Source organism: Affinundibacterium baiyunense (assembly GCF_018139645.1).
Lineage (GTDB): Bacteria > Pseudomonadota > Gammaproteobacteria > Burkholderiales > Burkholderiaceae_D > Undibacterium > Undibacterium baiyunense.
In genome coordinates this window covers 229,628-287,298 of sequence record NZ_JAGSPM010000004.1, presented here as the reverse complement: position 1 = coordinate 287,298, position 57,671 = coordinate 229,628, and the positions used below count along the sequence as shown (strand labels likewise).

Sequence of the window (57,671 nt, the reverse complement as noted above, 5' to 3'; positions counted from 1 at the left end):
ATGTGGTTGCCGGTGATCCGTCGCCAGATGGCAAAGGCGTGTTGGCGATCCAGCGCGGTATTGAAGTTGGTCACGTGTTCCAATTAGGGACTAGCTATTCCGAAGCGATGAAAGCGACTTTCCTCGATGAAAATGGCAAGCCACAAACGCTGCAAATGGGGTGCTACGGTATTGGTATCACGCGTATCTTGGGTGCTGCAATTGAACAAAATTTTGATGACAAAGGCATCATTTGGCCAACAGCGATTGCGCCGTTCGAAGTTGTCATTTGCCCTATGGGAATGGAAAAGAGTCCTGCAGTTAAAGAGCAAGCAGAAAAACTCTACGCTGATTTATTAGCTGCTGGCGTTGATGTATTGTTGGATGACCGTGATTTGCGTCCGGGTTCGATGTTTGCGGATTGGGAATTGATCGGCGTACCGCACCGTGTTGTGATTGGAGATCGTGGTTTAAAAGAAGGCAATTTAGAATACAAAGGTCGTCGCGATGCAGAGGCAAGCAATGTCGCAGCGACTGAGATGTTCAATTTCCTCACGGCTAAACTGCAGATGAAGTAAGTTGCGCATGAATTTGTTGAAAGTAGTGAGAACGCGAGTTTGTTTATTCAAGAAACAAACTCGCGTTTGTTTTTTTGTTCTGCTGTTTGGCTTGACCCAAGTCGCCGTTGCGGGAAATCAGAAAGAAGAAGCAATTGCGGATTCTGTCAGATTGGCATTAGCAAAACTGGTGGCAGACCCAAATCCGCCCAAACCGACATTCGAGCGAATTGAAGACCGTATTAAATACTTGCACTGGTTGGGTGAGATGTCGGATCGCTTAAAACGTCGTATGCCAGATAAGCAGACGCGTATCGAATTTCTAGAAACAGTGTGGTACGAATCAAAGCGGGCCGGTTTGGATACCGGCTTGGTGTTGGGTCTGATGCAAGTCGAGTCTGGATTTAAAAAATATGCGGTTTCGATTGTCGGTGCTCGCGGATATATGCAAGTGATGCCATTTTGGTCGCGCGTGATTGGTGATGGTGATCCTAAAAAACTGTTTCAAATGCAAACCAATTTGCGCTATGGTTGTTCGATTCTTCGTATGTACATCGACATGGAAGGTGGCAATTTGTTTTTGGCATTAGGGCGATATAACGGTAGTCGCGGGCGTGCAGAATATCCAAATGCAGTGTTGGCAAATTGGAAGAAGTGGGAGTTTAAGGAATAAGAGTCGTAATGGCATGGTCAAATTGAAGCGTTTGAATGAGTGGAAATTTTAGATACAGGACATGAGCATGAAAAAAATATATTGGGCTATGTGGCTTGCTTTGAGTTTGTTGAGCGCGCAAGCGTGGGCGTTTCAAACAATTTTTATGGTGCGACATGGCGAGAAAGTCGATGAGAGTCGCGATCCTGAATTGAGTGCGCAGGGCAAACAAAGGGCATTAAATCTGGCCAATATCTTGCGTGATGCAGAAGTCAAACGTATCTATGTGACCGAATTTCAACGCACTCAAATGACCGCAGCACCATTGGCGCAAAGCGCACAACTCAGCCTTAACCAATACGCCGCCAAGGAATCACGTGCTTTTGGAAAACAAATAGCTTCGACAGAGGTAAATACCTTGGTAGTAGGGCATTCGAATACCTTGCTTGATATCTTGCAAGGATTGGGAATACAAAATGCAAAGACTGTTGCCGACGATGAGTACGATCGTTTAATTGTCGTCCATTTAAATAAAAATGCTGCACCGACTTATACCGTTTTGCGTTACTAGAAGTTCTTTTTAATGTTTTAAATTAGCTGAGAGCGTAGTGAAGAAGGCTAGGCTCGTTGCTGATGGCTATGATCAGTATGCTATGGAGCGCGATGCTCAAGTAAATGATCAGTGTAAATAGGAATTTTTTGGTTTTGTGTCTGAGTAATTGTTGAGCGATTAAAGCTCCTAGTGCACCGCCGAGTAAGCAGCTTAGATGCAAGTTGAATTCGGCAATTCTACGTTGTTGCGTTCGTGCTGCCCACTTATCCCAGGCAAAAAGCGCAAAACAAATCAAATTCGCGACTGAATAATATAAAACGGTGTTCATCATTTTTTTAGTCGATTTGCATTCTCTATAAAAACGCGCTTGGGCATTATTGCGCTTTTCATTGTTTAAGACGAGTCATCTATTTTAGGCGAAGTGCTGAGGCTAAGTAGTTGAATTTACTTTGATTTGTTCAGGCTTATTAGGCTTTGTGTTGCGCCTAATTTGAGTTCTTAAGGCCATCTGCGGTCTATATTCACATGTGTCGAGTTAGGCAATTTTGTCTTCTTCGCACGCCAAATTCAGTTAATTTAGCGCATAAACTTGTCGCAAAATTTGGGAAAACCGCGCAGATGTTGTATCCTGTAGGATTGAAACAACGGCGTTAAGCCCATTATGCAAGAGCACTCTAGTAAGGTCAGATCAGCTGACCTTAAACCACATAGGTCATTGTTTGAACGATTGACCGCCTTAATTTCTCCTGAACCCGAAAACCGCGAAGAGCTGTTAGAAGTTCTGCACGACGCGCAAGAACGTAATTTGATTGATGCCGATGCCTTGGCAATGATCGAAGGGGTTTTCCAAGTTTCCGATTTATCCGCCCGTGATGTCATGGTGCCGCGTTCGCAAATGGATGTGGTTGATATCTCCAAACCCATTGCCGAATGGATGCCAGAAGTGCTAGAAACCGCACATTCGCGTTTCCCTGCAGTGGATGGCGATCGCGATAAAGTTGTCGGCATTCTGTTAGCGAAAGATTTATTGCGTTATTACGCTGAAGAGAGTTTCGATGTACACAAGATGTTGCGTCCAGTTGTGTATATTCCCGAATCTAAGCGTTTGAATATTTTGTTGCGTGATTTCCGTGCTAATCGTAATCATATGGCGATGGTGGTCGATGAGTATGGCGCGGTCGCGGGCTTGATTACGATTGAAGATGTGTTGGAGCAAATTGTCGGAGATATCGAAGACGAGTACGATTTCGATGAGGAAGAGGACAATATCATCGTCTTGGAAAATCAAGGCAACGGTAAACGCTGGCGCGTAAAAGGCTTGACTGAAATTGAGCAGTTCAATGAAGTGATCGGTACCGAGTTCACTGATGCCGACGCGGATACGATTGGCGGCTTTATTACCAATCATTTACAACGTGTTCCGCACAAAGGTGACGAGTTTAGTATCGGCCAATTACATTTTGAAGTCTTGCGAGCAGATGCGCGTCAGGTGCAAATTATTTTGGTTGAAAAGCGCAGCGCTAACTATAGTTCGGAAGAATAGATCGGCATGTTCGCTGTTAATACTTGGTTGCAAAAACTTTCAGTGCCACGAGCTAGTCTCGTGGCATTGCTATTAGGAGGCATGAATGTTTTATCATTCGCGCCTTTTTTTGTTTGGCCTTTGCAGTTTGTTACGCTTGCACTGCTGTTCTCTATTGTACTGCTTCATCATGAGTGGAATAAGAAGCAGTTATTTGTCGTCAGTTTTAGCTACGCTTTTGGCATGATGTTTAGCGGTGTTAGTTGGTTATTGATTGCGATGACGCGCTATGGCGGCATGGCTTGGATTTTGGCAATCATTGCGCTCGCCTTTTTGGCTAGTTATATGGCGCTTTTTCCGACGTTGACTTTGTTGTTTGCGCGTAGCTTACGGCGTCGTTGGTCTATCCCGAATTCGGTCTTACTATTATTGGTGATTCCTGCATTGTGGGCGCTCTTTGAATACCTGCGCGGCTATTTGATGACAGGTTTTCCGTGGCTGTCTTTAGGCTATGCGCAAGTTGCTAGTCCGTTAGCGGGCTTCGCGCCAGTGCTGGGTGTTTATGGTCTGAGTGGGATCGTTTGTTTGATTGCAGGCTGTGTCAGTTTGTTTGTGTTGAAAGCCTCAAGACGCAAACGTACTGCTGGTTTGGCTTTGTTGTCAGTCGTGTTTGGCCTTGGTTTCGGTTTGCAAAATATTGCATGGACTAGTCCGCATGGACAGCCTTTGAGTGTTCGTTTAGCGCAAGGTAATATCGATCAAGGCGTTAAATTTGATGCGGATTTCATCGATAGCACTTTGAGCTTATATCGCAGCATGATCACTGAGAAGCCCGCAGATTTAATCGCGGTGCCAGAAACCGCTTTGCCGATTTTGACTTCGCAGTTACCTCCAGATTATTTGCCGCAATTACAAACATATGCGCGTGAATCAGGTAGCAATTTATTTGTCGGAGTCGCGACTGATGATGGAAATAATCGTTACTCCAATAGTGTATTGGGATATTCGGCGCATGATACCCAAGTGTATCGTTACGATAAACATCACTTAGTCCCATTTGGTGAGTTTGTGCCCTATGGATTCCGTTGGTTTGTGAATATGATGCAAATTCCGCTTGGTGAGTTCGCGAGTCCAGGCGTGTTACAAGCCAATCAGCGAGTCAAAGATCAACGCGTGATGCCGAATATTTGTTATGAGGATTTGTTTGGCGATGAAATCGCTTTGCAATTGCGAGCACAAGCACAGACAGCGCAAGGTGCAGCATCGATTTTATTGAATGTGTCGAACTTGGCTTGGTATGGCGATTCGATTGCGATTCCGCAGCATTTACAGATTTCTCAAATGCGTAGTTTGGAAACGGGCAGGCCGATGCTGCGTTCGACCAACACGGGTGCTACTGCGATCATTAATGAGCGCGGCGAGATCATTGCACAATTGCCGACATTGACTTTAGGCAGTTTGGCGGGACAGGTGCAAGGAATGCAAGGACTCACGCCTTACATTCGCTTTGGTGATGCGACTATGGCTTTACTCGCTGGTTTAGCATTGTTGGCAGCCTACCTTATCAGCGCACGCCGCCCTCGTTTGCAGAAATAAGTAAATAAGAGGCGATTAAGAAGCGATTAAGAAGTCATTAAAATGAGCTCTTAAGGTTTTTTGCCTAATCCTTTTGTCGCGCTTGTTTGTATCGTCGCTTCAATATCCGCCAAACATTCTAAGCCGCGTGCAGTGATACGGTGTTTGCCGCTGCCTGCATCGATTTCGATGTGGGCTTTCTTTCCTAAAAAAGTCGCCACTGGGGCACTTAACTCAAAGTCTGGATTTTCTGCGATAGCGCGCAAGCCATTAATACATTGTTTGATAAACAAAATCTGGCGACCATTTTCGGTCAGTTCAAAACTACCATCGCGGCGATGTGCAATTAATTTGATACCGATTAAACGCTTTGAATTGCGTGAGATACAAGCACTAGGACGCGCACCTTTTGGTAACTTGGTGATTTCTTCTAGCGCATTGTATTCGTCGATACTGAGGTTTTGATTCATTGTGATTTTCTTATGATGAGATGTTTCGCAGGCGACAGTTTAACACTCTTAAGCCATGCTCCCAAAGCGAGTCTAGTTCTTTTGGCGTATCCCTAGCCTGATTAGCCTAGTCCTTTGCCTACTTCAGGCGAATTTATCAAAGTGTAAAACTCCCCTAAGCTGGCATTACTGAAAAAAGTTAAGGGAGTAAATAATGACTACGCAGGTAAATAGTTCAGGAAAAGCCAATTCGGTACTCGGTGCCAGTACCTTGGCTTTTACTATTTGTTTTACGATTTGGATGATGTTCGGCGTGATTGGGATTCCGATAAAAAAATCCTTGGGTTTAAACGAGACGCAGTTTGGATTGTTGACCGCGATGCCGGTCTTGACGGGTTCTTTGATTCGCGTTCCGCTGGGAATTTGGACTGATCGTTTTGGTGGTCGTATTGTCTTATTTATGTTGATGATTAGTACCGTTATCCCTATTTATTTGATTAGTTACGCTACCGCCTATTGGCACTTCTTGGTGCTTGGTTTGTTTGTTGGTTTGGCTGGTGGCTCGTTCTCGGTGGGTACGCCGTATGTTGCGCGTTGGTTCAAGAAGGATCGTCAAGGTTTGGCGATGGGGATTTTTGGTGCGGGCAATTCTGGTGCAGCGGTGAATAAATTTATCGCACCCGCGATTATTGCTTCGGCTGGCTGGGTGATGGTGCCGAAAGTGTATGCGGTATTGATGCTGGCAGCAGCTCTAATTTTTTGGGTATTTTCAGCAACCGATCCTAGTCATAATGTGAAGTCGAGTGTGAGTTTTACAGCGCAATTGAAGATGCTGAAAGACCCTAAAGTATGGCGCTATTGCCAGTACTATTCTGTGGTATTTGGTGGCTATGTAGGCTTGAGTTTGTGGATGGTGAAATACTATGTCACTGAGTATGATTTCGATATGAAAGACGCTGCATTGTTGGCTGCGTGCTTCTCTTTACCAGGTGGCGTATTGCGTGCTTTTGGTGGATGGTTGTCGGATAAATATGGTGCATACAAAGTGACTTGGTGGGTGATGTGGGTATGTTGGGTATCGTTTTTCTTGTTATCTTATCCGCAGACTGAATTTACAATCAAAACAGTGACTGGCCCGCAAGTATTTAATATCGCCTTAACGCCAGTGATTTTTACGAGCTTATTATTTGTAGTTGGGATTGCGATGGCGGTTGGCAAAGCATCGGTGTTTAAATTTATCTCTGATGAATACACGCATAATATTGGTGCAGTGTCTGGTGTGGTTGGCCTTGCTGGTGGTCTTGGTGGTTTTGTGTTGCCGATCATGTTTGGCGCAATGGTTGATTTAACGGGCGTACGTAGCTCTTGTTTCATGCTTTTGTATGGCACAGTTTGCGTATCTTTGGTGTGGATGCACTTCCAGTTCCGTAAAGAGATTATGCAATCAGCACAAACAGCTTTAAATACAGCAAATGCTTGATACGCTTGATGGCTTTATTGCAAAGTGATCGCTTGCTGTTGGATGTTTGATCGTCGCTTTGCATCATAGATTTGCAAAATAAAACGCTCCAAGAATGCAACTACATTCTTGGAGCGTTTTGACTTATTCGCTTAGTCAATAAAAACTAAATCGAATTATTGAATTTGAAAATGCTTTTTATCTGACAATGCATTTAATTAAAAGAGTTAATCCAAAGCCCAAATCAGATGCGCGTCGAGATGTAGTCGCGCATAGGCTGAGAGCGCGTCGATTTGTGCCGTGTCGGCTGCGATTGCCGAATCCAGTGCCATTTTTCTCGTATTCAGTGCTTCTGTAATGCTGACCTCACCCAATCGGTAGGCGGTTTGCATTAGATTCGCTTGTTGCATACTTTGTTGACGCAAGCTGTCCAAGGCCTTCCACGTGGTAAAGGTGCGTTGGCTATCTGTAATCGCTTGTCTTGCCATGAGATTTACCTTGGTTTGCACTTGTTGTAATTTCTCATTGGCGATCTGCGCCTTTGTCAGCGCTGCACTTCTTTCACTGCTGCGTGCTGCGCCGGGGAAGGGCATAGAAATACTAAAACCGACCACGCGCTCTTGACCATCACGTTCGCGACTGGAGCGTATTCCCAAAGTCGGATCTGGCATTTTATCTTGATCAATTCTGGCAGCTTGCAGTCCCATATAGTCGGCTTCTGCTTGTGCTAATTCGAGTTCGTGGTTGTCCTTTAATATTTTATCTAGCCAATGCTCGCTTGCCTTCGGGTCTTGTGTGTCTATGCTCAGTGGTTGTGGCAAACTGCTAGCGCTTGGTAGCGGTAGGCTTGGATAGTTTGCTTGCAATGCTTGCGTTGCTAATTCCAATCTTTGTTCTGCTTGTTGCAGCAATGCGCGTACCCGCTGTAATTCGGTCTCGGCGAAGAGTTGTTCGAAGTGGGCGGCGTCTCCCGCCTTGACGCGTTTTACTGCAATCGCGCTCAATTGCTCCGTGATCTCGAGTTGCTGACGTAATTGTTTTAAGGTGAACCCTTCACGTAATACTTCAAACCAATCTTTCAGCAATGCGCGGCTGGTTTCATGCCATTGATCCGCATAACTAGCTTTCGCTAGCTCAACGCCTTTGTCACCAATGACACGATCTTTATCCGCTTTACCAAACCAACGCACAGGTCGTTCGAGTGCAAATTCTTGTTCACGAAACCGCCCACCGTTTAAATCGGTTCGACGACTTAAGCCTACTCGGGCGGTCCATTCATAATGACCTGCTTCAAGGCGTGATTTTTGATTACCCGCTAGATTAATTCCCATATTGCCCGCGCGTAGTTGCGGAATGTTGGAAAAACTTTTTCTAACCAAAGATTCTGGCGGCAAAATCGATAATGGATCATCATTGGCAAAGACCGGTTGCGCAACAAGTCCTGCCGCGACTAAGTAGGCGCTAAGCAGCGTGCGTTTTATCTGTTTAGTGTAATTAGTACGCTTGGTATGCTTAAGATTGAACATTAAAATCTCCCGAAACGATGAACCGGCGTGACCCAATATGCCACATCCGGGTTCTTAATTTTCTGTCCGAGTGCCGCTACTAATTCGAATAATTGCGCTTGTTCGCCAACCACCATAATCAGTTTGCGTTTGCTGCGGCCTTGTACTTTCTCAATTGCGGTTTGTAATGCCGCGCCTTGACCCATGCCTTGAGCATCGACGATAGAAAAGCCGCTAGCCCATTGCGGATTAAGCAGAAGAAAATCGCAGATTTCTTCGGTTAGCGCTAGCGGAATCGCCAGTGTCAACATACTGTCAAATATGCTGTTCATCGCGTGCTGTGAAGTCGTGTTAGTCATGCTGATCACCTGAATTTGAGACAGTGTCGGTATTTGAGTTTTGGTTGGTATTTGTCGCTAATTGCGTCGAAGCGGTTTCCGTTTTGGCGACTCCAAATCGTTGGAATAAAATCGGTAACAAAATCAAAGTCAAACTCGTTGCCGATAACAAGCCACCGATCACCACAATCGCCAGCGGTCGTTGAATTTCTGAACCTGGGCCAGTTGCTAGTAGCAAAGGAATTAAACCAAACGCGGTAATGCTTGCCGTCATCATCACTGGACGGAATCGGCGCAAGGCTCCCTCCGAGACCACTTCATCAATCGCCACGCCGCGCGCAACCAGTTGATTAAAATAAGTGATCATTACCAGACCATTCAGAACTGCAATCCCCATCAAGGCGATAAAGCCAACCGATGCCGGAACGGACAAATATTCGCCAGTGATTGCTAAAGCAATCACACCGCCCAGCATCGCAAACGGAATATTCACAAACACCAATACCGATTGCCGAACCGTACCGAGCGTAGCGAATAGCAAGAAGAAAATCAGTGACAAAGCGATAGGTACAACGATGCCCAGACGTGCTGCGGCGCGTTGCTGATTTTCAAATTGGCCACCCCAAGATAAGCGATATCCTTCTGGCAGCTTGATTTGTGCTGCCACTTTGGCTTTTGCTTCATCAACGAAACCGACCAGATCGCGACCACGCACATTGGCACGTACCACCACCATGCGCGATGAATTTTCACGTTCGATTTTGACTGGACCATCCACCATCTTTAATTCAGCAATTTGGCTTAATGCGATTGAGCTACCATCCGCGATCGGTAAGCGGATTTGTTGAAATAGATCCGCTGACATCTGCAAATAAGCGCTACCGCGTAGCAATAAAGGAATGCGACGACCATCTTCGATCACGATGCCAGATTGACGTCCTTCTACCATGGTACGTAGATCCTGTTGAATTTGGTCAACGCTTAAACCAAGTCGGCCAGCGGCTTCTTGATTGATGTCGACTTGCAGATATTGCACGCCACTATTTTTGATCGTCAAAACATCTTCACTACCTTGAATCCCTTCGACAGTTTTGACTATGCTTTCTGCAAGTTGTGCCAATGTTTGATTATTGCTGCCATAGATTTTGATCGCTAGATCACCACGCACACCCGATAACATTTCCGAGGTGCGCATTTCGATAGGCTGGGTGAAGCTAAAATTGACACCAGGGAATTCAGCTGTGACCGTGCGCAACTGATCGATTAAGGCTTCTTTACTCTTGCTCTTCCATTCGTCATGTGGTTTGAGCACCAAGAAGGTATCGGTTTCATTTAAACCCATAGGGTCAAGTCCAAGTTCGTCCGAGCCAACGCGTGCAATCACATTCAGCACATCGGGGACGGTTTCCAAGATACGTCTTTGAATTGCCATATCTAACTTAGTCGACTCATCCAAATTGACAGAAGGCAGTTTTTCGATTTGCATAATGATGTCGCCTTCATCCAAACTAGGCATGAAGGATTTACCGATGAAAGGAAATAGCGCTGCGGTGACGATCAGCACCAGTACCGATACCAGCATCACTTTCTTGGCATTGTTGAGCGCTCGTGTCAGTAATTTTTTATACGCAGTTTCTAATTTGCGCACTAACCACGGCGTTTCATGATGTGCTTGTCCCATCATAAAAGAAGCCAACACCGGAATCACTGTTAGCGATAAAATTAAGGACGCTGCGATTGCAAAGGTAATCGTCATGGCGACAGGCGCGAATAATTTTCCTTCCAATCCTTGTAGTGATAACAGTGGCAAGAACACGATCATGATGACCACCATCCCTGCGGTTACTGGCACCGCGACTTCGCGTACAGCACGATAAATAATATGTAGTTTAGAAAAATTAGGACGTTCCTTGTCCGCGCTATGGGCTTCGATATTTTCAACCACTACTACCGCCGCATCGACCAACATACCAATCGCAATCGCGAGTCCGCCCAAGGACATTAAGTTGGCACTCAAGCCAAATTGGCGCATCAATAAGAATGTACCAAGCGCCGCCAGCGGTAAGATACAAGCGACCACTAGAGCGGAGCGAACATTACCTAGGAATAAATACAGCAAAATGACGACCAGAATCGTCGCTTCAGCTAAGGCTTTAGTAACCGTATTTACAGCGCGTTCAACCAAGTTGCCTCGATCGTAGAAGGGTTTGATCGTAATCCCTTGTGGCAGAGTTTTCTCAATCAGCTTGAGACGTTGGTTAACTTGTTCAACCACCTTTTGCGCATTTGCTCCACGCATTCCTAAGATCAAGCCTTGAACTGCTTCGCTTTTGCCATCTTTGGTCACACTGCCGTAGCGCGTCAATTGACCTATTTTTACCGTGGCGACGTCACCGATTTTTATCGCGACCCCATCTCGTTGATCTATCGAAATCGCGCGTACATCTTCTATGCTGCGAATGCTACCATCGCTGCGCACCAATAATGATTCTTCACCACTATTCAAACGGCCTGCACCATCATTGCGATTATTGCTTTCGAGTGCATCTTGCAATTGTTGTAGAGATACTTTGCGCGCGGCCAAAGCAACCGGATCAGGAATGACTTCGAAACTTTTAACTAAGCCACCGAGCGTATTTACGTCGGCAACACCGGGGATGTTACGTAGCTGGGGACGGATCGTCCAATCGAGCAAAGTACGCTTTTCCATTAAAGATAAAGGGCCTTCAATGGTGAACATAAAAATTTCACCGAGTGGTGTGGTGATTGGTGCGAGACCGCCACTCACCGAAGCGGGTAAATCTTTTAAAACCCCGTTTAAGCGCTCATTGACTTGTTGGCGCGCCCAATAAACATCGGTTCCATCTTCAAAATCTAGAGTGATATCCGCTAGCGCATACTTTGATTGCGAGCGCAAAATAACTTGATGAGGAATGCCTAGTAATTCTTGCTCAATCGGTGCGACGATGCGGGTCTCAACTTCTTCCGGCGTCATACCGGGGGCCTTCATGATGAGTTTTACTTGCGTGCTGGAGACGTCAGGAAACGCATCAATCGGTAGGTTATGAAATGCTTGAAAACCAGCAGCAATCAATACGATGGTAATGACTAATACCAGTAATCGTTGCGCTAGTGAAAAGGCGATTAGGCGAGCTAACATTATTTCTTCTCACTGTTTGTCGTTGGTTTTTGATTTGTTTCTTTGTTTGTGTCTTTAGCGGATGCCTTGGCAGCAGCTGCATTAGTAGCGACTGGTGGTGGAGCATCTTCGCCTTCTGTGCCCAAGCCCATCCAGGCCCCTTTTAAAACCACCAAGCCTTGAGTGGCGATTTGCGGATTACTCGCAAAATTACCTGTCACCCAAATTTTATCGGGCGAACCTGTCACTACGTTGACTTCAATCGCTTCAAAGCCATGATTGTTTTTTACAAACACGTACTGGTGTTTGCCATTACGCACTAAAGCATTTGCAGGTACGCCATAACTATTTTTGACGACTTGATGACCGATATGACTAGCTTCGACAAATTGGTTTAAACGTAAGCATGACGCTTGCTTAGCTTGGATAATTTCTTGTGCGCGAACTGTGATGCTTTGATTGCCTGCTTCAATTTGTGGCGAGATCGCCATGACTTTGGCATTGCCACAGTCTTTTATTTGCAAGAGATCACCAGTGCGTATTTGCGCGGCTTGTGCTTTTGATGCTTGAAGTTCTATCCAGAATGGTGCATCGCCACTGAGCTTGGCGATCGGCATTCCCGCTTCGACTCTTTGCCCAAGCTGGGCTTGCAAATCTAATACTGTCCCTTTTGATTTGGCATAAATAGCCGTGTTAGCGACTAAGCTTCTGGTTTTGAGTAATTGCTTCAAGGCGTTATCGCTTAATCCAGCCGCCTTTAAGCTTTGCCGACGTTCACTCGCCGCAACTTCGGATTGTATGGCTAGTGCTCGGCTTTCTTGTACGCGGCTTTGCGACACAATTCCCTCTTTAAACAAGTTTTCGTCACGATTTACTTTGTCTTGTGCGAGTTGTGCTTGAGTCGCGAACTGCAAGTATTCTCTTTGCATTTCCATCAACTGCTGACTAAAGATAGTCGCGATCGGGGTGCCTGCTTTCACTTCTTGTAAGGGGTTGACGTGTATGCTTTGAATCACGCCACTAACGACGGCGCTGAGCAATTGCGTTGCTGAAGTGGCAGCGACTACGGTGCCAGATAAGCGCAAGCCTTTATCTGATAGATTGGCATTGGCTGACAATGCACCATCGCTAGCAACGGTGGCTGCTTCAATTTTGATGCCAGAACGCGCAATTTGCTGCTGGCTGATATGAATTTGGGAATTTGTTTGTGCATTGCTATGCGACACAACACTAACTAGCCCAATGGCGCTGAGCAGGAGAAGCTTGCTAAATTGTTTTTCTTGATGGATGAAAGTCAGCATAATAGTCTCAATTGGTCTCAAAGAGTGTCAATAAGGGGAAAGTGAAGCTATTGTAGTTAGTGGTTCTTAAGAACTCCTTAACAAGTTAAGCTTATATTTGCGAACAATCAATCGGCACAGTAAAAACAAAACTGAGGAGGGATATGCGTATTTTGTTGGTAGAGGATGATCCGCAATTAGGACGCGCTACGCAGCTAGGCTTGGATCAGTTAGGTTATGCGGTTGATTGGGTACAGTCGGCAGAAGATGCAGAAATATCTATTAAACTCCATCAGTATCAATGTTTGTTACTGGATCTAGGTTTGCCGCGTCAAGATGGCATGACTTTATTGAAAAAATTGCGAGCAGCCGGGTTTGATCAATCGATTTTGATTTTGACCGCAAGAGATCAAATTCCCGATCGCATCATGGGTTTAGACAGCGGCGCTGATGATTTCATCGTCAAACCGTATGACATAGATGAACTTGCTGCCCGCATCCGTACGGTTCGTCGGCGCTTAGTTGGTCGCAGTCGAGAGATCCTAACCCATCGCGGTGTCGAAATTGATACCGCCGCGAGACAGGTCAAATTGCATGGTGAGTCGGTTAATTTGACGACGCGAGAATTTAATATCTTACAAATTCTGTTTGAGCATTTAGGACAAATCATCACGAAAGATCAGCTGGAACAAGCGCTTTATAGCTGGGGTGATGAAATCGAAAGTAATACGATACAAGTACATATTCATCATCTGCGCAAGAAACTCGGCAAAGAATTGATACGCACTTTGCATGCGGTTGGTTACGTGATCGATAAAGAATAATGTTGAGAGATACCGATTAGGGTAATCGGCACAGTAAGAGAAGCAGATATGAATTTAAGTAAAATCGAGTTGAAAAATTTGGCGAAGAAAGAAGGCGAGGGCTGGTCGCTGCGTCGTTCGATCTTGGCAATTGTATTAGCGATTACCGTATCAATTTGGGGCTTTAGTGGCATCGTCGTGTACATCGAGGCTGATCAAGAAAGCCAAGAATTATTTGATCAATCCTTAGCCGAGACTGCGCATTTGTTGTTGACGCTTGCCGATCATGAAGCTGAGGAACGCTTAGCTTCGACTGCTGATACCTTGACCGAATCCAATGTGGAAAAGCATAGCCAGTATTTATTGCTGCAAATCTGGGATACGCAAAAGCGGCTACTATATCGTAATAATGCAGCGCCAGAAACGCCCTTGACCACTGACACCAATAGTGGTTTCGGTTGGACCCAATTGAATGGACAACCTTGGCGTACTTATTCGATTTGGAATGCGCCGCATCGTTTGCAAATTCAGATCGCTGAACCAATTAGTCATCGTAAAGATATTAGCGGCCGTTTTGCCTACAAATTACTGGTATTTGCGTTACTGGTGTTGCCCTTAATGGCCGGTGCGATATGGTGGATGATTAATCGCTTATTCCGTGCGTTACAACACTCGGCTGATCAAGTTAGTCAACGTACGCCCAATGATTTAGAAAAAGTCGATTTGGCTGGAGCGCCGATTGAATTGCACTCTTTACTTAGTGCTTTGAATCAGTTGTTTGAACGGGTTAGTCATGCGATGGAGCAAGAGCAACGATTCACCGCAAATGCTTCGCATGAATTGCGTACGCCACTAGCGGCGATTAAAGCAAATTTGCAGGTTATCCAACGTGCTCGCAATGATCATGAACGTGACGAAGCTGCTGCGGGTCTGTTGATTAGCGTTGATCGTGCAACCCGCTTGGTTGGGCAGTTAATGACCTTATCTAAACTCGACCCACAAGCAGCGCGTGATCCTGCTTTACAGACGGGTGATTTGCAAGCATTTTTAGCTAAGCAAGTCGCTGAATTTACCGCTATCGCAGAGAAAAAACAGTTAGCTTTTACCAGCGAGCTGCAAGCTGCTTCTTGCTTAATAAATCCCGATACGCTGGCGATTATGGTGCGTAATTTATTCGATAATGCGGTGCGCTACACACCTGCTGGTGGTCAGATTGCATTATCTTGTGGAAGTGTCGATGGTCGCGCCTTCTTACGTATTCAAGATACGGGTCCAGGGATTCCAGTCGAGATGCGTGAAAAGGTATTTGAACGTTTCTTCCGTTTGCCCGGCGCGAGCGCATCAGGGAGTGGCTTGGGCTTGTCGATCGTCAAGAGTATAGTTCACAGCCATGATGCGCAACTTGAACTGGGGGAAGCTGCGGGGCAGGGCTTGATTGTTACAGTATGGTTTTCTTCTTAGACTTGTATCTAAATTTCTTTCTAAATGTTTTTCTAATGTTTGCAATTGATGTGTTGGTTGAAGTAGCTTGAGAATAGTCGATTGCTCATTTAAACCGCTAGCTTCGATGGATTTGCGTCTTTTTTTGTGAGTTGGGAACTCTGGCGTGCAGCTCTAGTCCATACTTGTTTGTAGCATCTTCATGGCATCTATCATTCGGTACATGTCTTTTTTTCGAGACTTATTTGTAGGCTAACTTAGGAACTCACTATGTCGATATCTCGTAGCAAAATAAGCCGTGCCATCATCGCTATTGCAGTGAGTAGCGTTGCCGCTGGCTTCAGTGCGCAAGTTGGTGCACAAATTAGTGCACAAGCCCATGCACAGAATGCTGTAAAGAACCTTAGTCCCGAACAAAAACAACTGCGCGCGATTTATCAAGAGTTGGTTGAGATAAATACCACCAACTCAGTGGGCAGTTGCACTGCGGCCTCAAAGGCGATGGCGGCACATTTGAAAAAGGCTGGCTTTGCTGATAGTGATATGCAAGTCATTGTGCCACCCGGCGCACCCAAGAAAGGCAATTTAGTCGCGCGTTATAAGGCAACTGCTGGCGCAACACAAAAACCTTTGTTACTGCTTGCGCATATCGACGTGGTCGAAGCGAAACGTGAAGATTGGTTGCGCGATCCATTCAAATTGATAGAAGAAGATGGTTTCTTTTATGCGCGTGGCTCGTCTGACGATAAGCCAATGGCAGCAATTTTCGTTGCCAATATGATGCGTTATAAACAGGAGAAATTGAAAACCAAGCGCGATATCATCATGGCCTTGACCTGCGATGAAGAGTTAGTACCAGCAGAATTTAATGGTGTCGAGTATTTGTTAAAGAATCATCGTGAATTAATCGATGCAGAACTTGCTTTAAATGAAGGCGGTGGTGGTAGCTTAGATAAAAATGGCAAACCAGTGCGTCATGGCATACAAGCAGGCGAAAAGATATTTCAAAGTTTTAGTTTAGAGGTGACGAATACTGGCGGACACAGCTCGGTGCCACGCAAAGATAATGCGATTTATCAATTATCAGATGCATTATCGCGTTTGGGTAAATATGATTTCCCTTTCCGCTTGACGCCAACCACACGTGGTTTTTTTGAAACCATGTCGAATATAGAGAGCGGGCAATTGGCCGCAGATATGAAGGCCATCTTACGTGAACCAGTCGATGCAGAAGCCTTGGCACGTTTAAGTGCCACTACGCCGTTTTATAACGCCAGTTTGCGCACCACCTGCGTGGCGACGATGGTGAATGCGGGTCACGCGACCAATGCATTACCGCAGCGTGCACAAGCCAATGTGAATTGTCGTATTTTGCCCGGTGAAACTGTCGAGCAAACTCAAGCTAGCATCCAATCGGTGTTGGCAGACAGTGCGATTAAAGTGACGCCAGTCGGTACCGCCACAGCATCGCCTGCACAACCCTTACACCCTGAATTGATGAAGGCCGTGACTGATTTAACGCAACAAATGTGGCCAGGTATTCCTGTAGTACCGACCATGTCGCCAGGCGGCACTGACGGTCGTTTCTTAAATAATGCGGGAATTTGGACTTATGGTGTGAGTGGGATTTTTCATTATCCAGAAGGCTCGAACGCGCATGGCTTGAATGAACGTTTACCTGTGAAATCGCTGTATGAAGGTCAACGGTTTTTATATGATTTGGCGAAACGCCTTAGTCAGTGAAATTCATTCAGTGAAACTCATTTCATCAAGCTAAAAAAATAATTCACCGTTGAGAAAAAAGCGCCTTGTGCATTGATACACATGGCGCTTTTTTTATTTTAGATCTGCTTGGTTTGGCAATGCTTAATTTTGCTGCGGAAGATGAATGGTAAAACAAGTTAGTTGATTTTCCGAGCTTGCGCTGATTTGTCCACGATGTCCATCGATAATCGCCTTTACAATCGCTAAACCTAAGCCAGAACCTTCGCCATCGGCATGTTGGCGTGCATGGTCGGCGCGGTAAAAACGTTCAAAGATACGACTCAGATGATGGGTTGGAATAGTGCTGCCGGGGTTGCAAATCTTTAGCTCGATACACGAGGATTGTAGCTGTAGATGCACTTGGATACTGTTGCCTTCTGGTGTGTACCGTAGGGCATTAGATAAGATATTGCTGAGTGCTCGTCTTAACATCAAGCGATCACCGCGTATCACCCAGCTTGCGGCATTTGATTGCTCAATTTGTAGATCAAAGCGAATCGTTTTTTCGTCCGCTAGCGCCTCATAAAATTCAAATAAATCGCGTAGTTCACGCACGATATCGACCGCTTCTACATTGGCGAGACTTAGGCCATTTTCTGCTTTGGCAAGAAATAACATATCCGCAATCATGCGCGCCAGACGGCTGTATTCTTCAGCATTCGATTCTAAGATTTCGCGATAGCTTTGTGCATCGCGCGCTTGTGACAAAGACACTTGGGTTTGAGTCATTAAATTGCTGATAGGCGTACGCAACTCGTGTGCAAGATCGGAAGAAAAATCAGATAAGCGTTGAAATGCTTCTTCTAGTCTTGCTAGCATTTGATTTAAGCTTTGTGCTAAATCGGCTAACTCTGGCGGCACGGATTCTAATGGTAAGCGTTGATCTAATTTATTGGCGGTCACTTTGGCTGCGCGTTCTCGCATAATGCGCAATGGACGTAAGCCGCGGCTGGCGGCAAACCACGCTAACACGCTCGTCAGTGCAGCAGCTACAAATACAAATAGCCACAGGGTCTTACGAAAGCTCGCCATGAATTCTTGGTGGTGCGCAATATCAGTCGCAATCGCCACTGTGATGGGCGCATATTGTGGATCTTTGGTGGTGAAAACACTGACTAAGCCGCGATAGTGATCGCCGTTGGCATCCCAAGAAAATAGGGTGGGGCTGGGTTGGCTTCGTGCTCGTTGTAAATATACAGCGGGAAATTTAACTGCCTCTGATGCCAAGATTACTTGGCCTTGTTTATCTAAAATGGTGATCGCTAAATCATGATGCCCGACCAAGGCATCGCTGAGCTGATCGGCTAAATTGCGTACTTCTTGTTCGCTATTCACACGTTCAATGATGTGCTGTGCAAGCTCTAATTTTCCGCTCAAGGCATGGTGATCTTGCTCTTTAAAGTGCGCATCGATGGACGCACCAATCAACCAGCCCAAGCTGAGCAAAACGATACACGATAGGCTGGTGAAAAATAGCGTTAAACGCGCTGTCAGTGAGAGTTGCTGCATTATGTTTCTTTCACTTCCATCACATAGCCCATGCCGCGTAGTGTGTGAATTAATTTGGGTTCAAAAGCGTCATCGATTTTGCTACGTAAGCGGCGAACAGCTACTTCAATCACATTGGTATCGCTATCAAAATTCATATCCCAGACTTGGGAGGCGATCAGCGAGCGCGTCAGCACTTCACCTTGGCGGCGCATGAATAATTCGAGCAATAAAAATTCTTTGGCGGTTAACTCTATTCTTTGTCCATTTCTTGTGACGCGATGTTTGAGTCGATCTAATTCAAGATCAGCTACGCGCAAAGTGGCGGATTCGATTTGATTCTTGCCGCGTCTAAGTAAAGTTCTGACGCGCGCGACTAGTTCAGAGAATGCAAATGGTTTAACCAAATAATCATCCGCGCCAAGTTCCAAGCCTTTGACGCGATCTTCGACTTGGTCTTTTGCGGTCAAGAACAGGACTGGGGTTTGTAAGCCTTGACGGCGCAAGGCTTCTAACACTTGCCAACCATTCAGTTCGGGCAGCATGACATCGAGTATCAATAAGTCATAGTCGCCTGATTTGGCTAAATGCAATCCGTCTAAACCATTGCGGGCGAGATCAACGCTAAAGCCGAATTCGCTTAAGCCTTGTTTAAGGTAATCGCCAGTTTTTTGTTCATCTTCAACGATTAGGATTTTCATGTAGGACTTTGATGTTTGATGTGATTTTGATGCGAGAGCGAAGTAGCTTGGCAAATTTTTCCCAAGTTTTGCCAATTTTACCCGCGAAGTTCCACTTCACTCCAATAAATTCCCCTTTAATCCCCAGAATGCCTTTGCTCACTTTAAGAGTCTCAGTTTTGTGCCCGCAGATTACAGATTTGTAATCTTGCAGTCAGCTAACTGTCGTGATGCGAAAGCGATAATAGTGGCTATTTTTAACATGGTTGATGTTGTTGATTGTCATTTTGCTTTGGTTTGTTTTGCTCGACGCAAGTTTGACGACGATTTCACGCTATCAAGGAGTGAGTTTTGAAATCCTTTTTTTGTTTAATTGTTTTTTTTCTGAGTATGCAGATCGCCAGCTCAGCGATCGCACACGGTAATGATGACCACGAACATGCAACGCCTGCCGTACCCACGACGCAAGTCGCGCCGCGCGCTACTGCCCAAACTGAAGATTTTGAGTTGGTTGCGGTGTTGCAAGCACGTTCCTTGATCATTTATTTGGATCGTTTTGCCGACAATAGTTTGGTTGCGGATGCACAAATCGAAGTTGAGAGCGGTAACCTATTGAAAGCGATCGCTAAGCAAACTGCACCGGGCGTGTATGTGATTGAATTGGCGCAAGGCGTTATGGAAAAAGTGGGTAAATATCCCTTGTCGATTTCGGTGCAGGCGGGTGAATTAGGGGATGTGATGACGGCGAGTTTAGAGATCCCTGATCTCAGCGAGCAAGCGCATGATCATCCAGAAACATCGAAAACTGGCTGGTGGATTGCACTGGGTTTACTGTTAGTAGTGATATTTTTCACTGCTATTTTGATGTTCAAGCGTCGCCAAAACCGTTCTGCTTGGGGAGCGTAAGTCATGCAAACACGATCCATTTTGAAATCCGCCATGAAATTATCGACGTTTTTTTCTGCACTATTATTGTTGACTCACGCTAACTTGGTACGAGCGCATGGCGATGAAGATCATAGTAAAAAGCCGACCAAAGCTGCTGCAAAACCTAATGCTAGTGCAAGCGTCAAATCAAGTTTTTTAGATGCGACAGCGGCGCAGCGTCTATCTGACGGTAGTTTGTTTGTGCCTAAGATTGTGCAAAGACAACTGGCATTGCGCACGCTGCTTACCGAGCAAGCAGAATTACCAAATACGATAGAACTTAACGGCAAAATTATCGCTGACCCAAACGCAGGTGGTCGTGTGCAGGCTAGTCAGCCAGGTCGACTAGAAGCAGGGCCGGCTGGTTTACCTAGCCTAGGTCAACGTGTGAGTAAAGGCCAAGTCTTAGCGTATTTACGTCCGGTGATGAGTAGTTTGGATCGAGGTAATAGCCAATCAATTTTGGCGGATATCGATTCACAATTATCGATTGCCGAACGTAAGGTGCAACGCTATGAACAATTATCCGAAGCTTTGCCTAAAGCTACGGTGGAAGCGGCACGTTTTGATTATGAAGCGCTGAAAAAACGTAAAGCAGCGGTTGAAGCGAGTCTGTCAAAAAGTGAAGCCTTGATCGCGCCAGTGTCAGGCATCATTAGTGTGGCGAATGCGGTCACTGGACAGGTATTTGATGCCAAAGAAACCCTGTTTGAAATCATTGATCCGAATCGTTTGATGGTAGAAGCTTTGGCTTACGATCCTATTTTGACCGCAGACATTGCGAATGCAACCGCGACTTGGCAGCAGCAAAAGACTTCGGTGTCTTCAAATGCGTCACTCGGTTTATCGCTGAACTTTGTCGGGGGCGGTCAGCAAATGCGTGAGCAAGCAATACCTTTACTGTTCAGAGTCTCAGGCAAACCGACCGCAGTAGCCGTTGGGCAGGCGATAAAAGTGATTATTCAAACCAAGCGCTTAACGACAGGATTTGCCGTACCGAATTCCGCTGTGATGAAGTTGACAGGCGGTGAATCAGCGGTATGGGTACATACGGAAGCGGAACGTTTTGTACAACGTAAAGTGGTGGCGCATAGTCTGGACGCTGAGCGTGTCGCTATCGTCTCCGGCTTAAAAGAAGATGAACGCGTGGTGACCGCTGGCGCAAGTTTGTTAGCGCAAGTGAAGTAAGGAAGTCTGCCCATGTTCCAATTCATTATTAACACTAGCTTACGCCAACGGCTGATCGTACTCGCTGCATCAATTTTGTTGATCGTTTACGGCTTGCTCAGCATGCGTCAAATGCCGGTCGATGTTTTTCCTGATTTGAACAAGCCTACAGTGACTTTGATGACGGAAGCCGGCGGTATGGCACCGGAAGAAGTCGAACAACTGGTGAGTTTTCCGCTTGAATCAACCATGAACGGCATGCCCGGCGTTACGCGTGTTCGTTCGGTATCGGGTGTCGGTTTATCGATTATCTATGTTGAGTTTGATTGGGGTACCGACATCTACCGCAATCGTCAGCAAATCGCAGAACGTTTGAGTTTGGTGCGTGAGCAATTGCCAGCTGGCGTGACACCGCAAATGGGACCGATTTCTTCGATTATGGGAGAAATCTTGTTGATTGCATTGCCTGTCAGTGCGGAATCTCATATTGCAGACGCCAATAGAGCTGAGACCAATTCAACTAATGCGGCTGCAGGTACATTCGCGATGCAAGTGCGTGAATATGCCGATTGGGTGATGCGGCCACGTTTATTGAATATTCCAGGTGTAGCGCAGGTCACGCCGATTGGTGGCGAAGTTCGTCAGTATCGGGTTGAGATCAAGCCCGCGCAATTGCAGTCATTGGGCATCGAACTCGATAAAGTCGAAGCCGCACTCAAAGATTTTGGTGCGAATACCAGTGGCGGTTTTGCTGAGGCAAATGGCCGCGAATATTTGATTCGCCAAATCGGTCGCACTAGTCGTATTGAAGATTTGCAAAATGTCGTAGTAGCGGTGAAGCAAGGGCAAGCGATCTTATTGAAACAAGTCGCTGATGTGGCAATTGCACCAGCTTTTAAACGTGGTGATGGTGGTTACAAAGGCAAGCCAGCGGTGATACTCTCGGTGCAAAAACAACCGACCGCAGACAGTGTGAAATTGACTCGCGAAGTTGAACGCGCAATCGCCGAATTAGGAAAGAATCTGCCACAAGGAGTAGAGCAACCGCAATTCTTGTTCCGCCAAGCTGACTTTATTAAGAATTCGCTCGATAACGTGAATGATGCCTTACGTGATGGCGCGATCATGGTGGCAATCTTATTGTTCCTATTCTTGTTGAATATTCGTACCACGATCATTTCTTTAGTAGCGATTCCTTTATCCTTGTTGGCGACCATCTTAGTGTTCCGCTATTTGGATTTATCCATCAATACCATGACGCTGGGCGGATTAGCGATTGCGATTGGTGAATTGGTCGATGATGCCGTGGTCGATGTGGAAAACGTGTTGCGGCGACTGAAAGAAAATAGTTTGCTGGCACAACCTTTACCTAGCTTGCAGGTGATCGCAAGTGCGTCTGGTGAAGTGCGCAGTGGGATTGTGTATGCGACTGTGATTGTGGTACTGGTGTTCGTGCCCTTGTTTGCTTTGCCGGGGATTGAAGGCAGTTTATTTACTCCACTCGGGATCGCTTATGTCGTATCGATTCTGGCCAGTATGGCAGTGGCGATGACGGTGACGCCAGTATTGTGCTACTTCTTGTTGCCAAAGATGAAGCAGCTAGGTCATGGTGATAGTGCGCTCGTGGTCTGGTTGAAAAAGTGGGACACCCGACTGTTGAATTGGTCTTTTCAACATGTACGTAGCTTGTTTGCAGTGGCAATTGTCGCTGTTGTTTTGGCGGCGATCAGCGTGCCATTTTTTCCTCGTGCGTTTTTGCCCGCGTTTAATGAAGGCACCTTGACAGTCAATTTGGTATTGAATCCCGGAACTTCATTGGAAGAATCGAACCGCCTCGGTAGTCTGGCTGAGCAATTGATGTTAGCAGTTCCAGAAGTGACACAAGTCGGGCGCCGAACCGGTCGTGCTGAGTTGGACGAACATGCAGAAGGCGTACACTATAGCGAGATGGACGTCGATTTAAAGAAATCCAAACGTAGTCGTGATGAGATTATTCAGGATATTCGCGAACGTCTCAAAGTCTTGCCTGCCAATAGTAATGTCGGTCAGCCGATCTCGCATCGTCTAGATCATTTGTTGTCTGGTGTGCGTGCGCAGATTGCTTTGAAAGTGGCTGGTGATGATCTCGACACACTGCGTAATATCGCCCATGATTTACGTGAACGTTTGAGCCGCGTTCCTGGGATTACCGATTTGCAAATTGAGAAACAGGTCTTAATTCCGCAGATTAAAATTCATGTCGATTATGATCAAGCGGCGCGTTACGGTATTGCGCCCGGTGCGCTATTGCGTAGCTTGCAGCAACAAATTGAAGGTGAAAAAATCACGCAGATCATTGAGGGAAATCGACGCTTTGATATGCTTTTGCGTTTGCCAGAAAATGGTCGCGATCTACAAGCCTTGCAGCAATTATTGATAGAAACGCCGCGCGGTCATGTTCCGCTATCGCAACTCGCCAAGGTGGAGGAGAGCGATGGCCCTAATCAAATTAATCGCGAAAATTCACGTCGTCGCATCGTCTTGTCGGCAAATACTGATGGTCGTGATATGACTGAAGTAATCAAAGATATACGCGAAGAATTGGCGGCAAAGGATTTGCCAGTTGGTTATTCGACATCGTTAGAGGGGCAATTTCAAGCACAAGAAAAAGCCTCGAATTTGATTGCCTTGTTGTCGCTGGTGTCTTTGTCTTTGATGTTCTTGGTGCTGTATAGCCGTTATCGTTCGATTGCTCTAACGATGATGATTATGGGGAATATTCCGCTGGCTTTGGTTGGTGCTGTAATAGCGCTATGGTTGGCAGGACAAACTTTGTCTGTGGCTGCTTTGGTTGGCTTTATTACTCTGGCTGGTATCTCGACGCGCAATGGCATTTTGAAAATTAGTCACTATATTAATTTGTGTGCGTTTGAAGGCGAGCAATTTGGCAAACAGATGATTATTCGTGGCTCACTAGAACGTTTAACGCCGGTCTTGATGACGGCTTTGGTCGCGGCGTTTGCCTTGCTGCCTTTGTTGGTTTCTGCCGACGCACCGGGTAAAGAGATTTTGCATCCTGTGGCGGTGGTCATCTTTGGTGGTTTGATTAGTTCTACTTTGCTCGATACCGTGTTAACCCCATTGATGTTCTGGCGCTGGGGTGAGAAACCTTTGTTGAATTTATTAGCCGCGACAAAAAATAAAGAACAGCAAGAAGTATTTTAATTTGAAGTAAAGTGATCATCTTTTAGAAAAGGAAATAATATGAAACTCTCTAAATTCGTTTTTACAGCTTTAGCCAGTGTAGCAATTAGTGCAGCCAGCCTTACTAGCGCATACGCTCATGATGACAAATATTTTGATTCGATCAAGTCACCCAATGGCGGTCAAACTCGCATGGCGGGTGTATATCACTTTGAATTGGTGTTGGCACAAGACAGCAAAACCGCCAAAGAAAATCCAGTCACGGTGTATGTAACTGATCACGCAAATAAAGGTATTTCTACTAAAGGAGCGAGTGCCAGTCTGACTTTAGTGCAGGGAACCAAAAAGACCACGGTTGATTTAGTACCAGAAGGGGAAAATCGTTTTGTCGGTAAAGCGACGTATGCTTCAACCGCGAATTTGAAGGGTGCATTGACTGTGACGATGGCGGGTAAGCCTGCTGAACAAGCGCGTTTTACGCCATTTGCTAAGGCGAAAAAAGTCAATACAAAAGCAGCAGACAAGGGAAATCATAAGGAAGCTGAACATGCGCATGAGCATAAGCACTAAGATGATGAACTTTACATTCTCAAACTCTAAAATCAACGCCCTCCGTTTCGCCACCGTCTGTGTGGTGATCGCTGCAAGCTTGGGTTTGTCGGCTTCGGCAAATGCAAGCTTGGTCGAATTAAAATGGGATGAGCAAGGGCGTTTTCAACATCGAGGCGAGATTAAAGCCGGAGGTATACTCGAAGTCTGCGGCAAACTCATGCTCGGCACAAAAATCGATTGGCAATATCAAAGTGCGAAGCCTTTGGACTTTAATATCCATTTTCACGAAGGTAAAAAAGTGAGCTTACCCGTCAAATATCAAGCACGTGATTCTGTGGCTGAGCAATTTGAAGCTGCTCAAAGCCAGGATTATTGCTGGATGTGGTCGAACAAAACTAAGGAAGTAGTGACGCTTGATTTGAGTCTCAGTCAGGTGCAAAAGAAATAGCCTGTCGGGACAGTATCAAAGCTGTCCAACTCCGTATTCTAGGATGTACACAAAGCTAGAGATCCAATACGCGGTATAAATGAGCGATATAAATAAGCAGCGTAAAAAGAGGGATAATATTCTGGTGTTGTCGAGTTAAGCCAAAAATGATCGTGTCGCTCTTGCGAGGATAGAAATGCAATCTAGATAGTTTTTTCTTGATTGGATTCGTATTTTTGTAGGAAAGATCAACGATACAATGAGAGCTTGATGAAAACAAAGAGGCAAAATGAAGTAAAACTTAACAACACCAAGAATACTGTTTCGATATTTTTACGCTGACTATTTTCTAAATGAGGGCTTATGACGCCGATTCGACCTCTGTTAATTGCGCTCCTTATAAGCGCAATTGCGCTGCTTACATCACCGCTCGCATCGGCACAGCCAGTAGCGCAGGCCTCCACAACTACCACGCCATCGGCGCAAGCAAAGAATGCTTATCCGCATGCGAAAGAATCAATTGGCAAAGTGCGCGAAATTTATGATGGCACATTGTCGCCTGCCATCGCAGTTAATACCTTCCGTAATATTGATCGTTTATTTCCGTCTCATCGCATCCTTAAATCGGCAAAGCCAAAAGCCTTACCGGTCGCTGCAAAATCAATTAGTGAATTTTACTTTATCGATCGTGGGCGGCGCGTTTCGCTTGAACAGTATCTTGAATGGAATAAGGTTGCCGGATTATTGATACTAAAAGATGGCCAAATCCACCTAGAGAAATATCGTTATGGAAATTCAGCACAGACGCGTTGGATGTCAATGTCGATTGCGAAGTCGATTACCTCGACCTTGATTGGTGCAGCAATCAAGCAGGGCAAGATTCAGCGACTCGATGATCTGGTGATCAAGTATATCCCTGAGCTAAAAGATAGCGCCTATCAACAGGCGACTGTCAGAGACGTATTGATGATGAGTTCAGGTGTGCGTTGGAACGAGGCTTACTCAGATCCTCGATCTGATCGTCGTAAGTTATTGGAGGCACAGATCGCGCAGCAAGCCGGTTCCAGTATGCGAGTGATGGCTGGTTTGCCGCAGGCATTTGCGCCGGGCAGTCGATTTAATTACAGCACAGGTGAAACCCAAGTTGCCGCGCAACTCTTACGCAATGCGATAGACATGCCTTTATCTGCTTATTTGCAGGAACGGATATGGTCAAAGTACGGCATGGAAGCCGATGCGACATGGTGGTTAGACGCGCCGAATGGTGTCGAGATTGGCGGCAGTGGCTTTAGTGCGACCTTGCGTGATTATGGACGCTTTGGTTTGTTCATGTTGGGTGGTGGCTTGGCGGCGAAAGAATTAATTTTGCCCACCGCATGGACTTATGAAGCTGGAACGCCGAAGCGTCTGCGCCAAGGCGATTTTATTCCCTATGGTTATTTGTGGTGGCCTGTGAATAGCGAACAAGGGTTCCAAGATGGCGCGTATATGGCGATAGGGATACACGGCCAGTATCTCTATCTGAATCCACGCAATAACATCGTGATTGTCGTTTGGGGTGCGCAAGTCAAGCCGACTGGTGGCGCTGTGGTAGATGATCAAGCATTTTTTGCTGCGGTTAGTGCGCAGCTCGCAGAAAATAAAGCGACTAAATGAGCGAGTGTTTAGCTTGTAGATTTATTTAGATTGATGTGGATTTAGTCCATTTAGTGGAAGTAAGTATGGCGTCTGTTCGCATCTAAATCCGCACGCTTCTTTTCAATGTCAGCCAATAAACGTCTAGCATGCGCTTGTTGCGCAGGAGTCGCATCGCGAATGATCTCCTCTAATAACAAACATGCTCCTTCAGAGTCGGCCATTTCTAGATAGGCTTGCGCTAACTGCAAACGCACTTCATGCGCGTTTGCGGTTTGAGCTGGATCATTCTTGGTCGGTGTTATGCGCGATGCTATGTTGTTATCATCGATGATGGTCGGGGTTATTTTTTCTAGGTTTATCGTCTTTGGTGCAGCAAGCTCTTCAAGCTTAGCTATGCTGGTTTCAGGTGCTGCCTCAAGTGCTGCCTCAAGTGTTTTTTTTGGGCGGCTGATAGAATCTGGTGCTAAGTTTGCTTGTGGCGCGAGTGTGGCAGATACATTCGTAGACGGTGGTGTAAGGAATAAAAATTCGGCGACACCTAGTTCTCGTAATTGATTGATCTGACGCGGGCGGTCTTCATGCTGCGCCAGTTCCAATAAGCTTTCTAATTGTAGAAAGATATTTAAATCAAACCCCTCACGTGGACTCATTCTTGAATTGTTTAATAAACGTTCAAGATAAATGACGACTTCATCTTTCGGCCACAATTCGATGATTTTATTGATCACATGTGGATAGTCGCTCAATTGTTTCTGCATCGGCGTGGCAGGTGTTTGCCACGGCAATAAGCGGATATTGAAAAACTTTTTTAGCTCTTTACTGACAGATTCAAATGCCGATTGATCTTTGTTTTGGCGTGAACTATCTAATTTTTGTAGCCAAGGTTTGGGAGAATTTGGTTTGGTCGCGGCAGCTAAGGCTTCTTCATAGCGTGGATCACCCGGTTTATATACATTGAGCCAAGCATCAAAAAAACCACGAATATCAGAAAACTCATCGCCGGTGTTGGGATTTAAGGTCTTTTTAAAACGACTATTACCGCCTTGTGTCGTATTCTCTGCATCTGTTCCAGTGGTATGAAAAGACGACATTCTACCAACCGTGCTGAGTTGTGAGGTGTCAATGAAAGATAGCGAGAATAGGGAGTCTTGAAAGCTTCGGATCGAGGTAGTCAGTGCATCGATACCATCCTGAAATTTATGCTGTACATGCAAGCGCCAGAATGAGAATAAAGAGACCAACATCATCACAACCAAGAAACCAATCAAGCATTGCGTCCAAAAAACCTTTTGCGATTGCGCTTCAAGATATTCTATTTTTTCTTTATTGATTCGGGAATTTTCCGCCAACAGCTTGGTCAGTTCTTGTTGCAATTGAATTTGCTGTGCTTTATCTGCATCACTTAATTCTGTCGCTTGAGTTGCCGTGGTGGGTTTAGCTTCTTGTACGGATGCCGCGCTGATCAGGGGCGAGCACAAACATAAAGAAAACAGTAAGCTTAGAAACATCTTGGCGAAGCAAAATCCTCGTTTGCGTGAAGATAATTGAGTCGTCTCCATAATCCACCCATTCTTAAAATAATTGACATGAATTTTAAGTTAGATTGTTTGATAAATTCGATCAACAATGAATATTCCTCGTTTATTTGCCGATGTTTGTATAAATCCCACACTATCGCTTTGACTTCTGTTGAAGCAGGGAAATAAGCGTGCTTGACGGCAATAAATCCTGCTATTGTTCGTCGGCATAAGTTGTATACAGCATTGATTTGTTACCGTTCACTGGCGTCAAGATGGCAGCTTCGGTGCTTGCTATTAGATTCAAAATAAAGGCTTCAATAAAGGAAAAAGGCATGAAAAAAACGATATGGAAAATGAGCTTACTGGGCAGTATCTTTGCCTGCATTCCGGTCTGTGCTCAAGCCGCAGATACGATGATTTTATTAAAGCCTGATCGCGTATTTGATGGGCAGAAAATGCAGCAAGATTGGGTCGTGCTGGTGAAAAATAATAAGATCGTCGAAGCTGGTCCTATGCGCTTTAAGCTGCCCGCAGATACGCGTGTGATTGAGTTGAAAGGACAAAGTTTATTGCCCGGCTTAATTGAAGGGCATTCGCATTTACTGCTGCACCCTTATAACGAAGTTAGTTGGGATGACCAAGTATTAAAAGAAAGCCGCGCAGAACGTGTGGTACGCGCGGTGAATCATGCCAAAGCCACATTGGCTGCTGGTTTTACGACTGTGCGTGATCTTGGAACTGAAGGCGCGGAATACGATGACGTTGGTTTAAAAAAGGCGATAGAAAAAGGAGTAATCCTTGGCCCGCGCATGATCATCGCCACCAAGGCGCTAGTCGCCAAGGGTGCTTATGGACCTAAAAGTCAAAATCCTGATATCGATTTGCCGCAAGGTGCTGCTGAGGTATCGGGTATCGAACAGATTTCGCATGAAGTGCGCAGCCAAATTGGTAAGGGCGCTGATGTGATTAAAGTGTATGCCGATTATCGTGCCGGACGAGATGGTGAAGCCGTACCGATTTTTTCTGTGGCAGAGATGGCGGTCATGGCGAGTATTGCCAATAGCGGTAAGCGGCAATTGGTTGCGCATGCATCGACCCCAGACGGCATGTTACGCGCAATTGAAGCAGGTGCTTCGACCATAGAACATGGCGACAGCGGTACAGCGGAAGTTTTTAAACGCATGAAAGAAAAGAATGTCACCTTGTGCCCAACCTTGGCAGCGGGTGACGCGATTGAACAATATCGTGGCTGGAAAGAAGGCGTCGATCCCGAGCCTGCTCGTCTATTAGCTAAGCGCCAAAGTTTTAAGTTGGCTTTGCAATCAGGTGTGGATATTTGTATGGGCGGCGATGTTGGTGTTTATACGCACGGTGATAACGCGCGTGAAATGGAATTGATGGTTGACTATGGCATGAGTGCGATCGAGGTGTTGTGCTCGGCAACTTCCTTGAATGCGAAAGCATTTGGCTATGCCGACAAAATTGGTAGCATTCGCAGCGGTATGTTGGCAGATTTAATCGCAGTTGAGAGCGATCCAAGTCAAGATATTCGACGCGTGCGACAAGTTAAGTTGGTGATGAAAGACGGGAAGATCATCCCCAATTAGGCGGCCGCGGTTTTTCATTCATCTGCACGATGTAATATGGCTGCGTCAGATTATAGTGAGTAGGTCTGACGCAGCTTGATGACTCTTTAGCGCATCGCAAATTTATTACGTAATATGATCGACTTAGGATGGTCTGGCACTAAGTCGATCAATTGACTAATTTCGTGCTGTGCGCCTGCCATATTCCCTGTATGTAAATAAGCTTCTGCTAAATTTCTATGAATTTCGGCGTAGCCATGCGCCATTTTTTTCGCCTTCTCTAAGTGCTTTACTGCACTGAGATATTCCTTATTCTTTATCGCCTGAATTCCCAAGCCTATCCAATAGTGAGGATTTTCGGCATTGCTAGCCTCAATTTTTTTCGCAAGCATCAAAACTTCGGCATCACGATTTTGCATCTGCATAATTTTCTGCATATTGCGCATAGCGATAACATCATTTTCGTTAATTCGTAAAGCGTGTGCCAAGGTTTGTTCAGCCTCTTCATGCCAACCTGTTTGCAGATACAGCTCTGCTAGATTGCTATAAGCCAGTGAATTATTCGGTGCGGCGAGGATCGCAGCTTTGAAATATGCGTAGGCTGCATTTTTCTGATTTTTTACAAGGTGCTCGGCACCAAGATTGTTATAGAAGCGCGATAAAATCTCATCTTCATTTAAGGCTCGACCTTTATGTAACACCATAGTCTGTGGCTCAAAATCGATAATCAAATAGCCTCGGTTCTCACCTTCGCGTTCAAACCAAAAATCTTTTTGCATCACCATTGTATTGACGTGCGAACTTAAAAAATCTAAGTTGCCACGGCGATCGAATTGAACCGGTATCTCCACTTCTTGCATCACGATTGGCAAATTCAAAGCGCGGCCGATCGAATAAGCCAAGATCGTTAAGGAAATACAATTGCCACGCTTGCTTTCCCAGGTCTTTTTAGCAGTCGTCGTTTCATTATTGTTATAAGAGAACTCTGCAGAATCTTCGGTGTAAACCAAGTCGAGTAAAAAACGGGTTTTCGAAATATTGCCCAGTTTTTGAACTTCAGTTTGATTTATTCGCTGCTTTAACTGATCAGATAGTTCAAAAACTTCTGCTCTTGAGATGATGGGAATCGCGGGTACTTCATCAAAATAATCGTCATGCCAAATGACTTTGTTGGGCGCTGCAGCAACTGCTTCTTTCGCACTTGATGGCATTTGCGTTTGCTCTGATGTTGCGCAGGCACTTAATCCAAGTACACATAGCGAAAAAAAGATATTGCGCATATGGCCTCCATGAACATTTGGAATTTTTATAGAACGTCTCGCAATACTTTACTCTGGTTTAATTGACTTTTACAGATAATTTCTGCGAAATCATAAGAGTTTTTGCACGAAGTTATGTATATTGTGCTTGCACAAAATTCCTATTCAAAAGAGATGGAATTTATTTTTTCACGCCTTTGTTTATTCATGAGAGAAATTAATATGGCAAACCAAGAAGTCAAAAGTGATTTAGAAATCGCACAAAGCGCACAACTTAAACATGTCGATGAGATTGCCAAAGTATTGGGCGTGGATATCGATGAGCTTGAGCACTATGGCAAGTACAAAGCCAAATTGCCACTGCACTTGATTGATCCAGAAAAAATCAAAAAGAACAAATTGATCTTGGTCACCGCCATCACACCAACCCCGCCAGGCGAAGGTAAAACCACCACTTCAATTGGTCTCACTGAAGGCTTGAATCGCATCGGTAAAAAGACTACTGTAGTCTTGCGCGAACCGTCGCTAGGCCCGGTGTTTGGTATTAAAGGCGGTGCGGCGGGTGGCGGCTACTCTCAAGTCGTGCCGATGGAAGATATTAATTTACATTTCACGGGCGATTTTTCTGCGATTGAAAAAGCGAATAATTTATTAGCCGCTTTGATCGACAATAATATCTACTTCCAAAAAGAAAGCTTGGGTATCGATCCACGTACCGTCAAATGGAAGCGCGTGATGGACATGAATGATCGTTCACTACGTAGCATTATTACTGGTCTTGGCGGTCGTCCCGGCGGCAATCCCCGTGAAGCGGGTTTCAATATTACGGCAGCGTCCGAGATCATGGCGATCTTGTGCCTTGCAGAATCCTTCCAAGATTTAAAAACTAAGCTTGGTAATATTTATGTTGGTGATACCTACGACAATACGCCGATTTATTGCCGCGATCTGAAAGCACAAGGCGCGATGGCGGCATTGTTGAAAGATGCGATCAAACCCAATTTGGTACAAACTTTAGAAGGCAATCCAGCGATTATTCATGGCGGTCCATTCGCGAATATTGCACAAGGTACCAACTCCGTATTAGCAACTAAACTCGGTCTGTCTTTATCAGATTACGTCGTGACCGAAGCAGGCTTTGGTGCCGATTTAGGCGCAGAAAAATTCCTCGATATTAAGTGCGGCTATTCGGGTTTGAGTCCGTCCGCAGTCGTGATTGTGGCGACGGTACGCGCGCTTAAATACCACGGCGGACAAGATCTAAAAACCTTAACAACACCGAATTTGGATGCGCTTAAAGCAGGATTTGCAAATCTTGAAAAACACTTAGAAAACATCGCCCAATTTGGCTTGCCAGCGGTTGTGTCGATTAATCGCTTCAGCAGCGACAGCGACGAAGAACTCGCTTTCTTAAAACAAGCGTGTGAATCACGTGGAGCCAAAGTGGCGCTCTCTGAAGGCTGGGCAAAAGGCGGTGAAGGAACAACCGACTTAGCCCGCGCGGTAGTTGAAACCGCAGAAAACTTCAAAGGACGCTATACGCCAATTTATGATTGGAATAGCGATATCAAAACCAAGGTCGAAACTGTCGCCAAAAAAATCTACGGTGCCGGTTCTGTAGTTTTCCAAGCTAAAGCTTTGGCGGATATTAAGCACATCGAAGGTCTAGGTTTGGGTCATCTGCCTATTTGCATCGCGAAAACGCAAAAGTCTTTCTCGGATAATGAAGCCTTAATCGGAAGACCAAGTGGCTTTGAACTCACAGTGCGCGAATTTGAAATTGCAGCCGGTGCTGGCTTTTTAGTGCCGATCACCGGCGCGATTATGCGCTTGCCGGGATTGCCTGCGGTGCCAGCAGCTTTGCATATAGATATTGACGATCAGGGGGTGATTAGCGGTTTATCTTAAATGGGTCATCGATTTCTAGATTAAAGGTGGTTGAATAACTTATATAAACTAGATGAAATTTGAGCTTAATTGTTCTTGCAATATTGGATTTTAAGGAAGTGTTTGCTCACAGAGAAAGCTAATCAATGATTTATTTTAATCTATGATAACTGATCCATCTGCTCCCCAGTTTACCTTTGTAATTCCAGGCTCGATTTCCTCTAGTCGTCGTAACGCTAGATCTTTTGCATTTAATTCACCCGTTTCTAACCTACGTTCATCTGCTAGTCGATGTTCTTCTAAATTTTTGTCATAACGTTCACAAGCTAAGTCATAAGCCGCTTGCAGATCGGACACTTGCCAAGGTTTTGGAAGATAGCGTATTGCTTCCGCCTGATTGATCGCGGCTAGTAAAGTTTGTGGATCGAGTGACGCGCTTAGCATCAAGCGCACAGTATTCGGCTGAAATTGTTTTACAAAGGATAAAAAGGTAGCTCCATCCATATCTGGCATATTGAAATCTGCTATAACTAAGTCAAATTGATGTTCGCTGATTCGTTTTAGCGCGTCTAACGGATTGATGTAACACTCAATATGGTATTGATCTCGATGACGCAATTGTCGAAAATTCCTCTGTATCGCATTGAGAATTCCTTGATCATCGTCGACAAGCATAATGTTTCTCATGATTTTCTCCTGATCTTTGCAATTAATGGAGATTTTTGTGATAGGCCAAATACTCGCAATCTCTCAACGATTTTCTCTTCAATAACGAAATCGGCTGGCAAAATTAGCAAACCATCTCGTGTGACTAGGTCTTGTGCTAGAACCATGCCCGCTTGAAGCGATCTGAAATCAATTTCTTGAGTGATAAATTCTTCTGCTTTGCCACTAATTACGATTTCAAACGCTGCTACAACTTCTGGATCATACGCTCCCCCAGCGCTCTGTTTGATTCGGAAAATTGCCTCTTCTGTTGCTAAATTTTTTTGCTGAATAGCGCCATGTTGTAAGCCATCAAAATCTCCAGCCAAGCTTATTATGCGGGCGCCTATTGGAATTTCTTGCGCTATTAGTTTATGAGGAAATCCTCGCCCGTCGTATCGTTCGTGCTGACTGCGAATCATTTTGACTGCATCTTGTAGATCCACAAGCGGCATCAAGATTTGTTCTGCTTTTGCAATATGGCGAGCGAATTCACCAAGTTGCTGTGCATTCATTAGTTGTCGCGGAATACGCAGTAAATCGTCGCTTAAACTTAGCTTTCCAATGTCCGCGAGTAGTGCCGCAATGAAAATTTCTTGTATTAATCGTCCATCAAGTTTTAACTGACGAGCAATTCTCCGAGATAGGTCAGCCACCCGGCGACTTCGTCCCGCAAGTTGACCGCCGCGTAGTTCAACGACGCTCGCAAATACCTTAATTGAAGTTAAAAAGTTATTTTTTAATTGTTCATTTGCATTGAGTAGTTGTTCATGCGTTCTTTGTAAATCTGTTGTTCTCTCTTGAACTTTTATTTCCAAGTTAGAATTAAGTTGTCTTAGTTCTTCATTTTGTTTTTGTGTAAGTGCTTCTAGTCTAATTTTGTCGCGCTTTAACTGTTGGCGTTCTATGGCCTGGCTGACAATAAGTAAAATTTCATTTTCATCCCAGGGTTTAGTTATATAGCGGTATATTTGACCCTGGTTGATCGCATCAATAATGGAGTTGATATCTGAGTAGCCAGTTAATAGAAGTCTGGTTGTGTCTGGCCAAAGTTCCCTAACATGTTGAAGAAATTCCGCCCCATTCATCTCAGGCATGCGCATATCTGAAATAACTAGATCTATTTCAGTTTTGTTGAGTACTTCTAATCCTTCTTTTCCACTAGTAGCCATGATTAGTTCGTAGCCGAGCGGGCGCAACAATCTTTTAAGAGACGACAAAATATTAGGCTCGTCATCAACGCACAAAATACGTGCAGCCTGATTATTGGAGATCATATAGTGCCTTTTGTTTCAGGAAAGCTCTTTACAATATCTAGAATTTCGATCAAAGACTCTTGCGCCTTTTTTTCCAGTTCTTCTAATATATCTTTGCTTAATTCAAGTCGATCCCAAAGAACAGTTTGAGTTTGCAACATCTCTATTCGTTGATTTATTCCATCGGCACGATTGCTTAAAAGAGCAGCAGCTGCTACAAGTAAAGTTAGGATGTCAGTATCTTTCCTCAGCGTTTCGCAATGATGTTGTACAGCGTCTTGAATTTCGGACGGGATGTGCCAATAATTGAGAATGTTTCGACTGACATCAGAATAGAGAAAGTGTCGGGTTTTGCCGTTAATTTCGGTTGTAATACTTCGACTGCTTTGGTTTTGGGCAAGAATTGATTTGCTATAAGCTGGAAATTCAATAGCGATTGCCAGTTTTCCAATGTCGTGTAGTAAACCTGCTGTGAACGCCACATCACTTTGAAATGAGATATGACGAGCTAGCAATTGACTGTAAATGGCATTCTCCAATGCGGTATTGAAAAACTGTTTAATTCCATCAATCGAGTCAACCCACTTGTATAAATGGGCTGTGAGTAAGCTGGCGATAGCGAGAGAATGGACTGTTCTTGAACCCAAAATCATCAATGCATCGTGGATGCTAGCTACGTGGTAGGTCAGACCGTAGAATGAAGAGTTCGCGATTCGTAGCAATTTGCAAGTCAGACTGAAATCACGAGACAGGTCTAATATGATATCTTGTTGATTAACGTTTTCATCTTCAAGAGTTTGAAGTAATTTCGTTGCTGCTTCAGGAAGAACAGGAAGTCGCTCTAATTGCGAAAATGTGTGTAAATGGGATGCGGTGTTCATGTTGAACTCCCTATTTTTCTCTTGGTAGAAACATCATAATTACGCCAGATGACGGCGAGAGTTTCCCCATCAGTTTCCAAAAAGCTCGATAGTTGACGCCATTCAGATTGAGGTCAAAGTAGGCGTTGTTTGGGAAGGCTTTTAGCTGAATCGCAAGATTTACATCAAGTTCTTCTATCGATTTCTCGTACATGTCAGATCCATTCCATAGCTTGTGGATCGCAACTTCATTGCAAAAAGCAATGTGTTGATCATTACTCAAACCAAGAATGGGAATCGGCAGTTGATGTAAGATCTCGTCGATTACTTGGATATTAACCCTATCTATTTCTAATTGATGGGATTGTAATTTTGATTGATCAGCAAGTTGTCGATTGATCTTCGCAAGCTCATGGTTTCTATGCTGGAGCACCTCATTTAATCGGCGGTTTTCATCAATAATTGTTTTGAATTGAAATGCATCGGCAATATTTTGGCGAAGCATTTCATCGTCCCAAGGTTTGCTCAAAAACTTGTAAATCGCGCCTTCATTGACCGCATCGGTAACATAGCGTATCTCTGAGTACCCTGAAAGTATGATGCGTACGGTGTCAGGATATAGTCGTTTAGCTTCTCGTAAAAATTCAACTCCTGTCATTTCAGGCATGCGTTGATCCGAAATAATTACATCGATTTTATGTTGACTTAGTATGTTTAATCCTTCCGATCCGCTTTGACTAATGAATATTTCATATCCGTCCAGTCTTAGGAGTCGCTTTAGCGCGGAAAGGATGTTTTTTTCATCGTCCACTAATAAAAGCCGCTTTGTTGTGTTCGGTTTATCTTGATACTTGGAAAAATCTGGTTGCTCTTCAAGCCAAGATTTGAGTGTCGCGATTGGCATTGGTTTTGCGTAGAAAAAACCCTGAATTTGATCGCATTGGATTGAATTTAAAAAATTGAGTTGTTGTTCGTTTTCAACACCTTCGGCAATAACACTGATACCAAGATTGTGCGACATTGCAATCACAGCTTTTGCAATCGCTACATCATCAGTATTATTTGGTAATTCACTTACAAAGCTTCGATCAATTTTTACGTAGTCAAATGGTAAATCTCGTAAATAAATAAGTGCAGAGTAACCGGTGCCAAAATCGTCTATTGCTAGTCGAAATCCTTGTGCTTTTAATGACAGCAAGTCACGCTTTAATTTTTCACAGTCTGTGCTAACTGCAGTTTCCGTTAATTCGATATCGAATTCATCCGCAGATAATTGATATCGTGCGAGTGTGTCGTGTAGAAAATCAATAAACTTTGGATTTGCCAGCTGTTTTGGAGAAACATTAATAGCAATTGGGGGAATTGTTAGGCCTATTTCATTGCATTGTTTTTTTGTTTCGCATGCCAAAATAAATATGAGTTGCCCTAACTCAGATATTAGACCGGATTGCTCGGCCAATGGAATAAAGTCAGAGGGTAATATAACTCCACGAACTGGATGTATCCAACGAACTAGCGCTTCAAAACCTGCAAGTGTGCCACTGCGTAGATCATACTTTGGTTGATAATATAATTCGATTTCGCGCAGTTTAATTGCATTAGAGAGTTGTACTTTATCTTCCTCACTAAATGTGTCGGACGGCACTAGATTGTGGATAATTTGCTGCGACACTTCAAACATCTTTGGTGTGATAGTACAAGTTTCTTCTATAGGAATAGGTTCGAAAACGGAGGAAGTTGGTTTTTTTGCTGGACTTGTCGATACTTGATCATTTTTTGACTTTAATGATTCAAAGATCGTGTTAAATGCAAGACCAATTTCGAACAGACTTAAATTTAGCAATAAATCGAGTAGATTCGATTGGTTTGATTGATCAATTCCGTCGTAATTTTGCACTAGACTTGAACTGGAATTTAAATATGTCTCCGCTTTTGAAAAATACCAACTGGAAGGTAAATTAATTTGGTCTTGAATTTGTAGAATCCCGCTCGAGAAAGCATGTGAATACTGGCTTAGAGGTGAATTGAAAGATTCAAATAAATCTCGTCGTTTAGATTCGATATTAATTTTTAACGAGCGAGAGTAACTGAAGTGTCTCAGAATCTCTGTTTTGATTCCAATTTCAAATGCATATTTAAATCGTGTTTCTAATTCGGGCAATACGGGACGTAGTTGTCGTAATAAGTTGATTTCTTCGTTTGATAGCACGAGCTTACTAAGCCTACTATTTAGTAGGTTGGATTCAACATTTAGCCATCTACGATGATTTTCTGAAAAACACAGTGTCGTTTGTAGCATCATTGCCCCCACTTGCAACTTCAGAGCATTTTGAGAAAATTAGTTAATTTGTGTTCGATCAGGATCCAGTGGTAATCGAATCACAAATTCACTTCCTTTGCCAATTTCACTTTTTACTTCAATTTTTCCTCGATGTTTCTTAACAATTCCGTAGGATAGTGAAAGACCAAGACCTGTACCAGTGCCAATTGGTTTGGTCGTAAAAAAGGGTTCAAAAATTCGATTGATTAAGTCTTGAGGAATGCCGCTACCGGTATCAGATATTGAGATCCAAACCTGATCATTTGCGTGCCCTGTACTGATTGAAATATCACCCTTGTCATGAATTGCATGGGAAGCGTTCACTAAGAGATTCATAACAACTTGGTTTATTTGTGATATCACGCAGCGAACAGGTGGCAGCGGCTGATATTTCTTTTGAATTTTTGCTTTGTATTTGATCTCGTTGTAGACGATGTTCAATGTGCTCTCAATTCCCTGGATGAGATCGGCCTCTTGCCATTCGGTCTCTCCAACATGTGAGAAGTCTTTGAGCGATTGAACGATATCTTTAACTCGTTTTAGTCCATCAAGTGATTCGTTGAAAAGTTCTGCAATGTCTGTCTCAAGAAAATCCAAATCTGCTTTCTCTCTGATTTCTTTACATTTTAAAGCGTTAGTTTCGTGAGCTACTGACTGTAGCTGATCAATTGCATCAAACATATCTTCTATGTAGCTGTGGAGAGATACAAGATTAGAATTCACAAATCCGATCGGATTATTTATCTCGTGCGCAATTCCAGCGGCTAACTGTCCAATTGAAGCCATTTTTTCAGATTGTAAGAGTTGATCTTGCGCCTCTTGTAAGCGTTGAATGAGTAACTTTTGCTCTTCACCTTTTCTGTGTAGTGATTCTTCCATTGCTTTACGTTCACTAACATCAGTCAGGGATCCGATTACTTCTATGGGATTACCTGATTCATCGCGAATTAGTCGTAGCATATCGCGCATCCAGACATAGTTCCCTTGGATATCTCGAAATCGATATTCATAGGTTCGTTCACCTTCAACAAATAACATCGATAAGCTAGAAAATATATTTGGCTTATCGTCAGGATGTATGTGTTCAAACCAGAAGTTTGGGTCGGAAACCATTAAATCAGGATCATAGCCAAGAATCCGGCGAGCATTACTGCTCACAAAAGTCATTTTGAAATCGCCGGTTGGAACGCTACTGTAAATAATTGCAGGTGTGTTCTCAATCAAATACCTTAACCGCTCATGCGATGTCAATCTCACCGATGCGTGAGGATTTGCTTGCAGGTTTTGGAGCTCAGTGAATTCTGCGGCGAGTGCCAGATCGAAGTATTCCATTTGCGCATCCATCATCCTCTCCTTAGGGCCGCAGTATGTAATGCTCGAAATTTAATTCACGTATTGATGCGCATCACTTTGTCTGCATGCTTCTAGTTTCATACTAGTGGGTGGGTGATTGTTTGCAAGCGGCAATGTTTTAAATATTGTTAATCAAGATGTTCTTTTCTTACTATTTGTGTTTCGATGAATGTTAAGTCGCAATATAAACAACATAATAAAAAAACATTTATTCATCTCAACATATCTATCTTTGGGAAAGGCATAGCATGGTCTTAGATCTCTAAACTTTGTGTTAGCCAGGAGTTTTAGAGCTAAACCTGATTTATCTTTGTTGGTTTTTTATAACCTAGTTCCAAAGAACTATCCCACCCTAGTGCCAATGCTTAGCCTCAGACACCGCTCCGAAGAATGGGCGTAGGCGGCTCAACTCTCTAAACTTTGATCATGTCAAAGTAGAGTGAATATTAGGTTCGCTCTATCTCAAACAACAAGGAGCTTGAGATGAGTCATTTTCTGGATAGATTGAAGTTCATGTCTAAGGTGAAATCCACCTATTCTGACGGACATGGTGCGGTGGTGGATGAGGATAGACAGTGGGAGAACGCTTACCGCAGTCGCTGGCAGCATGACAAGATTGTGCGTTCTACGCACGGCGTGAACTGTACTGGTTCTTGCTCTTGGAAAGTGTATGTCAAGAACGGTTTGATTACGTGGGAAACCCAACAAACCGACTATCCACGCACACGCCCTGATTTGCCTAACCATGAACCACGCGGTTGCCCTCGTGGTGCTTCGTATAGCTGGTATGTGTATTCTGCACAGCGCGTAAAATATCCGATGATTCGTGGCCGCTTGATGGAGATGTGGCAAGAAGCGCGTAAGACTATGGGCCCAATTCAAGCGTGGGAGTCGATTAGTCAAAATCCAGAAAAAGCTAAACGCTACAAATCTGTGCGCGGCCTCGGCGGTTTTGTGCGTGCCGATTGGGATACCGCGCAAGAAATTATCGCAGCAGCGAATGCTTTCACCGTGAAGAAATTCGGCCCAGACCGCGTGATTGGCTTCTCACCAATTCCAGCGATGTCGATGGTGTCGTATGCAGCCGGTGCACGTTACCTGTCTTTGATCGGTGGCGCTTGTTTGTCTTTCTACGATTGGTATTGTGATTTGCCACCAGCGAGTCCACAAATTTGGGGTGAGCAAACCGACGTGCCAGAATCTGCCGATTGGTATAACTCTACTTACCTGATGGTGTGGGGTTCGAATGTGCCGCAAACACGTACACCTGATGCCCACTTCTACACAGAAGTTCGTTACAAAGGTACGAAAACCGTTGCGGTGTCTTCTGACTTCGGTGAGATGGTGAAATTTGGTGACATCTGGATGGCACCAAAACAAGGTACGGATGCGGCCTTGGCGATGGCGATGGGCCATGTGATCTTGAAAGAATTCCACCTTGGTGGCAAGTCTGATTATTTCCGCAGCTATGTGAAACAATATACAGACATGCCTATGTTGGTTCGCTTGGTTGAGCGCAATGGTAGTTTTGTGCCAGATCAAATGTTACGTGCTTCGCAATTGCCAGGTGGCTTGAATGAGGCAAATAACGGTGATTGGAAGACACTCGCAATTGATGCGAACACCAATGAAATCGTGGCACCCAATGGTTCGATCGGTTATCGCTGGGGTGAAGGCAAAGTTAACGACGGCGAAAAAGTCGGTCGTTGGAACTTGGAAACTAAAGATGGTGGTTCAGGTCGTGAGATCGATCCGCAATTGAGTTTGGTTGCTAAGCATGATGAAGTTGTTAGCGTAGGCTTTAACTACTTCGGCGGTGCAGATGCGAATGATATGGTATTGCGCAATGTGCCTGCACGCAAAGTGCAATTGGCAGATGGCTCTGAAATTTTAGTAGCGACTGTGTATGACTTGTCGATGGCGAACTACGGTGTGGATCAAGGTTTGGGCGGTGCGGTTGCTTCATCCTACGATGACGACGTGCCATACACACCTGCATGGCAAGAGAAACATACTAGCGTTAAACGTGAATTAGTGATTCAAGTAGCGCGTGAGTTCGCGCAAAATGCGCACGACACGCATGGTAAGAGTATGGTCATCGTCGGCGCGGCATTGAACCACTGGTACCACAACGATATGATTTATCGCGGCATCATCAATATGCTGATGATGTGCGGCTGCGTGGGTCAATCTGGTGGTGGTTGGGCGCATTACGTGGGCCAAGAAAAACTCCGTCCACAATTCGGTTGGGTACCATTAGCGTTCGCGTCTGACTGGACACGTCCACCACGCCAAATGAACGGTACTAGCTTCTTTTATGCGCACACGAGTCAATGGCGCCATGAAAAATTGCACATCGATGAAATCCTCGCGCCGACAGCAGATAAATCCAAAGTCAGCCACATGAGCATGATCGATATGAATGCCAAATCTGAGCGTCTCGGTTGGTTGCCATCTGCACCGCAGTTGGAAACTAATCCATTAGATGTGTGTGATGCAGCGGCAGCAGCGGGCATGGAGCCACAAGAATACTTGAAGCAAAGCTTGAAGTCTGGCGCAGTGAATATGAGTTGCGATGACCCAGATAATCCTAAGAACTTCCCACGCAATATGTTCGTATGGCGTTCGAATATTCTCGGTAGTTCTGGCAAAGGCCATGAGTATTTCTTGAAGTATTTGCTCGGCACACAAAATGCCTTGTTTGATGATCCAGATGAAGCGGTGAAACCTTCTGAAGTCAAATTCCGTGAAGAAGCAGCGGAAGGTAAATTGGACTTGTTGACGGTCTTGGATTTCCGTATGAGCACGACTTGCTTGTATGGCGACATCGTGTTGCCAACCGCGACTTGGTATGAAAAAGATGATTTAAATACCTCCGACATGCACCCATTCATTCACCCATTGAGTGAAGCAGTGCAGCCTTTGTGGGAAAGTAAAACCGACTGGGAAATCTACAAAGGTATCGCCAAGAAATTTACCGAAATCGGTGGCGACTATCTCGGCACACGCAAAGACATCGTCTTGCAACCATTGATGCACGATACACCGGGCGAATTGGGTCAAGCCTTTGAACCAAAAGATTGGAAAAAAGGCGAGTGTGATTTGATTCCTGGTAAGACAGCGCCAAACTTTGTCGTAGTGGAACGTAATTACAAAGAGATCTACAAAAAGTTCACCTCAATCGGACCTTTGTTAGACAAACTCGGCAATGGCGGTAAAGGTATTAATTGGAATACCGAACACGAAGTGCATGAAATCGGTGGCATCACCAAAGTAGTCACAGAAGAGGGCGTATCAAAAGGCCGCCCACGTTTGGAAACAGCGATCGATGCCTGCGAAATGATTTTGACCTTTGCACCAGAAACCAATGGTCATGTCTCCGTCAAAGCATGGGAAGCTTTATCAAAAATCACTGGTCGCGATCATACGCATCTGGCCGTGGGTCGTGAACATGACAAGATCCGTTTCCGCGATGTACAAGCGCAACCACGCAAGATTATTTCTGCACCGACTTGGTCAGGTTTGGAATCGGAAGAAGTCAGCTACAACGCTGGTTACACCAACGTACATGAATTGATCCCATGGCGCACGCTCACTGGTCGTCAGCAGTTCTACCAAGATCACCGTTGGATGCTCGATTTTGGTGAAGGTTTGTGCGTGTACAAACCAGCGATTGACACCAAGACTGTGGCACCAATGATGAACAAATCACCGAATGGTGAAAAAGAGATCGTGTTGAACTGGATTACACCGCATCAAAAATGGGGTATCCACTCTACTTACTCTGACAACTTGCGTATGTTGACCTTGAGTCGCGGCGGCCCACACGTCTGGGTTTCTGAGATCGAAGCGAAAGAAGCCGGTTTGGTGGATAACGATTGGGTCGAAGTGTTTAACAGTAACGGTACTTTGACAGCGCGTGTGGTGGTCAGTCAGCGTGTGCCAAAAGGTATGTGCCTGATGTATCACGCTCAAGAGAAGATTGTGAATACACCTGGTGCGGAACTCTCCGGTATGCGTGGCGGTATCCATAATTCGGTGACGCGTGCGGTGTTGAAGCCAACCCATATGATTGGTGGCTATGCCCAACAGGCGTATGGCTTTAACTATTACGGCACAGTTGGTTCCAATCGCGACGAGTTTGTGGTCTTGCGTAAGATGAAAAAAGTGGATTGGTTAGAAGGCAAGTTAGAAGAATCTGAAGGAGCAGCGTCATGAAAATTCGCGCACAAGTAGGCATGGTGTTGAACCTTGATAAATGTATTGGTTGCCACACCTGTTCCGTGACCTGTAAAAACGTATGGACCAGTCGTGATGGCGTTGAGTACGCCTGGTTCAATAACGTCGAAACCAAGCCTGGCATTGGTTATCCTAAAGAATGGGAAAATCAAGCTAAATGGAAAGGCGGTTGGCATAGAAACGAGGCTGGCAAATTAGAGCCAAAACAAGGTGGCAAATTGCGCATCTTGGCCAATATTTTTGCCAATCCTAACTTGCCACAGATAGACGATTACTACGAGCCATTCACCTATGATTATGAGCGTCTGCAAAACGCGCCATTGTCGCAAACACCGCCAACAGCACGTCCTATCTCTGTGATCACTGGCAAGAAAATGGACAAGATTGTTTGGGGCCCGAACTGGGAAGATGACTTAGGCGGTGAATTTAGTTCACGTAGTCGTGATCAGTTATTCGAAGGCGTACAAAAAGAAATGTACAGTACCTTTGAATCGACTTTCATGATGTACTTGCCACGTTTGTGTGAGCACTGTTTGAACCCAGCATGTGTGGCGTCATGCCCATCTGGTTCGATCTACAAACGTGAAGACGACGGCATCGTGTTGGTCGATCAAGACAAGTGCCGCGGCTGGCGTATGTGTATCTCTGGTTGCCCTTACAAAAAGATTTATTACAACTGGAGTTCAGGCAAAGCGGAAAAATGTACCTTCTGCTATCCACGTATCGAAGCAGGCCAACCTACCGTTTGTTCTGAAACATGCGTAGGCCGTATTCGCTACTTGGGCGTGTTGTTGTACGACGCCGACAAGATTGAAGCAGCTGCCTCCACACCCAATGAGCAAGATTTGTATCAAGCGCAGTTGGATTGCTTCTTGGATCCGCATGATCCAGAAGTGATCGCTGAAGCACGCAAGCATGGTATTCCAGAAAGCTGGATTACTTCAGCGCAAAAATCGCCTGTGTACAAAATGGCGATGGAATGGAAGATTGCTTTCCCATTGCATCCTGAGTATCGCACTTTGCCTATGGTTTGGTATGTACCACCTTTATCACCAATCCAAAAGGCGGCAGAAGCAGGTCACATGGGTATGAACGGCATTATTCCTGATGTGAAATCCTTGCGTATTCCTGTGCGCTATTTAGCGAACTTGCTAACAGCAGGCAAAGAAGAGCCAGTCTTGGAAGCGCTGGAAAAAATGTTGGCGATGCGTGCTTATAAGCGTTCAGAAGTCGTGCATGGTGAACTCGATCATGATGTCTTGAAACAAGTCGGTTTGACTGCAGCACAAGTCGAAGACATGTATCAAACCATGGCGATTGCGAACTACGAAGACCGTTTCGTGATTCCATCCTCCCATAAAGAAATGGTGGAAGATAGTTTCAACGAAAAAGGTAGTTGTGGGTTTACCTTTGGTAATGGTTGCTCAGGCGGTACTTCTGATGGTGCTTTGTTTGGTAAGAAGCCGCAGGGTAGTGTGATTTTTGTGGATATGCCGAAGTCGCGGAAGAAACTTTCAACGACTGAGTAACTCCCTTCTCCCGCAAGCGGGAGAAGGGTAGGGGATGAGGGCGGTTGATAAAGTTAAACAGATTTTATTTGGCAACGTCAAATTATTCGGATTTCTGAACGCCCCTCACCCTAACCCTCTCCCGCTTGCGGGAGAGGGAATGTTAAAGCATAAAACGACGCCAACAACGCCACAAAGAATAAAGGAAATCGTATGCAAATTTATCGCATTTTATCCGCGCTACTGAGTTACCCGCAGCCAGATCTGATCGCTGCTCTGCCAGAGATTCGTACTGAATTAGCAGCTGATCAAGAGGCAGCTGATGCTCTCCAGCCCTTGCTGAATTACTTGCAAGAGAGTGATTTGATCAGTGTGCAAGAGAACTACGTGGGAACCTTCGATCGTACTCCTTCAGTTGCACTGCACTTGTTCGAGCACATTCACGGTGAGAGCCGCGATCGTGGTCAAGCAATGGTCGATTTAATTTCGGAATATCGTCGTTATGGTTTTGAACCAGAAGCGAGCGAATTGCCGGATTACGTGCCACTGTTCTTGGAATTTTTAAGCTTGGTCGATGCAGAAACCGCTGAGAAATTACTCGGAGAAGCGATTCATGTATTGGCTGCTATCGGTATTCGTTTGCAACGCAAAGACAGCCCGTACGCGAACGCATTCTTATTGTTGACCGCATTTACTGATGTTGTTCCGCAAGAACAAGGTGAGCCACCAGTGCGCGATATGGACGATGCAATGGAAACTTTTGGACCAGGTGTGGATGGTGTTGAGCCTTTGTTGAAACCGGGATTGTCGTGCTCATCGGGTGCTGCATCAGGAGGCGCGCAGGCTGTGAATTTTTATCCACGTCAACCCAAGGCTGCGAATCAAGCAGCTGCAAATTAAACTTTTTGGGAGTCAGTGATGGACTACTTACATCAATTTATCTACGGGATTTATCCCTACATCGCTTTAGCGATTTTCTTGTTCGGTAGCTTGGCGCGTTTCGAACGTGAGCAATACACATGGAAGAGTGATTCTTCTCAGATGCTGCATGCTGGCAATCTGCGTGTTGGCAATATCTTGTTCCACATCGGCGTGCTCGGTTTGTTCTTCGGTCACATGGTCGGTTTGCTGACACCAGTAATCGTGTGGGATACCTTGGGTGTATCACACGGCTTCAAACAAATGATTGCGATTGTGATGGGTGGCGTGTTTGGTACTTTGTGTATGGTTGGCTTGTTGATTTTGATGCACCGTCGTTTTACCGATGCACGTATCTCTGCCGTGACCAAAACTGGTGACAAAGTTTTGTTATTGTGGATTTTCATCACCTTGGGCTTGGGCTTGTCTACCATCTTCGAATCTTTACACCATCGCGATGGGCACATGATGGTCTTGTTGATGACATGGGCGCAGCACATCGTTACCTTCAAAGGTGATGCTGCTAGTTATATCGTCACTGCACCGTTCTTGTTTAAGGCGCACTTGTTTATGGGCTTGACTTTGTTTGTGATTTTCCCGTTCACTCGTTTAGTCCACGTATGGAGTGGTTTTGCTTCTGTCGGTTATTTGAGCCGTGCATGGCAGTTGGTACGTCCACGCTGATCGAAACTTCTAGCTTGTCGTTCCTGCCTACGCAGGAGCGACAATGAATCAAATTGCCAGCAAAAAATTTTAGGAGGCAATCATGCCCGTCATAGTCAATGGTTACGAACTCAGCGATGCTGAGATGGAGAAAGAACTGCCTGAACATCAAGGCACGGCAGATCCAATGAAGAGTGCGATGACGGCTTTGGTTTTGCGTCGCGTCTTATTAGATAAAGCTAATGAACTCGGTTTGTCAGGTGAAGATGAAGACAAAATCGAAGCTTTGTTAGTACGTGAAGTCGTCGTACCTAAGCCAAGTTCAGAAGAATGTCTGCGTCACTATCAAGCGCATCCACAGCGTTTTACTGTGGGTGAATTGGTCGAAGCAAATCACATTTTATTCCAAGTGACTCCTGCGCTCGATCTAGGTAATTTGCGACGTCATGCCGAAGTAGTCTTGCAAGATTTGTTGGACAATCCAGCCAATTTTGCCGCGATGGCAAAAGCAAATTCAAACTGTCCATCAAGCGAAGTCGGTGGCAATCTCGGCCAATTAACGCGTGGCGACACCGTTCCTGAATTTGAAAAAGTGATTTTCTCTGCAGAAGAACACAAGATCGTGCCACGTTTGGTAGAAACCAGATTCGGTCTGCACATCGTGCAACTAGGTCGTAAATTGGCAGGAAAATTACTGCCATTCGAGCAAGTTGAAAGCAAGATCGCTGACGCGATGCAAAGAGCGAGCCACGATCATGCGATGCGCCAGTATTTGCAATTAATGGTCGGACAAGCCAAGATCAGTGGTATCGAGCTGGCAGGGGCGGACACGCCTTTGGTGCAGTAGTTTTTTCGCCGCAGAGGCGCAGAGTACGCAGAGTACGCAGAGGTATTTTTATCGAGATTGAGCCTTCTTTAAATCATGCTTAAGTTTGTTAAGTTTTATAAGATTTAAGTGTTGACGAGGTAAATAGAAATTCTCGGCGTCCTCTGCGCCTCTGCGGCAAAGATTTTCAATTTAGGTAGGAGTCAATCATGTCTCAAGCAATGATGAGTTTAGTAAAGCAACACCAAGAATGTGACGATCAATTAAATCGTGTCGAAGCCGCTTTGCATAAAGCCGATCTGTCCTCGGCTGGTAGAAATTTCCGTTTGTTTGATGAGCAGTTAGAGCATCATTTTCGCTTGGAAGAAGAGCGCTTATTTCCGGCGTTTGAAAAAGCCACGGGCATGACGAATGGCCCTACCGTGGTGATGCGTGGTGAACATGCAGAGATCCGTCAATTGCGTGATCAAGCCATGGATGAAATTGAACAAGGACAAATTGAATCGGCCTTGGCAACCATCGATACACTGAATGTTTTGATTCAACAGCATAATGTGAAAGAAGAAAATATTCTCTACCCTATGTGCGGTGGTAGTGTGCCGAATTTGATGTCGGTACTTGGTATGGGCGGTTGTGGTGGTGCTTGTTCTTGTGCAGCTTAATTATCATCTCGATTTAGCAAGCTTCTTTGCTCCGCCTAAGCTAGCATAGCTTGCTTAGGCGGAGCAATTTGAAAAGCGAATGCCTTAAACTCAGGCTGAAGTTCACATAAAAAGTACGTTAGTTAGTATGTTAGTTAGTACGTTATATACTGCGTGCGATGCGCAAAACCGCCCGACAGCAAGCAGATGTTCCAATCGCAGAGGCGAAGCGATGTCAGCCCCAAAAATTCTCAACTATGAACTAGCACCTTCGCCAGCAACGATTTTTGGATGTCTGTTGCCCGCGCCGTGGTTAGGTGTAGCGGCAGGCTTGCTACTCGCCTTTGGTCCCGAAGCAGGATTACCCAATCGTTTTTCACCTTTAGTGTTAGCCGTCACCCATGTATTGGTGTTGGGAATGCTCGCGCCGATTATGGTTGGAGCTTTATTTCAATTGTTTCCAGTGGTGGCAGGGCAGGTGGTACGATCTGCGAAATGGATTGCACCGTTTGTTGCGCTTGGCTCGACTGCGATTGCCGCTGGCTTAAGCGTGGGATTTTTAGCAGGTGATCGCCAAGGTTTTTCTGTGGCTGCTTGGCTCGCCGTATTTTTATATGGCGCCATCGTGCTGGCATTAGCGCCAGCAGCTTGGCGGATTGTGTTGCCATCGCAGCCCGATGCTAGCCTCAAGACTTTACGTGGAATTGTCCTCCCCTTGAGCATGGTAATTGGACTCGGGGTGGTGTTGGCGGGGGCATTTGCGGCATGGTGGCAAGTCGATATAGCCTACTTTTTACGCTTGCATGTTGCCTGGGGTTTAGTCGGCTGGATTGCCTGTCTGGTACTTGGTGTAGCGTCAACTGTGGTGCCCATGTTTTGGCAAACTAATCGTCCTAGTTTGACTTGGCATCGACGCTTACCTTGGGATCTTTGGTTAGGTTTGCTGTTGTTGTTTGTGCCGCTCTCTGAGCGCTTGTTGGATGGTTTTTTATCGGCACTGGCTTTGTTTGTGATGGCTTTGGCGTTGGTGTCGATGCGCGCCTTACTTGGTGCAAAGCGTCGTTTTGATCCTGCATGGGTATTGTGGCTGGTTTGTGCCATGAGTTGGGCTAGTGCAGCGGGTCTGCTTTTGATACTCCTTCATCTGACATCTTATCTATCAAGTGAATGGCAGAGTGTTTTACCTTGGTGGATAGGCGTATTGTGCTTGGTTGGTGGTGCAGTGATGCCAGTCAATGCGATGCTAGGGAAAATCATTCCGTTTTTGATTTTCTTACATTTGCGTCGTCAAACTCCTATGGGACAACGGGTTCCAAGTATGCAAGTGATTTTGCCACCGACGCGTTTACGTTGGCAGGCGTGTAGCGCTGTGCTGGCTTTGCTTTGTCTCTTATGCCTACCAATCGCTCCTATTCATTGGAAATTCATCGGCGGCATCGTTTTTGCGTTTTCTCAAGCGATGTTGGCAGTGATGTTGTTGATGAGCCTAGCGCGTTATCGTCGTGAGTTGCGACGTGTTTTGTTTCCATCAAAAACCTCGACTTAGGTTAAATAAAGTACATCGTCCAATAATGAATTAACTTCTTGTAGAAGTTGCATCAATAAACCTTAGACTATTCAGAAGTATTTTTCTTCTGTACTTTTTGTCTGTTATAGTTGCTATCGAACACCTTAGCAATTCAGCTTAGCGATTCCCTAACTGTGCTCTCACCATTTAGGTTCGTCGTTCAGGTTCGTCATACAGGTCTCAATAAGGGGTTAACACTTGCAACTTCTTTTTGTCCCATCTTTGCGTCTGCTTCTCGCAAATTGTCTGCTTGGCTTTGTATTATTGCTAGCCGAAATGGCTTTTTGCAGTCTTGCGAATGCGGGTTCCTTGCATCGTTTGCGCTTTGATCATTTTAGTATCGATCAAGGCTTGCCTAGTACTGGCATCATGACCGTGTATCAAACACGCAATGGATTTGTGTGGATGGGAACAGCAAATGGTTTGGTTCGTTACGACGGCAGACATATTCGTTTATTTTCACATGCACCAGCAAACGAGAACAGCATTAGCCATGATCGTATTTTCAGTTTATTTGAAGATGATCAACAACGCTTGTGGATAGGAACGCGACGCGGTTTAAATGTATTGGATTTGCGCAAAGAGTCGATACAGCGTATCGCGATGCCTACCGATATGGATTTGAAGCAGCAAGTGGTGTATGGCATCACGCAAGCAGATCGCGGTGGTTTGTGGATTGCAACTGCGGCTGGATTAATGTTGTTTGATCCAACTAGTCAGCAATTTACTCGCTGGCGAGCTGAAGGTGCCGCATCTGGCGAGTTTGTTGGTGAAGTGCGCGCATTGATTAGCGATAATCAACTCAATAATACTGGTAATAAGGTAGGCGGGATTTGGATAGGACAGGGCCAAACCATCGCGCGTATTGATCATCAAGGGAAATTGACGCATCGTGTCAACATCAGTGCAGCGCAAGCAAAAGCCAAGGCGTTGGCACAATCATCTGCACAAGTACGTAGTCTAGCATTCGATCGTCATGGGCAACTTTGGGTTGGATTGACCGATGGCTTGCAAATATGGACTTTGCAGCAGAATCAGCTCAAATCGCTGACTTTACCGTCCAATTTAAAACTACCGAATGCAAGCATCACTGCGATATTGCAAGATCATGAACATGCTATGTGGTTAGGTATGGGAGATGATCAAGGACTACTACGTTGGCGCGACGACCAACAGATGCTGGAAAAATTCCGTAATCGGCCATCGGTCAATAGTAGTTTAAGTGGCGATTCGATTACCTCGTTGATGCAAGATGCGAGCGGTGGCTTATGGGTAGGTACCAGTGATTATGGCGCAAATTTAGTGGATTTGAAGGGGCGTAGTTTTACCAGCTATCTGAATATTCCAGGGGATGAACGCAGCCTATCACATCGTTTAGTTACTGCTGTTTTACCAGATGGAAATGAGCATGCTTGGCTTGGCACCTTGGGAGGTGGTTTAAATCGTTTGCATCTTGCTAGCGGTGAATCACAGCGCTTCACGCAACAACAAATGGGGGTGGAATATATACGTGCCTTGATGTTGGATAGTAAAAAGCAATTGTGGGTAGGTGGCGAGCGCTTGCAGATTTTTAATCCGATAACGCAATCTAGTCGTGAGATTGAATTTGACAAAAGTTTTCCTATCGGTGCGCGCTTTACTTCATTGGTGCAAGATCAGCATGGAGAAGTATGGGCCGGTACCAGTGTTGGTCTCTATCGGATCAAGCCGGACGGCAGTTTTCGAATCTATAAAGCGGAACTGAATCGCCCGGATTGGATAAACGATGATGCAATTGATAGTCTTTTGATTGATCAACAACAACGTTTGTGGGTAGGCAGTAAAGGCGGCTTATTTATTTTCGATTCACAAGCGGAAAAATTTTTAGCGATCGGTAAAGCGTCTGCGTGGTTACCAACTCCACAGAAATTAGGTGTGACCGCCTTACGACAAGATAGGCGTGGTCGTATTTGGGCGGCGACGATTTTAGGTGGCTTATTGGAAGTGAAGCCGGTAGCAGGGGCGGTTGGCGCTAATGCGTGGGAACTCGTCTCTTGGGCGGATATCCCGCAAATTCCTAAAGATGTAATCGAAGCCATGCAAGACGCCGAAAACGGCGAGATCTGGATGAGTAGTGAACGCGGTTTAATGCGCGTGCGTCCAGAAACGAGAGAGGGGCATAACTTTCCTTCTTTTGGACGTTTTGATGGCGCTTTCAATTTTGCTGCTGCGACTAGAATGCCGGATGGCGGTATGCTGTTTGGTGGGGTCGGTTTGACTTATTTTCATCCACAAAATATTTGGGAAAATAGAGTGGCGCCACGCGTCGTTTTGAGTGATATTTTGCTGTTTAATAAGTCACTTACGATGGCAGACAATCAAACAGATAGCGCGGCAAACACCAATCAAAATACGAGTAAAGTTGGTGATGCCGAAACCACTGCAAAGAGCGGCCTAGCAGATTTAAAAAGTTTAGGCATAGACGGCCCTTTAAGTGCGAGCAAACAAATCAAGCTAGATCACACGCAAACCATGGTCAGCTTTGAATTGGCCGCCTTACATTTCTATAATCGTACGCAAAATCGTTACGCGTGGAAGTTGGAAGGCTATGACCAAGATTGGATTTATGGACAAGGAGATCGTAGCGTCGCCACGTACACCAATCTGGATGCCCGTACTTACCGATTAATGGCAAAAGCCGCTAATCCTGACGGTGTGTGGGGGGAAAGTACCGAAATTTTAACTGTCGTTGTGACCCCACCGTTTTGGCGAACTTGGTGGTGGTATGGGATGTGGATCGTGATCGGCTTGAGCGCACTACGATTTGCCTATCATGTGCGCTTAAAAGCCATTCGTGAGAATCAACTGTATCTAGAGCAGCAGGTAAAGGCGCAAACGCAAGAGGTATTAGCGCAAAAAAAATTAGCCGAAGCACAAAGAGAAATCGCTGAACGTGCGCGTAATGATATCGGGCGATTAAGTGAAATCGGTTTGCAAATTACTTCCTCGCTGGATAAACGAGAGATTCTTAATACCCTGTATCAAAATATTCGCAGCATGGTGCGAGCTAGTACATTTGGCGTTGGTATTGTTGACTGGGATAGACGCGTTATTAGCTTTGAATACACGGTGCAAGGAGATCAGTTAATTTTGCCTTACGAGCGTAGTTTGGATGCAGAGGAACAACCAGCTACTCGTTGTGTATTGAGCGGACAAGAGTTGATTGTGAACGAAATCGTCCACGATAGTCGAGAGATGGATCCGATTATGGCGAAGCGCACAGGTGAAGTTTATGTGCGTTTGGAAGATGGAACTCCGACAGAAGATTCGCGTTCTGGCGTATATGTACCGATTATTTTAGGTGGCCGCGTCATGGGTGTGGTGGGAGCATTAAGTAAAGAGGCGAATGCATTTAGTTTAAACGATTTAAACATCTTGCGTACCTTAGCTTCTTACACCGGCGTTGCGTATGACAATGCTGAAGCCTATCGTCGTTTAAAAATCACGCAATCAAAGTTGGTCGAGCAAGAAAAACTTGCGGCGCTAGGATCGTTGGTGGCGGGTGTCGCACACGAACTGAATACACCGATCGGCAATAGCTTATTGATGGCGAGTACGATGCAAGAAATGACCGAGGAGTTCTTGCAAAAAGTAAAGGAAAATCAACTACGTCGTTCTGATTTAGAGAACTACACGCTTAGCGCCATTAGTTCCTCGGATTTAATGGTGCGTAGTTTAACCAGTGCCGCCAATTTAGTGAGTAGCTTTAAGCAAATTGCGGTTGATCAGACTTCTGACCAACGTCGTAGTTTTGATTTGAACCATTTCTGTCAGGAAGTTGCCTTAACCTTGTTTAATCGTAGCAAGCGAGAAGGCCATGAGATTCGCGTAGAAATTGCAGGAGACTTGGTTCTGGATAGTTATCCCGGTTCTTTAGGACAGGTTCTAAATAATTTGATTATCAATGCCATGGTACACGGTTTTAATGAACGCAAAAATGGGCTCATCTTGATTCGGGGTCGCGCTTTAGATGCAGCGCGGGTGGAATTAATTGTCGAAGATAACGGTGTCGGCATCGCACAAGAAAATAGGGAACGAATTTTTGAGCCCTTCTTTACCACGCGACTTGGTACTGGCGGTAGTGGTTTGGGACTACATATTTGCTACAACATTATTCATTCTATTTTGGGCGGAAGTATTCAAGTGCAAAGTGAGCTTGAACAAGGTAGTCGCTTCATTATGGTGTTGCCACTTGTTGCACCTGATCGTGTTAATCAGGTAGATCAAAATTGATACTAACTATTTTTTGGATGAGCTGTAAATCCGGTTTGAATTGTTCGCGCTATTCAATTAGTCTTCATCACAGCTAATATTGGCGGCTATGAGTTAGTCTTTGCTGTCCCTCGTTTGAGCTAGCGGCAATTCGACGATAAAGCAGCAACCATTGCCAAACTCACTCTCGCAGCTGACGGTACCACCCATCGCTTCGGTGAGTTTCTTGACGATAGACAGTCCCAAACCAGTCGAATGTTCACCTGCAGTTGGCACACTCGATAGTTTGCTAAACCGTTCGAACAAACGTTGCTGGTCCTCTGCGGTTAATCCTTGTCCTTGATCTTGAATGCAAATTTGCGCGAACTCTTCATGTCGCGATAATTGAACGGTGATCAGTTTGCCGATAGGTGAATACTTGATCGCGTTTGAAATTAAATTATCTAACACTTGAAAGCACGCATTTTGGTCGACCGACACCATCAGGCTAGGTGGATTGCTTGCATACTCTGTGTCAGAAAAATTTAGTTGATACTGTAATTCTTTTGCGCGTAAATTATGTTCGTATTGAATTAAGACTTGATGGCAAAGTTCAACAATATTGATCGCATTTTTTTCGAGTTTGGTATTGCCCGATTCCATCGCATTGACGTCGAGCAAATTGGTGATGATATGCATCATGCGATTGCCACTGCGACTGATTCTTTCTAGATAACTATAGCGCTGTTCGGGTGTGATGCTTGGTTCGAGTTTGCGCATTAAATCGCTGAGACCAATGATGCCGGTTAGCGGATTTTTCAAATCATGGGCGGCAATTCCCAAGAATTCATTTTTTTGTTTATCGAGTTTTTCCAAGCGTTCAATTAATTCTGCCATTTCTTTTGTACGTTGCTGGATTTTGCTTTCTAATTCTTGTTCGGCTTTTTGCGAAATAGAAAGCAGTTGCGCTTGTGCTAGCGCATTTTCATTCTTAATGATGTTGATACGATCTGCTTGCGCTAAGGCGAGTAAGATGATTTCAATAGCAGCGCCAATCTGGAAGCCATATTCACTTAACCATGAGCTTTCAATCACACCGAGATTTCGTAAGATGACTAATAAACCGCCAGCAACCCATGCGGTTGTCGCTGCTACCACAATATAGCCCGGACGATAGCCGCGCCAGCCTATCAGCATGCCGATAGGAATCACTACAATCATCTGAATAAAAGCGAGAATTTGCGCTGTGGCGGCAACGTAGCTGTTATATCCCGCTAGTACTGCAATCATGATTAGTACCGCAAATATTTGTAGTATCCGAAATCCTTTGGCGATATTCGGCATGATTTTGGGTAACTGTAAGAAGCTGGATATGAACAGCGAATAAAACAGCAATAGGCTGGGTACCGCGAGGCTTTGAATTAACTCAACTACCCAGATATTATCGGGTTCAAAATATAGAGCTAGATGACCATTATTATTGAAACCAACTAACAATGTGAGTGCAGATAAGAGCAAATAAAAACCATTGGCATTATCGCGATAACCGAACATCAAAATGAGATTGTAGGCAATCATTGCCAACATGATGCCGTAAAAAACGCCCATCAAGCTCGATTGAAAATTACTTGTCTCGGCAAAAGCTTGCGGCGTATACAAGTGCGCACTGAAATACAATGCACTGCTGGTTTGTATGCGTATATAAATGCTGTGTTTTTCAGTATCTGCTATTGCTAGGCGATACACCGCTAGTCGATGACGCGTTTCACCATCGACGAAGCGGGTATGATCACCAGACCGATGTGTACTAATGATGTTTTGATTCTTTACATGATATGCACGCACATCATCGAGCATATTCGGCGTTACTTCCATCCACCACTCTGTTGATGCAGCCGGATCTTGCCGTTGTAAATCTAATTTCAACCAAAAGACCGAACGTGTATAAGAGGCGCTTAGATTGCCATTCAATAATTTAAATCCGTTTACATTTTTTGGAATGCGCTCAGTCTGGCTTGAATCTGCTTGGTCTAGTCGTAAGATGTCATCAATCGTGAGGGCGCCTGATTTATCTTCTAGAACCTGCCAATGCGATTTTAAATTGACGGCGCTAGTGCTACTTTGTAGAGCCAATACTTTGGCTGTAGCGCGGCCGATCGAGCAATCAAAGAGTTGCCAACACAATACAACTAAAAGCAGTTTGATTACTTTATGCATGACCACAATATCGTATGAAAAATGTTCTCTTGCGATAGAGATATAAATGTGCACAACTTTGCTTATGCATTGTCATAGCGTCTATGAATCAGGCTAGCAATTTTTTGATAGTTGATCAATGGATTTTCTTGTTTGTCGCACAATTTTGCAATTGCCGTTGTGCTTTCGTTATTCTTTGATGATGTAAGTGCGCAAACTTTCAAGCATGTCTATTCCAATTACTTTTGATATTTGCAAACACCGACAAAATTTGATCTGGGACAAGATTTATCCCCCAAAAGAACTAGATGATCTAGCTTGGCGGCGAATTGTGCTGTGGCTTTAATCGGCACAAAATGACAGCATGAAAAATCTCTCTATATCCCCTGCATCGGCTTCTGGAGCGCAATTGATTGATCGCTTTGGGAGGCAATTAACTTATCTGCGTGTCTCTGTCACCGATAAATGTGATTTGCGCTGCAGTTATTGCATGCCTAAAGGGTTTAACGGCTTTGAGGAGCCGGAGAATTGGCTCACATTTGCGGAAATTGAAAGAGTGGTTGCTGCCTTTGGTCGCTTGGGCGTAGCGCGCGTGCGTTTGACTGGTGGTGAGCCATTATTGCGACGCAATTTGCCGCAGTTGGTGGAGCGGTTGGCTAGCCATGCAGAGATTCGAGACATTTCTTTATCGACAAATGCGACGCAATTGCATAAGCATGCACAGGCTTTGTATCAGGCTGGTGTGAGCCGCATCAATGTCAGTCTGGATAGTCTAGATAAAGCTTGTATGGAAAATATCACGGGGCGCGATAGCTTCGCCAGCATCATGGCGGGATTACAAGCTGGCAAGCAGGCAGGATTTAAGCCTATCAAACTCAACATGGTGGTGATGGACGGTGTCAACGAGCATGAAATTCCCCGTATGGCGGAATTTTGTTTTAACGAAGGATTCATTTTGCGCCTAATTGAGGCGATGCCGATGGGTAGCACAGGACAAAATAGTCAATACCGCGACATTGGTCCGATTCGAGACCAATTGGTGCGTCAGTTCGATTTGATT

The 57,671-nt window shown here is 45.0% G+C and carries 42 protein-coding genes (2 of these 42 running past the window's edge); 26 read left to right on the top strand and 16 right to left on the bottom strand.

Annotated features, from left to right (window positions below; genetic code table 11):
- The 3 genes from KDM92_RS08830 to KDM92_RS08820 all read left to right on the top strand — a co-directional run.
- Positions 1-557, top strand: partial view of a proline--tRNA ligase gene (locus KDM92_RS08830; protein ID WP_212683992.1) — the 3' end only. Its footprint begins 1,180 nt before the window's first position; only the last 557 of its 1,737 coding nucleotides appear in the window; the start codon falls outside the window, past its left edge; its stop codon occupies positions 555-557.
- Between the two features lie 7 nt (positions 558-564).
- Complete coding sequence (locus tag KDM92_RS08825; protein WP_212683991.1) at positions 565-1,209, top strand: lytic transglycosylase domain-containing protein; 645 nt, start codon at positions 565-567, stop codon at positions 1,207-1,209.
- A gap of 67 nt (positions 1,210-1,276) precedes the next feature.
- A complete protein-coding gene (locus KDM92_RS08820; protein WP_212683990.1) occupies positions 1,277-1,759 on the top strand; it encodes a histidine phosphatase family protein in 483 nt (160 codons plus the stop codon).
- A gap of 22 nt (positions 1,760-1,781) precedes the next feature.
- On the opposite strand, the gene KDM92_RS18965 is transcribed toward KDM92_RS08820, so the two are convergent.
- On the bottom strand, positions 1,782-2,069 hold the full coding sequence (locus KDM92_RS18965) for a DUF1294 domain-containing protein (RefSeq protein WP_212683989.1): 288 nt from the start codon (positions 2,067-2,069) through the stop codon (positions 1,782-1,784).
- Positions 2,070-2,402: 333 nt separating this feature from the next.
- Between KDM92_RS18965 and KDM92_RS08810 the strand changes: the two genes are divergently transcribed.
- Together KDM92_RS08810 and lnt are read left to right on the top strand one after the other, a co-directional pair.
- Entirely contained in the window at positions 2,403-3,284 is an 882-nt protein-coding gene (locus KDM92_RS08810; RefSeq protein WP_212683988.1) for an HlyC/CorC family transporter, read from the top strand.
- A gap of 60 nt (positions 3,285-3,344) precedes the next feature.
- Complete coding sequence (lnt, locus tag KDM92_RS08805) at positions 3,345-4,859, top strand: apolipoprotein N-acyltransferase (RefSeq protein WP_329603143.1); 1,515 nt, start codon at positions 3,345-3,347, stop codon at positions 4,857-4,859.
- 50 nt (positions 4,860-4,909) lie between these two features.
- Here lnt and KDM92_RS08800 read toward each other — a convergent pair whose 3' ends face one another.
- Positions 4,910-5,308 carry a hypothetical protein gene (locus tag KDM92_RS08800; RefSeq protein WP_212683986.1) on the bottom strand — a complete coding sequence of 133 codons (399 nt, stop codon included), beginning with the start codon at positions 5,306-5,308 and terminating at the stop codon, positions 4,910-4,912.
- A gap of 193 nt (positions 5,309-5,501) precedes the next feature.
- Here KDM92_RS08800 and KDM92_RS08795 point away from each other — a divergent pair, with 193 nt between their 5' ends.
- Positions 5,502-6,767: an MFS transporter gene (locus KDM92_RS08795; protein WP_189344923.1), complete on the top strand. Its 1,266-nt coding sequence runs from the start codon at positions 5,502-5,504 to the stop codon at positions 6,765-6,767.
- A gap of 206 nt (positions 6,768-6,973) precedes the next feature.
- Here KDM92_RS08795 and KDM92_RS08790 read toward each other — a convergent pair whose 3' ends face one another.
- From KDM92_RS08790 to KDM92_RS08775, 4 genes are read right to left on the bottom strand one after another with little or no spacing between them, the layout of a single operon-like run.
- The gene (locus KDM92_RS08790; protein ID WP_212683985.1) at positions 6,974-8,272 is read right to left on the bottom strand and encodes a TolC family protein; all 1,299 of its coding nucleotides are present in this window, start codon (positions 8,270-8,272) and stop codon (positions 6,974-6,976) included.
- Positions 8,272-8,610: a DUF3240 family protein gene (locus tag KDM92_RS08785; protein WP_230408250.1), complete on the bottom strand. Its 339-nt coding sequence runs from the start codon at positions 8,608-8,610 to the stop codon at positions 8,272-8,274. Before KDM92_RS08785 ends, KDM92_RS08790 begins: the two co-directional genes overlap by 1 nt.
- Entirely contained in the window at positions 8,603-11,749 is a 3,147-nt protein-coding gene (locus KDM92_RS08780) for an efflux RND transporter permease subunit (RefSeq protein WP_212683984.1), read from the bottom strand. Before KDM92_RS08780 ends, KDM92_RS08785 begins: the two co-directional genes overlap by 8 nt.
- A complete protein-coding gene (locus tag KDM92_RS08775; protein WP_212683983.1) occupies positions 11,749-13,029 on the bottom strand; it encodes an efflux RND transporter periplasmic adaptor subunit in 1,281 nt (426 codons plus the stop codon). Before KDM92_RS08775 ends, KDM92_RS08780 begins: the two co-directional genes overlap by 1 nt.
- A gap of 143 nt (positions 13,030-13,172) precedes the next feature.
- On the opposite strand from KDM92_RS08775, the gene KDM92_RS08770 reads away from it, so the two are divergent.
- The 3 genes from KDM92_RS08770 (at position 13,173) to KDM92_RS08760 (ending at position 16,994) form a co-directional block, all read left to right on the top strand.
- Positions 13,173-13,832: a response regulator gene (locus KDM92_RS08770; protein ID WP_212683982.1), complete on the top strand. Its 660-nt coding sequence runs from the start codon at positions 13,173-13,175 to the stop codon at positions 13,830-13,832.
- Positions 13,833-13,880: 48 nt separating this feature from the next.
- Entirely contained in the window at positions 13,881-15,272 is a 1,392-nt protein-coding gene (locus KDM92_RS08765; protein WP_212683981.1) for an ATP-binding protein, read from the top strand.
- A gap of 249 nt (positions 15,273-15,521) precedes the next feature.
- Entirely contained in the window at positions 15,522-16,994 is a 1,473-nt protein-coding gene (locus KDM92_RS08760) for a M20/M25/M40 family metallo-hydrolase (protein WP_212683980.1), read from the top strand.
- A 123-nt stretch (positions 16,995-17,117) separates the two neighbouring features.
- Here KDM92_RS08760 and KDM92_RS08755 read toward each other — a convergent pair whose 3' ends face one another.
- On the bottom strand, positions 17,118-18,524 hold the full coding sequence (locus tag KDM92_RS08755; RefSeq protein ID WP_212683979.1) for a heavy metal sensor histidine kinase: 1,407 nt from the start codon (positions 18,522-18,524) through the stop codon (positions 17,118-17,120).
- Positions 18,524-19,204: a heavy metal response regulator transcription factor gene (locus KDM92_RS08750; RefSeq protein WP_212683978.1), complete on the bottom strand. Its 681-nt coding sequence runs from the start codon at positions 19,202-19,204 to the stop codon at positions 18,524-18,526. The genes KDM92_RS08755 and KDM92_RS08750 overlap by 1 nt, the downstream gene beginning before the upstream one ends.
- 330 nt (positions 19,205-19,534) lie before the next feature.
- Between KDM92_RS08750 and KDM92_RS08745 the strand changes: the two genes are divergently transcribed.
- The 6 genes from KDM92_RS08745 (at position 19,535) to KDM92_RS08720 (ending at position 27,095) form a co-directional block, all read left to right on the top strand.
- Positions 19,535-20,089 (top strand): hypothetical protein, encoded by a 555-nt coding sequence (locus KDM92_RS08745; RefSeq protein ID WP_212683977.1) that lies wholly within the window; start codon positions 19,535-19,537, stop codon positions 20,087-20,089.
- Between the two features lie 3 nt (positions 20,090-20,092).
- Positions 20,093-21,298: an efflux RND transporter periplasmic adaptor subunit gene (locus KDM92_RS08740; RefSeq protein ID WP_212683976.1), complete on the top strand. Its 1,206-nt coding sequence runs from the start codon at positions 20,093-20,095 to the stop codon at positions 21,296-21,298.
- Positions 21,299-21,310: 12 nt separating this feature from the next.
- On the top strand, positions 21,311-24,481 hold the full coding sequence (locus tag KDM92_RS08735) for an efflux RND transporter permease subunit (protein WP_212683975.1): 3,171 nt from the start codon (positions 21,311-21,313) through the stop codon (positions 24,479-24,481).
- 39 nt (positions 24,482-24,520) lie between these two features.
- Complete coding sequence (locus KDM92_RS08730) at positions 24,521-25,030, top strand: hypothetical protein (protein ID WP_212683974.1); 510 nt, start codon at positions 24,521-24,523, stop codon at positions 25,028-25,030.
- Positions 25,008-25,460: a hypothetical protein gene (locus KDM92_RS08725; RefSeq protein ID WP_212683973.1), complete on the top strand. Its 453-nt coding sequence runs from the start codon at positions 25,008-25,010 to the stop codon at positions 25,458-25,460. Before KDM92_RS08730 ends, KDM92_RS08725 begins: the two co-directional genes overlap by 23 nt.
- A 342-nt stretch (positions 25,461-25,802) precedes the next feature.
- Positions 25,803-27,095, top strand: coding sequence for a serine hydrolase domain-containing protein (locus KDM92_RS08720; RefSeq protein ID WP_212683972.1), 1,293 nt, complete (start codon positions 25,803-25,805; stop codon positions 27,093-27,095).
- Positions 27,096-27,145: 50 nt separating this feature from the next.
- Here the strand turns inward: KDM92_RS08720 and KDM92_RS08715 are convergent, their stop codons facing one another.
- On the bottom strand, positions 27,146-28,636 hold the full coding sequence (locus KDM92_RS08715; RefSeq protein ID WP_212683971.1) for a FimV C-terminal domain-containing protein: 1,491 nt from the start codon (positions 28,634-28,636) through the stop codon (positions 27,146-27,148).
- 293 nt (positions 28,637-28,929) lie between these two features.
- Here KDM92_RS08715 and KDM92_RS08710 point away from each other — a divergent pair, with 293 nt between their 5' ends.
- Positions 28,930-30,204, top strand: coding sequence for an amidohydrolase family protein (locus KDM92_RS08710; RefSeq protein WP_230408249.1), 1,275 nt, complete (start codon positions 28,930-28,932; stop codon positions 30,202-30,204).
- Positions 30,205-30,290: 86 nt separating this feature from the next.
- Here KDM92_RS08710 and KDM92_RS08705 read toward each other — a convergent pair whose 3' ends face one another.
- A complete protein-coding gene (locus tag KDM92_RS08705; protein ID WP_212683970.1) occupies positions 30,291-31,463 on the bottom strand; it encodes a tetratricopeptide repeat protein in 1,173 nt (390 codons plus the stop codon).
- 201 nt (positions 31,464-31,664) lie between these two features.
- Here KDM92_RS08705 and KDM92_RS08700 point away from each other — a divergent pair, with 201 nt between their 5' ends.
- The gene (locus tag KDM92_RS08700; protein WP_212683969.1) at positions 31,665-33,350 is read left to right on the top strand and encodes a formate--tetrahydrofolate ligase; all 1,686 of its coding nucleotides are present in this window, start codon (positions 31,665-31,667) and stop codon (positions 33,348-33,350) included.
- Between the two features lie 135 nt (positions 33,351-33,485).
- Here KDM92_RS08700 and KDM92_RS08695 read toward each other — a convergent pair whose 3' ends face one another.
- Genes KDM92_RS08695 through KDM92_RS08675 form a run of 5 tightly spaced genes read right to left on the bottom strand, consistent with a single transcriptional unit; the run spans position 33,486 to position 39,814 of the window.
- Complete coding sequence (locus KDM92_RS08695) at positions 33,486-34,016, bottom strand: response regulator (protein ID WP_212683968.1); 531 nt, start codon at positions 34,014-34,016, stop codon at positions 33,486-33,488.
- Entirely contained in the window at positions 34,013-35,311 is a 1,299-nt protein-coding gene (gene nosR / locus KDM92_RS08690) for a response regulator c-di-GMP phosphodiesterase, NosR family (protein WP_212683967.1), read from the bottom strand. The genes KDM92_RS08695 and nosR overlap by 4 nt, the downstream gene beginning before the upstream one ends.
- Positions 35,308-36,171, bottom strand: a complete 864-nt coding sequence (locus KDM92_RS08685) for an HDOD domain-containing protein (RefSeq protein ID WP_212683966.1) — start codon at positions 36,169-36,171, stop codon at positions 35,308-35,310. Before KDM92_RS08685 ends, nosR begins: the two co-directional genes overlap by 4 nt.
- A gap of 10 nt (positions 36,172-36,181) precedes the next feature.
- Positions 36,182-38,449 (bottom strand): EAL domain-containing protein, encoded by a 2,268-nt coding sequence (locus KDM92_RS08680; RefSeq protein WP_212683965.1) that lies wholly within the window; start codon positions 38,447-38,449, stop codon positions 36,182-36,184.
- Positions 38,450-38,488: 39 nt separating this feature from the next.
- A complete protein-coding gene (locus KDM92_RS08675; RefSeq protein ID WP_230408248.1) occupies positions 38,489-39,814 on the bottom strand; it encodes an ATP-binding protein in 1,326 nt (441 codons plus the stop codon).
- A gap of 492 nt (positions 39,815-40,306) precedes the next feature.
- Here KDM92_RS08675 and KDM92_RS08670 point away from each other — a divergent pair, with 492 nt between their 5' ends.
- The 8 genes from KDM92_RS08670 to KDM92_RS08635 all read left to right on the top strand — a co-directional run bounded on the left by KDM92_RS08670 (position 40,307) and on the right by KDM92_RS08635 (position 54,457).
- Positions 40,307-44,041: a nitrate reductase subunit alpha gene (locus KDM92_RS08670; RefSeq protein ID WP_212683964.1), complete on the top strand. Its 3,735-nt coding sequence runs from the start codon at positions 40,307-40,309 to the stop codon at positions 44,039-44,041.
- The gene (gene narH, locus KDM92_RS08665) at positions 44,038-45,591 is read left to right on the top strand and encodes a nitrate reductase subunit beta (RefSeq protein ID WP_212683963.1); all 1,554 of its coding nucleotides are present in this window, start codon (positions 44,038-44,040) and stop codon (positions 45,589-45,591) included. Before KDM92_RS08670 ends, narH begins: the two co-directional genes overlap by 4 nt.
- Before the next feature lie 192 nt (positions 45,592-45,783).
- A complete protein-coding gene (gene narJ, locus KDM92_RS08660) occupies positions 45,784-46,470 on the top strand; it encodes a nitrate reductase molybdenum cofactor assembly chaperone (protein ID WP_212683962.1) in 687 nt (228 codons plus the stop codon).
- 18 nt (positions 46,471-46,488) lie between these two features.
- Positions 46,489-47,172: a respiratory nitrate reductase subunit gamma gene (gene narI, locus KDM92_RS08655; protein WP_212683961.1), complete on the top strand. Its 684-nt coding sequence runs from the start codon at positions 46,489-46,491 to the stop codon at positions 47,170-47,172.
- An 82-nt stretch (positions 47,173-47,254) separates the two neighbouring features.
- Positions 47,255-47,998: a peptidylprolyl isomerase gene (locus KDM92_RS08650; RefSeq protein ID WP_212683960.1), complete on the top strand. Its 744-nt coding sequence runs from the start codon at positions 47,255-47,257 to the stop codon at positions 47,996-47,998.
- A gap of 188 nt (positions 47,999-48,186) precedes the next feature.
- Complete coding sequence (locus KDM92_RS08645; protein WP_212683959.1) at positions 48,187-48,639, top strand: hemerythrin domain-containing protein; 453 nt, start codon at positions 48,187-48,189, stop codon at positions 48,637-48,639.
- Between the two features lie 211 nt (positions 48,640-48,850).
- Positions 48,851-50,164 (top strand): hypothetical protein, encoded by a 1,314-nt coding sequence (locus KDM92_RS08640; RefSeq protein ID WP_212683958.1) that lies wholly within the window; start codon positions 48,851-48,853, stop codon positions 50,162-50,164.
- Between the two features lie 219 nt (positions 50,165-50,383).
- A complete protein-coding gene (locus tag KDM92_RS08635) occupies positions 50,384-54,457 on the top strand; it encodes a two-component regulator propeller domain-containing protein (protein WP_212683957.1) in 4,074 nt (1,357 codons plus the stop codon).
- A gap of 93 nt (positions 54,458-54,550) precedes the next feature.
- Here the strand turns inward: KDM92_RS08635 and KDM92_RS08630 are convergent, their stop codons facing one another.
- On the bottom strand, positions 54,551-56,632 hold the full coding sequence (locus tag KDM92_RS08630) for a sensor histidine kinase (protein ID WP_212683956.1): 2,082 nt from the start codon (positions 56,630-56,632) through the stop codon (positions 54,551-54,553).
- A 343-nt stretch (positions 56,633-56,975) separates the two neighbouring features.
- Here KDM92_RS08630 and moaA point away from each other — a divergent pair, with 343 nt between their 5' ends.
- Positions 56,976-57,671, top strand: the 5' portion of a protein-coding gene (gene moaA, locus KDM92_RS08625; protein WP_212683955.1) for a GTP 3',8-cyclase MoaA. 321 nt of this gene lie beyond the right edge of the window; only the first 696 of its 1,017 coding nucleotides appear in the window; the start codon lies at positions 56,976-56,978; its stop codon lies beyond the right edge, outside the window.

Coding starts and splice junctions, on each gene's coding strand:
- KDM92_RS08705 (WP_212683970.1), bottom strand. CDS start 31,463: ATGCGCAATATCTTTTTTTCGCTATGTGTACTTGGATTAAGTGCCTGC.
- KDM92_RS08760 (WP_212683980.1), top strand. CDS start 15,522: ATGTCGATATCTCGTAGCAAAATAAGCCGTGCCATCATCGCTATTGCA.
- KDM92_RS08740 (WP_212683976.1), top strand. CDS start 20,093: ATGCAAACACGATCCATTTTGAAATCCGCCATGAAATTATCGACGTTT.
- narI (WP_212683961.1), top strand. CDS start 46,489: ATGGACTACTTACATCAATTTATCTACGGGATTTATCCCTACATCGCT.
- KDM92_RS08645 (WP_212683959.1), top strand. CDS start 48,187: ATGTCTCAAGCAATGATGAGTTTAGTAAAGCAACACCAAGAATGTGAC.
- KDM92_RS08825 (WP_212683991.1), top strand. CDS start 565: ATGAATTTGTTGAAAGTAGTGAGAACGCGAGTTTGTTTATTCAAGAAA.
- KDM92_RS08675 (WP_230408248.1), bottom strand. CDS start 39,814: ATGGATGCGCAAATGGAATACTTCGATCTGGCACTCGCCGCAGAATTC.
- KDM92_RS08680 (WP_212683965.1), bottom strand. CDS start 38,449: ATGCTACAAACGACACTGTGTTTTTCAGAAAATCATCGTAGATGGCTA.
- narJ (WP_212683962.1), top strand. CDS start 45,784: ATGCAAATTTATCGCATTTTATCCGCGCTACTGAGTTACCCGCAGCCA.
- KDM92_RS08810 (WP_212683988.1), top strand. CDS start 2,403: ATGCAAGAGCACTCTAGTAAGGTCAGATCAGCTGACCTTAAACCACAT.
- KDM92_RS08730 (WP_212683974.1), top strand. CDS start 24,521: ATGAAACTCTCTAAATTCGTTTTTACAGCTTTAGCCAGTGTAGCAATT.
- KDM92_RS08735 (WP_212683975.1), top strand. CDS start 21,311: ATGTTCCAATTCATTATTAACACTAGCTTACGCCAACGGCTGATCGTA.
- KDM92_RS08780 (WP_212683984.1), bottom strand. CDS start 11,749: ATGTTAGCTCGCCTAATCGCCTTTTCACTAGCGCAACGATTACTGGTA.
- KDM92_RS08720 (WP_212683972.1), top strand. CDS start 25,803: ATGACGCCGATTCGACCTCTGTTAATTGCGCTCCTTATAAGCGCAATT.
- KDM92_RS08785 (WP_230408250.1), bottom strand. CDS start 8,610: ATGACTAACACGACTTCACAGCACGCGATGAACAGCATATTTGACAGT.
- KDM92_RS08630 (WP_212683956.1), bottom strand. CDS start 56,632: ATGCATAAAGTAATCAAACTGCTTTTAGTTGTATTGTGTTGGCAACTC.
- KDM92_RS18965 (WP_212683989.1), bottom strand. CDS start 2,069: ATGAACACCGTTTTATATTATTCAGTCGCGAATTTGATTTGTTTTGCG.
- KDM92_RS08770 (WP_212683982.1), top strand. CDS start 13,173: ATGCGTATTTTGTTGGTAGAGGATGATCCGCAATTAGGACGCGCTACG.
- KDM92_RS08750 (WP_212683978.1), bottom strand. CDS start 19,204: ATGAAAATCCTAATCGTTGAAGATGAACAAAAAACTGGCGATTACCTT.
- KDM92_RS08725 (WP_212683973.1), top strand. CDS start 25,008: ATGCGCATGAGCATAAGCACTAAGATGATGAACTTTACATTCTCAAAC.
- KDM92_RS08775 (WP_212683983.1), bottom strand. CDS start 13,029: ATGCTGACTTTCATCCATCAAGAAAAACAATTTAGCAAGCTTCTCCTG.
- KDM92_RS08755 (WP_212683979.1), bottom strand. CDS start 18,524: ATGCAGCAACTCTCACTGACAGCGCGTTTAACGCTATTTTTCACCAGC.
- KDM92_RS08670 (WP_212683964.1), top strand. CDS start 40,307: ATGAGTCATTTTCTGGATAGATTGAAGTTCATGTCTAAGGTGAAATCC.
- KDM92_RS08795 (WP_189344923.1), top strand. CDS start 5,502: ATGACTACGCAGGTAAATAGTTCAGGAAAAGCCAATTCGGTACTCGGT.
- KDM92_RS08700 (WP_212683969.1), top strand. CDS start 31,665: ATGGCAAACCAAGAAGTCAAAAGTGATTTAGAAATCGCACAAAGCGCA.
- KDM92_RS08820 (WP_212683990.1), top strand. CDS start 1,277: ATGAAAAAAATATATTGGGCTATGTGGCTTGCTTTGAGTTTGTTGAGC.
- KDM92_RS08640 (WP_212683958.1), top strand. CDS start 48,851: ATGTCAGCCCCAAAAATTCTCAACTATGAACTAGCACCTTCGCCAGCA.
- KDM92_RS08790 (WP_212683985.1), bottom strand. CDS start 8,272: ATGTTCAATCTTAAGCATACCAAGCGTACTAATTACACTAAACAGATA.
- KDM92_RS08715 (WP_212683971.1), bottom strand. CDS start 28,636: ATGGAGACGACTCAATTATCTTCACGCAAACGAGGATTTTGCTTCGCC.
- KDM92_RS08765 (WP_212683981.1), top strand. CDS start 13,881: ATGAATTTAAGTAAAATCGAGTTGAAAAATTTGGCGAAGAAAGAAGGC.
- KDM92_RS08695 (WP_212683968.1), bottom strand. CDS start 34,016: ATGAGAAACATTATGCTTGTCGACGATGATCAAGGAATTCTCAATGCG.
- KDM92_RS08685 (WP_212683966.1), bottom strand. CDS start 36,171: ATGAACACCGCATCCCATTTACACACATTTTCGCAATTAGAGCGACTT.
- narH (WP_212683963.1), top strand. CDS start 44,038: ATGAAAATTCGCGCACAAGTAGGCATGGTGTTGAACCTTGATAAATGT.
- nosR (WP_212683967.1), bottom strand. CDS start 35,311: ATGATCTCCAATAATCAGGCTGCACGTATTTTGTGCGTTGATGACGAG.
- KDM92_RS08800 (WP_212683986.1), bottom strand. CDS start 5,308: ATGAATCAAAACCTCAGTATCGACGAATACAATGCGCTAGAAGAAATC.
- KDM92_RS08650 (WP_212683960.1), top strand. CDS start 47,255: ATGCCCGTCATAGTCAATGGTTACGAACTCAGCGATGCTGAGATGGAG.
- KDM92_RS08710 (WP_230408249.1), top strand. CDS start 28,930: ATGAAAAAAACGATATGGAAAATGAGCTTACTGGGCAGTATCTTTGCC.